We start from the raw sequence: 57,671 nt of genomic DNA, 5'->3' as shown, positions 1-57,671 counted from the left end.
CACGGAAACTGTCGTAGGTTGGTTCCGCCACGAGCAGGCGGCAGTTGTTGGTGCCGAGGTCGAGCGCGGCATAGGTGCGCGCGGCCTCCCGCTGTCTGGAGGCAAGACGCGGCCCTGGCTCGCGCGTCGTCCGCGCTCCAACTCCGGATGGCTCCGCCATCCTCGCCGCGCCGCGCCGCTGACACACGTCAGCCGGCTCGGCCGTGGCTACGGCATAGCTGCCCACAGCTTCGTCATTGACCGTCACGGCCTTGATCCTGTCGGGATGCTGCCGGCGCGCGCAGTCTTCGCCGCATACACGTCGGGGAGCATCCCAGAATTGTTAGTTGCGAACACACTAGCAGCCCTCGCGCCGTGTTGCCAAGTCCTCATTTCCCGTCCGTCGCCGACGCGAAAGGCAGACGTCGCCTTACTTTGCCGCAATATGAGCAAATCTTAATCCGAGAAAGAGCGCAAAGGCCTTGATCAAACGACTTCCATGCCCCCATAGCTCAGGCACGGGATGCGGAAACCGTCGTCCTGCGGAACGGTGACGACCGCCGGACGAGAGAATTGCGGGAGAGCGACGGATGCTGTCACCCACCGGGCCGCAGCAGCATGAAGCCACAACGGCGGCCGGCGGCGCACAGGGCAGCGGCAAGCGCCGGCGGCCGTGGCTGGTGCGCATCGTCTGGCTGCTGGTGCTCGCGGCGGCGACGGCGGCAGTCGTCGTCTTTCTGCGCCCTGCCGAAAACGCGCAAACCGCGCAGCGCCCGTTCGGCCCGCGCTCCGGCCAGCCGGCGGCGATGCCCGTCGGCGCGGCGGCGGTGACACGCGCCGACATCCCGGTCACCGTGCAGGCGCTCGGCACCGTCACGCCGCTCGCCACCGTCACCGCACGCACGCGCGTCGCCGGCCAGATCACGCGCATCGCGTTCTCGGAGGGGCAGCAAGTGGAGAAGGGCGCGCTCGTCGCAGAGGTCGACCCGCGTCCCTACCAGCTTGCGCTCGATCAGTCGCGCGGCCAGCTCGCGCGCGATGAGGCGGAGTTGAAGAGCGCGCTGACCGACCTCGCCCGCTACCAATCGCTGGTGCGCCAGAACGCCATCGCCCGCCAGCAGCTCGACACGCAGACCGCCACCGTCAGCCAGCTTCAGGCCACGGTGCAGGCCAGTGCCGCCGCCGTGCGCACCGCCGAACTCAACCTGGAATACACCCGCACCACGGCGCCGATCGCCGGCCGCGCCGGTCTGCGCCAGATCGACGAGGGCAACTACGCCCAGACGGGCGACACGAACGGCCTCGTCACCATTACCCAGATGGCGCCGATTTCGGTGCTGTTCAGCGTGCCCGAGGATCAGGTCACGGCCATCAACCGCCGGCTGACGTCCGGCGAGACGCTGCCCGTGACGCTCTACGACCGCAACCGCGTCAACAAACTGGCGGAAGGGCGACTCGCCACCCTCGACAACCTGATCGACACGACCACGGGCACCGTGCGCCTGCGCGCCGTCTTCGACAATGCCGACAAGGCGTTGTTTCCGAACCAGTTTGTCAATGTCGAGCTGCGCATCGACACGGTGAGGGACGCTGTCGTGATCCCGGCCTCGGCGCGGCTCAGCGGTGCGCCCGGCACCTATGCCTGGCTGATCGACAAGGACAGCAAGACCGTCAGCATCCGCCCCATCACCACTGGCTATTCCACCTCCGACGTCGTGGCGGTGCAGGAAGGGCTCCAGCCGGGCGATCTTGTCGTCACTGACGGCTCGGACCGGCTGCGCGAGGGAATGCAGGTCTCCCTGCCGGGCGACAGGCCCCCGGCTCCCGCAGCGTCTCCGGCCGCACCGGCCGCAGCCGGGCAGCCGCCGCGCGAATCGCGTCAGCGCCGCACCCCGGCGAACGGCGGCAACAACCCCGCCGGCCGCGCCTCTCCGGCGGGCGGCGCCTCGCCAGCCGGCGGCGCTTCGCCATGAGCGATGCTCGGGATGCCGGCGCGCCGGATGACGGCGGCACGTCGGTGAACATCTCCCGCCCGTTCATCCTGCGGCCGGTGGCCACCACGCTGATGATGCTGGCGCTGCTGATCGTCGGCGTCATCGCCTTCCGCAACCTGCCTCTCGCGGCCCTGCCGGAGGTCGACTACCCCACCATCCAGGTGCAGACTTTCTACCCCGGCGCCTCGCCGGAGGTCATGGTCGCGTCCGTCACCGCGCCGCTGGAGCGCCAGCTCGGGCAGATGCCGGGTCTGCGGCAGATGTCCTCCACATCGGCGGCGGGCGCGTCCGTCATCACGCTGCAATTCAATCTCGATCTCGGCATCGATATCGCGGGCCAGCAGGTACAGGCGGCGATCAATGCGGCGGGCAACCTGCTGCCCTCCGACCTGCCCGCGCCGCCGATCTATGCCAAGGTCAACCCGGCCGATGCGCCGGTGATGACGCTTGCCCTGACTTCGGCCACCCTGCCGCTGACACAGGTGCAGGACATGGTCGAGACGCGCCTCGCGCAGCGAATCTCGCAGGTGGCGGGCGTCGGGCTGGTGACGCTCGCGGGCGGACAGCGCCCGGCCGTGCGGGTGCGCGCCAATACGCTGGCGCTGGCCGCCTATGGCCTCAACATCGACGACCTGCGCTCCACCATCGGCAACGCCAACGTGAACACGCCGAAGGGCAGTTTCGACGGCCCGCAGCAGGCCTACGCCATCCAGTCTAACGACCAGCTGAAGGGCATCGACGAGTTCCGGGATATCGTCGTCGCCTACAGGAACGGTGCGCCGGTCCGGCTTTCGGACGTGGCGGAAGTCGTCGACGGCGCGGAGAACGAGCGCCTTGGCGCGTGGGCGGGGCACAGCGGGGCAGACATCAGGCCGGCCATCCTCATCAACATCCGCCGCCAGCCGGGCGCAAATGTCATCGACGTCGTGGACAACGTCAAGGCCATGCTGCCCGCGCTCACGGAAACGCTGCCCGCCTCGGTCGACGTCGCGGTGATGTCCGACCGCACCGAGACTATCCGCGCTTCCGTGCAGGACGTGCAGCGGGAGCTGATGATGGCCATCGGCCTCGTGGTGCTCGTCATCTTCCTGTTCCTGCGCAACATTCCCGCCACGGTCATCCCGAGCCTTTCGGTACCGCTGTCGCTCGTCGGCACCTTCGCGGTGATGTATCTGTGCGGCTTCAGCCTCAACAATCTGTCGCTGATGGCGCTGACCATCGCCACCGGCTTCGTCGTGGACGATGCCATCGTGATGATCGAGAACATCGCCCGCTACATCGAGAAGGGCGAAAAGCCGCTGGACGCGGCGCTGAAGGGTGCGCGGCAGATCGGCTTCACCATCATATCGCTGACCCTTTCACTCATCGCGGTGCTGATCCCCCTGCTGTTCATGGCCGATGTCGTGGGGCGGCTGTTTCGCGAATTCGCCATCACGCTCGCCGTCACCATCCTGATCTCGGCAGTGGTCTCGCTGACGCTGGTGCCGATGCTGTGCGCGAAAATCCTGCGCCGCGCGGGGCACGATCCGCGCGCGGCGCGCCGGACATGGTTCGATGGCATCGTCGACGGCTACGGCCGCATGCTCGACGTCGTGCTGGACCACGGCTGGATCACGCTCATCGTCGCCGCAGGCACGCTGGCGCTCACCGTCTGGCTTTACATTGTCGTTCCGAAGGGCTTTTTTCCGGTGCAGGATACGGGCCTCATTCTCGGCGTCTCCGAGGCCGGGCAGTCCGTCTCCTTCGCCGGCATGGCGGAGCGGCAGCAGAAGCTCGCCGCTGTCATCCTCGCCGACGCGGACGTGGCGAGCGTCACGTCGTACATCGGCGTCGACGGCACCAACCTGACGCTCAACACCGGCCGCTTCCAGATCGAGCTGAAGCCGCGCAGCGAGCGCACCGCCCCGGCGAGCGAGATCGTGCGCAGGATCACCGCCGAGGCCGCCGGGGTGCCCGGCGTCAGCCTCTATATGCAGCCGGTGCAGGACCTCACCATCGATTCCACCGCGAGCCGCACGCAATACCAGTTCGTACTCGACGATGCCGATCCGGACGTGCTGTCCGCGTGGGTGCCGCGCATGGTGGAGTCGCTGCAGGCCCTGCCCCAGCTCGAAGACGTGACGAGCAACCTGCTGGAGCGCGGCCTCGCGGCGCAGGTCACCGTCGACCGCGACACGGCGGCGCGCTACGGCATCACCACGGCCACCGTCGACAACGCGCTCTACAGCGCCTTCGGCCAGCGCATCGTCTCCACCATCTTCACGCAGGCGAACCAGTACCGTGTCATTCTGGAGGCCGATCCCGCGCTGCAGTTCACGCCGGCCTCGCTGCGGGACATCTACCTGCCGTCGGCGGGCGGCGGGCAGGTGCCTTTGTCGGCCATCGCCACGGTGACGGAACGGCTCGCGCCGCTACAGCTCAACCACCGCAGCCAGTTCCCGACCGCCACCATCTCCTTCAACCTCGCGCAGGGCGTCGCGCTGGGCCAGGCGGTGGACGCCATCCGCGCGACCGCCGCGGGCATGGGCCTGCCGGCGAGCGTCACGACCTCCTTCCAGGGTTCGGCGCTGGCGTTCGAGGCGGCGCTCACGAACCAGGTGCTGCTGCTCGTCGCGGCTGTCGCGGCCATGTATATCGTGCTCGGCGTTCTCTACGAGAGCTACGTGCACCCGGTCACGATCCTCTCCACGCTGCCCTCGGCCGGCATCGGCGCGCTGCTGGCGCTCATCTGGATGCAGCGCGAACTCGACATCATCGGCATCATCGGCATCGTGCTGCTGATCGGCATCGTGAAGAAGAACGCCATCATGATGATCGACTTCGCGCTTGACGCGGAGCGCAACCGGGGCCTGCCGCCGCGCGCGGCGATCCATGAAGCGTGCCTGCTGCGCTTCCGCCCCATCCTGATGACGACCTTCGCGGCGCTTTTCTCCGGCCTGCCGCTGATGCTGGGCGACGGCGCGGGCTCGGAACTGCGCCAGCCGCTCGGCATCACCATCGTCGGCGGCCTCATCGTCAGCCAGGCGCTGACGCTGTTCACGACGCCCGTCATCTACCTCGCGTTCGACAGGCTGGCGCGCGTGCTCGACACCCGCACAAGGGACGAGGAAGAAGACGAGGAGCCGGACAGGGCGCTGCCATGAACATTTCCGCGCCGTTCATCCGCCGACCGGTCGCGACGACGCTGCTGACCATCGGCCTCGCACTCGCCGGCATGCTCGCCTATTTCAGCCTGCCGGTCTCGCCGCTGCCGCAAGTCGACTTCCCCACCATCCAGGTGACGGCCTCGATGTCCGGCGCGAGCCCGGAGATCATGGCCACCAGCGTCGCCATGCCGCTCGAACGCCATCTCGGACAGATCGCGGACGTGACGGAGATCACCTCGTCGAGTTCGCAGGGCTCGACGCGCATCGTGCTGCAATTCGGCCTCAACCGCGACATCGACGGCGCGGCACGCGACGTGCAGGCGGCGATTTCCGCCGCGCGCGCGGACCTGCCCACCGCCATGCGCTCCAACCCCACCTACCGCAAGGCGAACCCCGCCGACGCGCCGGTGATGCTGCTCGCCCTCACCTCGCAAACACTGGGCCTGGGCGATCTCTACGACGCGGCTTCCACCGTGCTGTCGCAGAAACTGTCGCAGGTGGAAGGCATCGGGCAGGTGGGCGTCAGCGGCAGCTCGCTGCCGGCGGTGCGCGTGGACATCAACCCCACGGCCCTCTTCAACTACGGCATCGGGCTCGAAGACGTGCGCGCCGCGCTTTCGGCCGCCAACGCCAACAGCCCCAAGGGCGCCATCGAATACGGCGACCGGCGTTGGCAGATCTACACCAACGAGCCCTATCGCCTCGCGGAGCACTACCGCCCGCTGATCGTCGCCTGGCGCAACGACGCGCCGGTGCGGCTGTCCGATGTCGCAGCCGTCACGGACTCGGTCGAGAACGTCCGCAACCGGGGTCTGTTCAACGGCGAGCCCGCCGTGCTGCTGACGCTTTCGCGCATGCCCGGCGCCAACATCATCGAAACCGTCGACGCGGTGAAAGCCCTGCTGCCGCAGTTGCGCGCCGCCATCCCGGCGGGCATCGATCTGTCCGTCGCGCTGGACCGCACCACGACGATCCGCGCCTCGATGGTCGACGTCCAGTTCACGCTCGTCGCCTCCATCGCGCTCGTCATCCTCGTCGTCTATCTCTTCCTGCGCGACTGGCGGGCAACGCTGATCCCCGCAGTGGCGGTGCCGGTGTCGCTCGTCGTCAGCTTCGGGGCGATGTACTGGCTCGGCTACAGCCTCAACAACTTCTCGCTGATGGCGCTCATCGTCGCCACCGGCTTCGTGGTGGACGACGCCATCGTGGTGCTGGAAAACACCATGCGCCACGTGGAGGCCGGCACGAAGCCGATGAAGGCCGCGCTCACCGGGGCGCGGGAGGTGAGCTTCACCGTGTTGTCCATGAGCATATCGCTCATTGCCGTCTTCATTCCGCTGCTGCTGCTCGGCGGCCTGCCGGGGCGCATGTTCCGCGAGTTCGCGGTGGTGCTGTCGGTGACGATCGTCGTCTCGCTTCTCGTCTCGCTGACCACGACACCGATGATGTGCGCGCGCCTGCTCGGGCGCTCGCAGGCAACCCGGCGACCCTCCCGCCTGATGAGCGCGACGACGCGCATCTACGGGCGCACGCTGCGCGCCGCCCTGCATCACCCCTGGCTGCTGGTGCTCACGCTCGCGGTCACGGTGGGCCTCAACGTCCATCTGTTCATGATCGTGCCCAAGGGCCTGCTGCCGCAGCAGGACACCGGCGCGCTGATCGGCGGCGTGCGGGCGGACCAGAGCACCTCCTTCCTCAACCTGCGCGACAAGATCGCCGAGTTCGAGAAGATCGTGCGCGCCGATCCGGCGGTGGAGAACGTCGTCGTATTCACAGGTGGGCGCGCCAATTCGGCCTTCCTCAACGTGTCGTTGAAGCCGTTGGCCGAGCGCGGCATTCCGGCCGGGCAGATCATCAACCGGCTGCGCCCGCAGTTCGCGCGCGTGGAAGGCGCGTCGACCTTCCTGTTCCCGGTGCAGGACCTGCGCGTGGGCGGCCGCGAGAGCAGCTCGCAATACCAGTTCACCCTGCAGAGCGACGATCTCGGCGCGCTGCGCGCATGGGTACCGAAGATCACCGAGGCGCTGAAGAACGAGCCGCTGCTGACCGACATCGACTCCGACCGCGAGGAAGCCGGCCTTCAGGTCGACCTCGCCGTCAACCGCGACGCGGTGGCGCGTTTCGGCCTCAGCATGAGCCAGATCAATGGCGCGCTCTATGACGCCTTCGGCCAGCGCGCGGTCTCCACCATCTACGACCGGTTGAACCAGTACAGCATCGTCATGGGGCTGGCGCCGCGCTATCTGGAGAGCCCCCGGTCGCTCGACGCCATCTACATCAGCGCGAAGGGCGGCACCATTAGCGCCACCCAACAGAGCGGCGCGCTCGCGGGCACGGTCTCCTCCGGGGGCGAGGCGGCAAGCGCTGCCGACGTCGCCAACGATCCGGTGCGCAACCAGATGCTCAACCAGATCGCGGTGACGGGGCGCGGGCAGGCTTCCACCGGCTCCGCCGTCAGCACGGCCAAGCGCGACATGATCCCGCTTTCCGCCATCGCGAGCCACGCCTTCGGCACCACGCCGCTCTCCGTCAACCATCAAGGGCTGTTCGTCTCCTCCACCATCTCCTTCAACCTCGCGGAAGGGGCGGCGCTGAGCGACGCCGTCGTCGCCATCAACCGCGTGATGGCGGAATTGAACGTGCCGCGCTCCATCCATGGCAGTTTCGAGGGCACCGCGCGTACCTTTCAGCAGATGTCCTCATCGATGGCGTGGCTGATTCTCGCGGCCCTTCTCACCATCTACATCGTGCTCGGCATGCTCTACGAGAGCTACATCCACCCGCTGACGATCCTCTCCACCCTGCCCTCGGCGGGCATAGGCGCGGTGACGGCCCTGATGCTGGCGGGCATGGAATTCAGCCTCGTGGCGCTCATCGGCGTGTTCCTGCTCATCGGCATCGTGAAGAAGAACGCCATCATGATGATCGACTTCGCCATCGAGGCCGAGCGCAGCCGCGGCCTCGCGCCGGAGGCCGCCATCGTGGAGGCCTGCCTGCTGCGCTTCCGCCCGATCATGATGACCACGTTCGCCGCGATTCTCGGCGCGGTGCCGCTCGCCGTCGGTCTCGGGGAAGGGGCGGAGATGCGCCAGCCGCTGGGCGTGGCCATCGTGGGCGGGCTCGTGCTCAGCCAGTTGCTGACGCTTTACACCACGCCCGCCGTCTACGTGCTGTTCGACCGCCTGCAGACCCGCCTGCGCGGCGCCCCGGCCGGCGGTCAGCGCGAACGCGCCGCCGCGTAGCCGCGCGCGGCATCGCCGAACGCGCGGAACAGAGCCGTCGACAGCGGATCGGCCCAGACCCGCCATTCCGGATGCCACTGCACGGCAATCGCGAAGGCTCCCTGCTCCCGCGCCGCCGCGACGTGGAATGCCTCGATCAGCCCGTCCGGCGCATACGCCTCCGCCACGAGGCCCGGCGCCAGCCGGTCGATGCCCTGGCTGTGCAGCGAATTGACGCTCACCCGCCCCGCTCCGGCGAGCCCGTGCAGGACGCCGCCCTCGACGAGTTCCACCTCGTGCGCCAGCCCATATTGCGTCTCGACGTCGCCATCCGGCTCGCGATGGTCGCCGAAGCCGTCGATGTCCTGCACATGCTGGTGCAGCGTGCCGCCGAGCGCGGCGTTGATCTCCTGAAAGCCGCGGCAGACGCCGAAAAGCGGCAACCCCCGCTCCACCGCCGCGCGCACCAGCGGCAGCGACAGGTCGTCCCGGTTACGGTCGAGCAGTTCGTCGGCAAACGTGCGCTCGCCACCGTAGATCGCCGGATCGACGTTCGAGGGGCTGCCTGGCAGGAACACGCCGTCGAGAAACGCCAGCAAGCGGTCGGGATCGGGGCTGATCGCCCGTTCCTCCGCGTCCACGGCGGAGAGGCGGCCGGGCAGGATCACCACTTCCGCATCCGCGCCGCGCGCGACTGCGTAGAGATACTTTTCCTGCACCTTGTGCCAGACGTACTTGCGCGAAGGCTTCACATCCGCAACGACACCGATCACGGGACGCATGGGCGTCTTCTCCTAAAGAACGGCCGTGAGGCCGGAAACGACGGCAGCGACGAAGCTGGCGCTCAGGCTGACGCCGACCGCCCCCACCGCCAGGCCGCAGATGACGACGAGGCCATCGCGCTCCACGAGCCCCAGCCCGACGAGGCAGATCGCGATTCCGGGCGGGATTTGGCCTATGATCGGGGCTGCCGTCAACAGGCTGACGGCGATCAGCACCAGCGCGACCCCGGTGAGGCGCATCCGCGCCGGCGTGTCGAAAAACGCGAGGCGCGGCCGCGACCATTGCTCCAGCCGCCGCACATAGGGCAAGGCCCGCTCCACCGCCCGTGCGACTTCGGCCCGCGCCACGGACCTGTCAAGGAGGCGCCTGGGAATCCACGGCGTCTTGCGCCCGTAGACAATCTGCGCCGTGACGCCGAGCAGCAGAAAGCCGCAGATCAGCGGGATCGGTGGCGGCATCGGCAGGCAATTGGGCAGGCCGAGCACCACGAACAGCAGCGCGAACGCCTGCGGCCCCAGCGCATCGACGATCTCGGAGAGCGTTACACGCTCCCCCTCGCCATCCCTGAGTGCGATCAGAACAGAAGAGGTACGGGAGGCGGGTGACGACAGGATGGCGATCCGCAGATTGGTCGGGTGGCGCTTCCGCGCGGTTGTGACGTGCAGGCCAGACTGCATAGACCATGACAGGCCGCCGGCCAAGTGAGATATCAAGTGACATATCGAGACAGCCGCCATCGGCGCGCCGGCCCGGTCCTCGGGGAAAGCGGCGTTTCCCCGGCAGGCCTGTAAATTAATCCCGCCGGCGCGCGAAATCGGCTACACATCACGGCGGAATTCATGCGTTCAACAGAGTGTCCATGCCGTTTTCCAGCCGCCCCCTCCTCGACCGCGCCGCGCTGAGCCTGCTGGCAATCCTGCCGTTGGCTATGGCGCTTGCCAACCGTTCCGCCGCCGCCATCCTCGCCGTGGCGGGCGTGCTGGCGCTTCTCGCCCGAATCACCAGCGGCGGACGCCTCACGCTGCCGCCGCCCGCACCTGCTGCCGCCGCGCTCGCCTTCATCGCCTGGGCCGCCGTCTCTCTCGCCTGGAGTCATGCCCCGGCAACCTCGCTGTTCGTCGCGGCGGAGGCGGGCCTGCCATTTCTCGGCGGCGTGCTGCTGCTGATCAGCCTGCCGCGCGACATCCCGGCCGCCTTCGTGCGCTGGGCGGCCATCGCATTCGCGGCGGCCTGCGTGCTGATCGTCGCGGAACTCGCCGCCGGCCTCGCCCCGCGCGAGGCGCTGGGGCTGCGCGCGCAATCCTTCATCTTCAACAGGCCGGTGATGACGCTGCTGCTCATCTTCTGGCCGCTCGCTATCCAGATGAAGCGTCTCGGCTGGGGGAGATGGGCGCTCGCGTTCGGCGCGCTGCTGATCGTCACCGTCGAGCGCGCCACCTCTGGCGCGGCCATGCTGGGGCTGCTGCTGGCGCTGCCGGCGTTTCTCGTAGCCTCGTGGAGCCGGCGCACCGGCCTTCTGCTCGCGGGTGCCATGCTGGCGGGATGCCTCGTCATCGCGCCCTTCAAGGGCGTGCTGCTGGAGCGCATCCTGCCGCCCTCGCTCATCGCCCGGCTCGAATCCGTGCATGCGGCCGACCGCATCGAGATCTGGCAGGACTTCGCCGCCATCGTCCAGCGCCGCCCGCTGACCGGAGCGGGTTTCGGCGTGAGCGCGAAAATGGCCGAGGCGCCCGCCGCCGCCGAGATCCCGCCGGAACGTGGACGGCTGCTCGCCGCAGGCCATCCGCACGACGGCTTCCTGCAGATATGGGCGGAGCTGGGGCTGGTGGGCGCGCTGCTCGCGGCGCTGAACGGCTTCTTCATCCTGCGTGCCATCGCCCGCCTGCCCCACGACATGATCGCCGCCGCCGCCGCGAGCACCATCGCCGCCGCCGCCGTGGTGAGCGTGTTTCACGGCGCCTGGCAGGGATGGTGGATCGGCCTGCTGATGGCGACAGCCTTCTGGTGCAGCCGCGAGACGCGGCGCGAGTCATGAAAAAAGCCGCCCCGGAAGGGCGGCTTCTCCGAAATCCGTCTTGCCGGACCGGTCAGCGCGAGTAGAACTCGACGACGAGGTTCGGTTCCATGTGCACCGGATACGGCACGTCGCTGAGGGTGGGAATGCGCACGAAGCGGGCGCTGCCCTTGTGGTGATCCGCCTCGATGTAGTCCGGCACGTCGCGCTCGCCGAGTGCGGCGGCTTCCAGCACCACGACGAGCTGGCGGGACGCCTCCTTGATCTCGATCACGTCGCCGGGACGCACGAGATAGCTCGGGATGTTCACGCGGCGACCGTTGACCTGGATGTGGCCGTGGTTGACGAACTGGCGGGCTGCGAACACGGTCGGCACGAACTTGGCGCGGTAGATGACCGCGTCGAGACGGCGCTCCAGCAGGCCGATCAGGTTCTCGCCGGTGTCGCCGCGCAGGCGCGAGGCCTCGACGTAGTAGCGGTGGAACTGCTTCTCGGAAATGTTGGCGTAGTAGCCCTTCAGCTTCTGCTTGGCGCGGAGCTGGGTGCCGAAGTCCGACAGCTTGCCCTTGCGGCGCTGGCCGTGCTGGCCGGGGCCGTATTCGCGGCGATTGACGGGGCTCTTCGGGCGGCCCCAGATATTCTCGCCAAGGCGGCGATCGATTTTATACTTGGCCGAAATTCTTTTCGACATCGCGTGTCCTCTCAAACAGGCTCAACATGAGGAACGCGCCCTCCTCTTCCCCGGTGAGGGGGACGACAGGTCCGCCGCCTTCCGGAGAAGGCGCGGACCACGGGAGCGCAAAACGGCAACGCGAGCCGTCTAGGCCCGCGCTGATGGCTGCTTCCTATCGCTGATTCCCGCCGATGTCAAACGGCTGTCACATCCGAAAGCAGATTTTCGCGCGCGTCGACGACGAGCCCGCGCTGCATCAGCGCCCGCTCCAGCGCCGCCGGCGGCCGCCTGCCGGAGGTGAACAGCGCCTGCGCCGCCGGCTGTGCCGGCCCCCCCGACGCCTCGCCGATCAGATGCACCATCCGCCGCGCGATGGCGGGCGCGGGGTCGATCCACGTCACCGGCCAGGGCGCGAGACGGCGGAAGCGTTCCAGCAGCAGCGGATAGTGCGTACAGGCCAGCACCACCATATCCGTGCGCGCGCCGTCACGCTCGACGAAGACGGGCATCAGTTCGTCCCGCAGCTCCGGATCGCCGATGGGCTGGCCGGCAAGCTCCCGTTCTGCGAAGCCTGCGAGCCGCGTCGAGCCCACGAGATGCACATGGCTCGAATCGGCGAACTTGCGGATGAGGTCGTGCGTGTAGTCGCGCGCCACGGTGCCCGGTGTCGCGAGGATGGTGATCTCGCCGGAGGCCGTCTTCTCCGCCGCAGGCTTGATGGCGGGCACGGTGCCGACGAACGGCAGCGCGAAGCGCGACCGCAGCGCGGGCAGCACGAGGGTAGACGCGGTGTTGCAGGCGATCACCACCACATCCGGCGAAAAACGCCCGATCAGCCCGGCCATCAGGTCGACGACCCGCGCCAGCAGCGTTTCGGCGTCCATCCCGCCATAGGGAAAGCCCGCGTCGTCCGCCACATAGACGAATTGCGCATCGGGACGTGCCTTGCGCAGTTCCGAATAGACGGTCAAACCGCCGACGCCCGAATCGAACACCAGCACGCGGGGGGCAGCCGCTTCGCCTTTCGCAACACGATCAGCCGTCATCGAAGACTGCTCCTCACCTGCGACTCGGTGCGACTCTATTCCCCATCCGTTAACGGTTCATCCCTTTTCGCGGGCGGTATCGGCCCGCGCCGCAGCGCGCCGGCCGCGCCGCGCAGGGTCTTGACGTCCTGCTCGGTCATGGAAAGACGCAGCAGGATGTCGCGCAGGTTGCGGATCATGGCGGGCTTCTTCTCCGGCGCGGGAAAAAAGCCGCAGGCGTCCAGCTCCGTCTCCAGCCACCCGAAGAACGACACGATCGCCTCCCGCTTCGCCGGCGGCGAGCGCTCCTCCAGATTGAACGGCAGTTGCCCATGCGCCTTCTTGAACCATTCGTAACCGACGAGCAGCACCGCCTGCGCCAGGTTGAGCGAGGCGTTGGCGGGATCGACCGGGAAGGTGATGATCGCGTCCGCCAGCGCCACCTCGTCGTTGTCGAGCCCGGTGCGCTCACGCCCGAACAGGATGCCGACCTCCTCGCCACCGTGCATGCGGCTCACCACCTGCGTCACCGCCTCGTCGGCATCCAGCACGCGCTTCATCTGCCCACGCTCGCGCGCCGTGGTGGCATAGACGGCGTTGAGATCCGCCACCGCCGAGAGCAGATCGGGAAATACCTCCGCCTTTTCCAGCACATGGGCGGCATTCGCCGCGGTCACGACGGCGCGCTCGTTGGGCCAGCCGTCGCGCGGATTGACGATGCGCATCCCGGACAGGCCGAAGTTCGCCATGGCACGTGCCGCCATGCCGATGTTCTCGCCCATCTGCGGCTCGACAAGGATGATTTTCGGTCCGCCCGTCAGGGGCGAGAGGCTGTGATTGGTTCCGGCGCCGGTCATCAAGGTTCTTTCGGACTGCAGGTTCAGAAAGGGCCTTTTAGCCCTTTACCCGAAAGCTGCAACCCTCCGCCGCGCGCCGTCCCGGAAGCCGCGAGCTTACGGCCACGACATCGTCGTTTCCAGCGGCCGCCCTGAAAGGCGGCGCGTGCCGGCCCGTTAAAACGGAGTATACATGATACATATTATAAAATACTTCGTTTTTATAAACAATCCGTTGATTTTCACTTTTCCGGATTTTGCGATGCATCCATAATAGTTGCAAAATACGAATAAGCGGCTACCATGCGGGAAAAATATGCCGGACGGGAATTCGATACATACCTTGCCATAGACATGTCGTTCACGCTCAGACAATTGCAGTATTTCGTGGCGGCGGCGGAGCTGGGGTCGGTCACCCGTGCCGCGCAGAAACTGTCCATCTCACAATCGTCCATCACCGAGGCCATCAAGGAACTTGAGACCGACCTCAATGTGGAACTGTTCGAGCGCCATCCGCGTGGCCTCACGGTGACACATAACGGCCACCAGTTTCTCCGTCACGCGACGAAAATTCTGGCCGATGTCTCCGATGCGCGCCGATCCTTTTCGGACAAGCGGGTTGCGAGGAAGGGCAGGCTCAATCTGGGTGTGACGTCCCTTGTCGCCGGCTATGTGCTTTCAGACCTTCTGGCGCGCTATCGCCGTGCCTTCCCGGGCATCGAGGTCAGCGCCATCGAGGATAACGGCTCCTATCTCGAACACCTCCTCATCGGGGGCGAGCTGGACGTGGCGGTCATGGTCATTTCCAATCTGCGCGACCGGATGGCGCTGCACGCGGAGATTCTGGAAACCTCGCCCTACAGGCTGTGGCTTCCCCTCGGGCACCCGCTGGTATCGGCCGACAGCATATCCGTGAGCGATATCGCCAGGGAGCCTCTCATCATGCTGACCGTGGACGAAATCGAGGAAAATACCGGCAAGCTGCTCGCCGCGCTCGGTGCGCGCCCGCATGTCGCCTTTCGCACCCGCTCGGTCGAGGCCGTGCGCAGCCTCGTCGCCACGGGCGCTGGTGTCGCGTTGCTGCCCGATCTCGTCTACCGCCCCTGGTCGCTGGAAGGCGACCGCATCGAAAGCCGGGACGTTTCCGGCTCCCTCCCCGTCGTGCAGATCGGCATGGCATGGCGGAAGGGCTCCAGCCTGCCGCAATCGGCCCGCGATTTCATCGGCATTGCCGAGGCCTCCCGCTCGGGCCGGCTGCGCTGAAATCGCTCCCCGCCTCGCCGGTTAACAATCGTCACTACCGGGGTTTCCACGCGGCTCACCCGCTTCCCGCGTCAACAGAGATTATCCAGCTCCGGCACCCGATATCGGAAAAAGCGATAGCAGGTTTCCTGTAAATGAATTTGCGAATACGGGTAATTCGGATCACCATCCGTGCCGGGGAACAAAGCATCACGTCAAGTGAGCAAAACGGGAGTGATCAATGAAGTATTCTCTCAGGTCCTGTACGGCGTTGATGGCTGTTGCCGGCTTTACCGCGCAGGTATGCGCCGCCGAACCGCTGAAGGAACTCGGCAAGGGCGAAGGTGCGCTCAGCATCGTGGCATGGGCGGGATATATCGAACGCGGCGACACGGACAAGAACTACGACTGGGTCACCGAATTCGAAAAGGCGACAAGCTGCAAGGTCAGCGTGAAAACCGCCGCCACATCCGACGAAATGGTGGCGCTGATGAACGAGGGCGGTTTCGACCTCGTCACCGCCTCGGGTGATGCTTCCCTGCGCCTGATCGCCGGAAAGCGCGTCCAGCCGATCAATACCGATCTCATTCCCAGCTGGAAGACTATTGACGAACGCCTGCAGAACGCGCCGTGGTTCACGGTCAAGAGCGTCCACTACGGCGTGCCGTATCTGTGGGGACCGAACGTCCTCATGTACAACAAGGCTGCCTTCAAGGACACGCCTCCCGAGAGCTGGAAAGTCGTTTTCGAGGAAACGCAACTGCCCGACGGGAAGTCGAACAAGGGCCGCGTGCAGGCCTATGACGGGCCGATCTATGTTGCCGATGCCGCCCTCTATCTCATGAAACACAAGCCTGAACTGGGCATCAGGAACCCGTTCGAGCTGAACGAAGACCAGTACAAGGCAGCGCTCGAACTGCTGCGGGGGCAGCGTAAACTCGTCAGTCGCTACTGGCACGACGCGATGATCCAGATCGATGACTTCAAGAACGAGGGTGTCGTCGCCTCAAGTTCCTGGCCTTTCATGGTCAACCTCCTGAAAGGAGAGAATGCGGACATCGGCTCCACCTTCCCCGAGGAAGGCACCACCGGCTGGGCCGATACCACCATGCTGCACGTGGACAGCGAGCACCCCAATTGCGCCTATATGTGGATGGAGCATTCGCTCAAGCCGAAGGTTCAGGGCGACGCGGCCGCGTGGTTCGGCGCGGTGCCGTCGGTGCCCGCTGCCTGCAAGGGCAACGCGCTTCTCACGGACCAGGGCTGCGCCGCGAACGGGTTCGACAATTTCGAGAAGATCAGTTTCTGGCGCACCCCCACCGCGAAGTGCGAGACCCAGGGCGAATGCGTGCCCTATCATCGCTGGGTGTCCGATTATATCGGCGTGATCGGCGGACGCTGACAAACCGACGGCAGACGTAACCGGCGCCTCTCCTCCCGTAAAGGAGGGGCAGATGGAAGCTGTACTCCAAAGAATTTCCCGATTTTGAGCGAATTCTTATCGACCAAATATTCCATCTGATCGGAACGCGCTCTATCGCAATTCCAGCAATATCCGGTGTACATTCTTCATCCTAAATTGCTTAAAGATAGAGATAAAACACATCTTCCCGGGTTTAAAAATCCGGCTTGCCGCTTCCTTTATCTGCTTCTGTCCAGAATAACCCTGAAGCAGGCGGCTCCTTTCCGTCATTACTTCCAGTGTCAGAACGGTCAGAAAACATGACAGCAGCCGTCCGCTTCGACAATGTATGCCGCCATTTCGGTGCGGTCCGCGCCGTGGATCGGGTCAGCCTGACGATCGCACCGGGCGAATTCTTCGCGATGCTCGGCCCCTCCGGCTCGGGCAAGACGACCTGCCTGCGGCTCATCGCCGGTTTCGAGCAGCCGACCGGCGGCGTAATCGAGATCTTTGGCGAAAGCACGGGCGACGTGCCTCCCTACAGGCGCAACGTCAACACCGTGTTTCAGGACTACGCGCTTTTTCCGCATCTCGACATCATCGACAACGTCGCCTACGGGCTGATGGTGAACGGCATCGGCAAGGCGGAGCGACATCGCGCCGCCGCGGAGATGCTGGAACTGGTGAAGCTGCCGGGCTACGGCGCACGCAAGCCGGGGCAACTGTCCGGCGGGCAGCGCCAGCGCGTCGCGCTCGCCCGGGCGCTCGTCAACAAGCCGAAGGTGCTCCTCCTCGACGAACCGCTCGGCGCGCTCGATCTGAAGCTGCGCGAACAGATGCAGGAGGAGTTGAAAAGCCTGCAACGGGCCCTCGGCATCACCTTCGTCTTCGTCACGCACGATCAGGGCGAGGCGCTTTCCATGGCCGACCGCGTGGCTGTGTTCAACGACGGCCGCATCGTGCAGGCGGGCACGCCGCAGGAAATCTACAACCGCCCGAAAACCCGCTTCGTCGCGGATTTCGTCGGGTCTTCCAACGTGGTCGCGCCGGACGTCATGGCGGCATTGGGCGGCGAGCGGCGCTGGGCGAGCCTCAGGCCCGAAGTCATCCGGCTCGCGGAAGGCGGCAGGGTGCCGGCGCGCGTCGAAACCGTGAGCTTTCTCGGCGCCGCAACCCGGCTCGCTGTCGAGACGGCCGGCACGCGCTTCCACGTCATGCTGCCCGCCGGCGCCGCAGTGCCGGAAGCGGGCACCGACGTTTACCTCACATGGCTTCCGGGTGATGTTCACTACATGGATCAGGCGGCATGAACGCTTCTCCCGCTACAACGCTCCCGGGACCGGCGGCGCCCCGGACATCCATCCTGCCGCAGCGCGGCGGCTTCCTCGGCCGGCTTTCCGATCTCTTCTGGCGCCGTCCCGGGCTGCTGCTGTTCCTGATGCTCACGCCGCCCCTGCTCTGGCTCGGCATCATCTATATCGGCTCGCTGATCGCACTGCTGCTGCAGAGCTTTTTCTCGATCGACGATTTCTCCGGCATGATCGACTATCAGTTCACGCTGTCGACCTATGCCCAGCTCCTGCAATCGGCGAATCTCGACATCATCCTGCGCACGGTGCTCATGGCGGCACTGGTCACCATCGCTTCCGCCTTCATCGCCTTCCCCATCGCCTATTATGCGGCGCGCTATGCCCGCGGCCGATGGAAGGCGCTGTTATATATAGGCGTGATGATGCCGCTCTGGTCGAGCTATCTGGTCAAGGTCTATGCGTGGAAGCTGATCCTCGCCAAGGAGGGCATCCTCACCTGGATTTTCGCCAGGCTGCACCTCTCATGGCTGCTCGAAGGCATGCTCGCGCTGCCCGTCGTCGGCGGCAACTCGCTGTCCGTCAGCTATATCGGCACCTTCCTTGTCTTCGTCTATATCTGGCTGCCCTACATGATCCTGCCGACGCAGGCAGCTCTTGAGCGCGTGCCGGGCAGCCTCATCGAGGCCTCCTCCGATCTCGGCGCGACGCCTGCGCAAACCTTCCGCACCGTGCTGCTGCCGCTGGCGCTCCCCGGCGTGATCGCGGGCTCGATCTTCACCTTCTCGCTCACGCTCGGGGATTACATCATTCCGCAGATCATCGGCTCCTCCCGCCTTTTCATCGGCCAGGCCGTCTATACCCAGCAGGGCACCGCCGGCAACGTACCGCTTGCCGCCGCCTTCTCCGTCGTGCCGATCGTCATCATGGCCATCTATCTCTGGATCGCCAGGAAACAGGGAGCTTTCGATGCGCTCTGATCGCGGCAACCACGCCTCGCTCACCCTGAAAATCGCCGCCGGTTGCGGGCTGGCCTTCCTGCACCTGCCGATCCTGCTCATCTTCGTCTATGCCTTCACGACCGAGGACAAGAGCTATCAGTGGCCACCTCCGGGCTTCACGCTGAAATGGTTCGAGGCGACGTGGAACCGGCCAGACGTCTGGTCGTCGCTGGCGCTTTCCCTCCAGGTGGCCGCCATTGCCACCCTGATCGCGCTGGTGCTCGGCACGCTCTGCGCCGCCGCCGTCAGCCGCACGCGATTCTTCGGGCGGGAGAGCATTTCGCTGCTGGTGATCCTGCCCATCGCCCTGCCCGGCGTGGTCACCGGCATCGCGCTTCGCTCGGCGTTCTCGCTGCTCGACGTCCCCTTCTCCGTCTGGACCATCGTGCTCGGCCATGCCACCTTCTGCGTGGTGGTGGTCTATAACAACGCGGTCGCCCGCTTCCGCCGCACATCGGGTTCGCTGATCGAGGCCTCGATGGATCTCGGCGCGGACAGCTTCCAGACCTTCCGTTATGTCATCCTGCCCAATATAGGGACGGCGCTGCTCGCCGGCGGCATGCTCGCCTTCGCGCTTTCCTTCGACGAGGTCATCGTCACCACCTTCACCGGCGGACAGCAGACGACCCTGCCCATCTGGATGCTTCAGGAGCTGATCCGGCCCCGCCAGCGGCCGGTCACCAACGTGGTGGCCATGGTGGTGGTGCTCGTGACCTTCCTGCCTATCCTCGCCGCCTATTATCTCACGCGCGACGGCGACCAGATCGCCGGTCATGGCAAATAATCCCGGATAACGACATGAGGGAGAACATCATGGATACTGAAATGCTGATCGGCTCGCGCTTCGAGGCCGGAACGGAAGCGGAGGAAAGCATCCTCAACCCCAGGACGGGGGAAACCGTGCTGAAACTGCCGGAGGCCTCCCTCGGCCAGGTCGACGCTGCCGTGGAAGCTGCCGGAAAGGCCTTCGAGCGCTGGTCGCGCACGACGCCGGCCGAACGCTCCAACCATCTCCTCAGGATCGCCGACGCCATCGAGCGAGATGCCGCGGGCTTTGCCGCGCTTGAGGCGCTCAACTGCGGCAAGCCGATCAACGCCGTCCTTAATGACGAGCTGCCGGCCGTCGTCGATTGCTACCGCTATTTCGCGGGCGCGGTGCGCAACCTGCACGGGCCTGTCTCGGCCGAGTACCTCCCGGGGCATACCTCCATGGTCCGCCGCGATCCCGTCGGCATCGTCGGCTCGATCGCGCCGTGGAACTATCCGCTGATGATGATGGCGTGGAAGATCGCACCCGCCGTCGCGGGCGGCAACACGGTTGTATTCAAGCCGTCCGAACAGACGCCGCTGACTGCCCTCAGGATGGCCAGGCTCCTTGCCGGCATCCTGCCGGAAGGCGTGGTGAACATCGTACTCGGACGGGGCGAGAGCGTGGGCAACGGGCTCATCAACCATCCCGGCATAGACATGGTTTCCATCACGGGTGACGTGGCGACGGGCAAGAAGGTGCTGCAGGCGGCGGCAAAAACCGTGAAGCGCACGCATCTGGAGCTTGGCGGCAAGGCGCCGGTGATCGTCTTCGACGACGCCGATCTGGAGGCCGCAGTCAACGGCATCCGCACGTTCGGCTACTACAACGCCGGGCAGGACTGCACCGCGGCCTGCCGCATCTATGCCGACGCGCGGATCTACGACCGCTTCGTCGCCGACCTGTCGGCGGCGGTCTCGACGATCCGCTACAACATCGAGGACGACACCTGTAACGAGATCGGCCCCCTCATCTCCCGCCGTCAGCGCGACCGTGTGGAGAGCTTCGTCGCACGCGCCCGCGACCACAAGCACATCGAGGTGACAACCGGCGGCAAGCCTGCCGGCGAAAGCGGCTTCTTCTTCGAACCGACGGTCGTCGCCGGCGCCTTGCAGGAGGATGAAATCGTGCGCCGGGAGGTGTTCGGGCCAGTGGTTTCCGTGACCCGTTTCCACGATGTCGAGGAAGCCGTCGGCTGGGCCAACGACAGCGATTACGGCCTCGCCTCGTCGGTCTGGACAAAGGACGTCGGCAAGGGCATGCAGACGGCGGCACGGCTGCGCTATGGCTGCACCTGGATCAATACCCACTTCATGCTGGCCAACGAAATGCCGCATGGCGGCCTGAAGCAGTCCGGCTACGGCAAGGACATGTCGATCTATGCGCTGGAGGACTACACCGCCGTGCGCCACATCATGGTCGCCCACGGATAGGGCGGCCGGATGCAATGTCGACTTCACACCGCGTGAAGATCACCTTCCGGAAGGCCATCGGAAATCAAGGGAAATCGCCTTTTGTGGAGGAGCTACAAGCATCGGCGGCGTCGCGTTCGGGCAGAATTGCAGCAAATAGCACTTTACACGATGTAAAGAGCTTGCTAGCCTTTCAATCATGACGGAAGCGAGCAATGCTCTGGCACAAACACAGCCTGAAGAAACTGCCCCGGCAGGGCAAGATGCAAGCGTTCTGGCTGCACGATTGAAACGTTTCAGGCTGGCGCGCCGGCTGTCGCTCCGTCAGCTCGGCGAGATGACGGGAACGAGCGCCAGTTTCCTCAGCCAGCTTGAGCGCGGGCGTTCCGGCGCAAGCGCCTCAACACTTATCCATATCGCGGTGGCGCTGGGCATTCGCGTCGCCGACCTGTTCGAGGATGCAGACGCCCGGACCCATATCGTCCTGAAGCGCAGCCAGCGGCCCGCGCTTCCCGAAAACAGGGGCTGCCGCAAGACGCTGGTATCGCAGCGGCCGCTTCACGAGTTCGAGGCCTATATCGGCGAGTTCGATATCGGCGGCTCGACGGGGGAGTTACCCTACACGCACGGCGGCAACCATGAGATGCTGGTGGTGCTGCGCGGCATCGTCGAAGTCAATCTCGGAGCCGACAGCCACGTGCTGGAGGAAGGCGACAGCATCGAATACGCACCGTCGACGCCGCACAAGACGACCAATATCGGCAACGGGCGCGCGGAAGTCATGTGGATCATCGCACCCGCGACATCGGCGGCGGCTGAACTCGATCGATACGTTGCATGGAAACCGCCCATCAATGGCGGAAAAGCATAACCTGAACGATAAACAATAAAAAATAAAATAAAACGGCAACGATATAAACGATACAGAGGGAAATACAATGCTGTACTCGCGAAAAGAGTTTGGCAGGAGCCAGCTCGTGGCCCTGCTGGGAATGCTGGCCGTCTCCATGCCACTGGCGACGGCGACGATCGCCGCCGCGCAGGACAAGCCGGTGGCGGGCGAGGTGAAGGAAGGCTCCCTCAAGGGCAAGACGCTCACTTTCGTATCCTTCGGCGGGATCTATCAGGACGGGCAGATCGCCGCGCTGCAGGAATTCATCGACAGGTCCGGCGTGAGGCTTCTCAGCGACGGCCCCACCGAGATGGCCAAACTGCAGGCGCAGGTGGAGTCCGGCAATGTAACGTGGGATGTGGTCGACACCGCCGACTTCGCGCCCTACGTCCATTGCGGCAAGCTGTTCCAGAAACTCGACCTGTCGAAGCTCGATACATCGCACATTCCGCCCGGTCAGGTCGGTGAATGCAACGTGCCGGCGATGAACTACGGCATGATCATCATGTACAACACCGAAAAGTACAAGGATAAACCGCCGAAGGACTGGAAAGACTTCTTCGATACGGAGAAATTCCCCGGCGTGCGCGCTATCGACGGCAGCGGCGATCCGATCGCGGGCCTGATCGAACAGGCCTTCATCGCCGCCGGCGGCGATGCCTCGAAGATGACCGCGGCGGACATCGATAAGGGCATCGCGAAGATCAGGGAACTCGGCCCCGACACCATCTTCTGGAAAACCGGCGCCGAATCCCAGCAGCTCGCCGAGGCGGGCGAAGCCGACCTGATCATGATGTGGACGGGCCGTGCCATGACGGCGGCGCGCAACGGTGCGAAGTACACCCCGGTCTGGAAGGACTGGCTGGTGGTGATGGACCATCTCGCCATTCCGGTCGGCGCCAGGGACCCCGATGCCTCCTATGCCCTCATCAACGCCTATCTCGGCCGCAAGTCGCAAGAAATCCTGACCGAGAAGACCTCCTATTCGCCGATCCACAACGAGGCGCAACCGAAAGTCGACGAGACCACGGCCGCCTACCTCACCAGCACGCCGGAGCGGATCCGTCAGGGCTACCAGCACAACATCCCGTTCTGGGTGCAGCACTACGCGCCCACCGTCGAAAAGTGGACGGAATTGATGGCGGGGAACTGAGGCCGATAATACCAGTCCCATCATATCGGGGCGGGTTGAAGGAGGGGCGGTCGCGTCGCCCCTCCGGGCGGCTCCGCACGCCTTGACGGAGCGTGCGACATTTTCCCGGGAACCGGATTCAGGCCCGCGAAATCCCGCTCCATATCCGCGACACCCATCCGTGCGAGGTATTCGGCGTGAGTATTTCCCAGACAGGTTTGGCATCCACGGCGGAAGCGGCGAGCGAGCCGGCAAAACCGCCTCCGCGACGACGGCTTCATCTGGCGGGCAACGCCCTGTGGCTGACGGTGCCGGCCCTTCTGCTTCTGCTGGGTGTCGTCGGCTATCCGTTACTGACCATCGTGCTGCGCAGCTTTTCCGAACCCATGTGGGGCCTTCAGAACTACGTCTGGTTCTTCGGGACGCCGGTTAACCTCGTCGTGCTGCAACGCACCTTCGAGGTCTCGGCCTGGGTGACGCTGGCGTGTGTGATATGCGCCTACCCCTACGCCTATATGATGACCGCCGTGGGGCCGTTGTTGCGGATGCTGCTCGTCCTGTGCGTGCTGGTGCCGTTCTGGGTCAGCGGCGTGGTGCGCACCATGGCATGGGTGATCCTGCTGCAGGATTCCGGCGTGATCAACTCCGCGCTGAGGTGGGCCGGGTTCGGCACCGTGCGGCTGATCCGCACCCAGCAGGGCGTCGTGATCGGGATGACGCAGGTGCTGCTGCCCTTCATGATCCTGCCGCTCTATTCGGTGATGAGGGGCATCGACCTGCGGCTCGTGCAGGCCGCCCGCAGCCTCGGCGCCCGGCCCTCCCGCGCCTTCCTGCAGGTCTACCTGCCGCTGTCGCTGCCGGGCGTTTATGCTGGGGCCATCATCGTCTTCATTCTGGCGCTCGGCTTCTACATCACCCCCGCGCTGCTCGGCGGCCCGCGCAGCACCATGCTCTCGACATTGGTGCAGAACCAGGTGCTGAGCCTGCTGAACTGGGGGCGCGGCGGCGCCATGGGCGTCGTGCTTCTGGTCGCGACATTCATTCTGCTGGCGCTTGCCGCGCCCCTGATGCGGCAGCGCCACAGGCAGGGAGCGCGCCGCTGATGCAGATACACACCCGCATCGTCCTCGGCCTCGTCTGCATGCTGGTCGCCGTATGGCTGGTCGCGCCCACGCTGGTCGTCATCCCCATGTCGTTCAACGAGAACAAGTCGCTTGCGTTTCCGCCGGTAGGCTTCTCGTGGCAGTGGTACGAGAACTTCCTCACCAATCCGGAGTGGTCGTCGAGCTTCTTCAACTCGCTGAAGGTGGCATCGCTCGTGGCCGTTGTGGCCACCGTGCTCGGCACGCTCGCCGCCTTCGGTCTCGACCGCATGAGGAACGCCACCACGAGCGGCTTCCTGCGCATGCTGCTCATCACGCCCATGGTGGTGCCCGGCGTCGTGCTGGCCATCGGCATCTACGCCGTCTATCTCGACACCCGGCTCGTCGGCACGCTCACGGGCTTCGTGCTGGCCCATACCATTCTGGCGATACCGTTCGTGCTCATCGCCGTTTCCGCCAGTCTGGAGGTATTCGACAAGCGGCTGGAAACGGCAGCGGCGAGTTGCGGCGCCGGTCGGCTGACGGCGTTCCGCACCGTCACGCTGCCTTTGATCCTGCCGGGTATTCTTTCCGGCCTGCTGTTCGCCTTCGTCACGTCCTTCGACGAGATCATCGTGGCGCTGTTCATCTCCAATCCATATCTGAAGACCCTCCCCGTGCAGATCTTCACCAGCATCACCCGCGACGCCGATCCCACGGTGGCCGCGGTCGGCACCATCCTGTTCCTCGCCACGTCGTTCATCATTGCAGGCGGCCTCCTCCTTGGAAACCGGCAGAGAAAGGGCTGATCCATGACGAGCATTTCCGCAACCGGTGCTCCCGCAAGAGGCGCGGCCATCGACATCGTCTCCGCGAGCAAGCGCTACGGCGGTTTCGTCGCGCTGGACAACGTGTCGCTCCACATCGAAGCAGGCGAGTTCATGACGCTGCTCGGCCCCAGCGGATCGGGCAAGACGACCACGCTCAACGTCGTCGCCGGCTTCACCGAGGTCACCTCCGGCAACCTCGACGTCGGCGGTGCCAGCATGGTCGGCACGCCAGCGCACAAGCGTAACATCGGCGTCGTGTTCCAGCACTACGCGCTGTTTCCGCACATGAACGTCGGCCGCAACGTGGCCTATCCGCTGACGCTGCGCGGCATCGGCCGGGCGGAACGCGAGAAGCGCGTGGCGCGCGCGCTCGACATGGTGAAGATGGCGGATTTCGCCCATCGTTATCCGAGCGAGCTTTCGGGCGGCCAGCAGCAGCGTGTGGCGCTGGCCCGCGCCATCGTGTTCGATCCTCCGATCCTGCTGATGGACGAGCCGCTCGGCGCGCTCGACAAGAAGCTGCGCGAATGGCTGCAGCTAGAAATCAAACGCATCCACCGGGAACTCGGCACCACCTTCGTCTACGTCACGCACGATCAGGAGGAGGCGCTGGTGCTCTCCGACCGGATCGCGGTCTTCAACCAAGGCAAGATCGAGCAGATCGGCACCGGCCGCCAGCTCTACGACGAACCGGCGACGCTCTTCGTCGGCAAGTTCATCGGCGATTCCACCGTCTTGCGTGGCGACGTCCGGACCTCGGGCGAGGAAACCGCGATCGCGGTCGCGGGCGAAACCGTGGTGACGCGCAAGCGCCTTCCCGGCACCATGAAACCGGTGATGCTGCTGCGCCCGGAAAAGCTCGCCCTCACGCGCCCCGGCCAGGCCACGAACGGACGCAACCGGCTTCCCGGCCAGATCACCGAGGCGATCTACCTCGGCTCCGGCTCGAAATACGAGGTCCGGCTGCGCGACGGCTCGACAGCCATCGTCCGCTCGCCGCTGGAGGCGGAGATTTTCGCCATCGGCGATGCAGTATCGCTCACCTTCGCAGAAACCGACGCCAAGCTTCTGGCCGACGACGGCCGCGCCGACCTCACCCTTACGTAGAACAGTTTTGAAACGAGAACTGTCATGGATGTCAAAACAAACGGCAATATCTCTTTCTGGTACGCCGACATCGGCGGCATACCGGCCTATCGCGGCGCGCTCCCCGGCGATATCGAGGCAGACGTATGTATCGTCGGCGCGGGCTTCACCGGCCTGTGGACGGCCTACTACCTTCGCAAGGCCGATCCGTCGATCCGCATCGCCGTCGTCGAGCGGGAATTCGCCGGCTTTGGCGCGTCCGGCCGCAACGGCGGCTGGCTCTCGGGCGGCTTCTGGTGGTCGCGGGAAAAGTATCTGAAGTCGTCGACGCGGGGCGCCGTCATCGACATGCAGCGCGCCATGGCGGGAACCGTGGACGAAGTGATCGCCGTCACCGGCGCGGAAGGCATCGATGCCGATATCCGCCGGGTCGACAATCTGAACGTGGCGGTCAACAAGCCCCAGCTCGATCGCGCCCGGGCTGAATACGAGGAGTTCCTGCGCTGGGACATGCCGCCCGAGCGGATGGAGATGATCGGTGCGGCCGAGGCCAAGGCGCGGATCAACATTCGCAACGCGCAGGGTGCATTCGTCATCCGCGACATGGCACGGGTGCAGCCGGCGAAGTTGGTGCGCGGCCTCGCCGACGCCGTAGAGCGTCTCGGCGTACCGATCTATGAGCAAACCGAAGTCACCGGCATCGAAAAGGGCAAGGTGACGACCCGGCGCGGCACGGTGCGCGCGCCCGTCATCATCCGCGCCACCGAGGGGTTCACGCCGGGGCTGCCGGGCTACGAGCGGGCGATCCTGCCGCTCAACAGCGCGCTGATCGTGACCGAACCATTGCCGCAGGCGCTCTGGGACGAGATCGGCTGGAACGGCCATGAACTCCTCGGCGACACCGCCCACGCCTATTGCTATGCCCAGCGCACCCGCGAGGGCCGCATCGCCATGGGCGGGCGCGGCGTTCCCTATCGCTTCGGCTCGCGGACAGACGTGCGCGGACAGACGCAGCAGGCCACCATCGAGAAGCTGCACGCCATCCTGACCCGGCTGCTGCCGCAGGCGTCGGGCGCGAGGATCGACCATGCCTGGTGCGGCGTGCTCGGCGTGCCGCGCGACTGGTGCACGAGCGCCGGTCTCGACCCGCAAACCGGCATCGGCTGGGCAGGCGGCTACGTGGGGCTCGGCGTGTCGAGTTCAAACCTCGCGGGCCGCACGCTGCGGGACCTCATCCTGCGCCGGGACACGGAACTCACGCGGCTGCCATGGGTGAACCGCACCGTGCGGCAGTGGGAGCCGGAGCCGCTGCGCTGGCTCGGCGTCCATTCCATGTACCAGCTTTACCGCATCGCGGACGCGCGTGAGGAAGCCGGGCTCGATCACACCTCGCGGCTCGCACACCTCGCCGATCTCATCACCGGGCATTGATCCGGCTTCCGGACGGATTCGCCCCCACCGCTTTGGAGCTTCGCATGATTGATCTGGAAACCTATCTCGATGCCGCCGCCATCGATCTCGGGCCGGCGCACCCCAAGCCGACATCGACGAACGGCGATCAGTTCGAGGCCACGCGGACGCTGTTCACCTCGGAGGACGGGCTGGTCGAGATCGGCGTGTGGGAGTGCACGCCCGGCCATTTCACCGCCGACCGCTCCACCTCCTCGGAGGTCTGCCATATCATCGCCGGCCGGGCGACGCTGGCACGCCGCGACGGCGAGGTGCGCGAGATCGGCCCCGGCGACGTGCTCGTGCTGCCCCGCGGCTGGACGGGCGCATGGACCGTGCTGGAAAAGACCCGCAAGCTGTACGTCATGCACCACGACGGCAGCTGACCCCGCCCTCACTTCAGGAAGGCGCTTTCCGTCCCGAGGAACGTCGATCGCTTGCCCGACAGCCGCACCATGGATATTTGTCGCACGACGGTTCGGGCAAGGGCGCCTCACACAGGCAGGAGGCGCCGGTTACGCATCCTGCCGCTGGCACATTTTGATCATATCGCTCTGCGCCTCGGCGGCCTTTCGGCGTCAATTGCCTGCGTGTACGCATTCAGCAGATCGGCAGTGCCCACGTGCATGATGCCGTCGCGGATGTCGGCCTCTATGGCCACACGCAGGGCGATAGGATCCCGGCGGCGAAGCGCTTCCATCGCCTCCACATGCCGGTCGATCTGATAGAAGCCGCCCAGCTTCGCGAGAGCCAGACGCAGGAACGGGCCGAGTTGCAGCCACACGCTCTCGATGAGCGGAAGGCTCTCCTGATAGGGATTGGCCGTATAGATCGTGCGGTGAAACTCCTGATTCACAACGATCGCCTGCTCGAAATCCCCCCGCGCGTTGGCTTCGTCGATATCGATGCGGCGATCGAGGCCTGCGAGGGTGGCGAGGCGTTCGGCCGTGACATAGGACATGGCGCCCAGCGCGGCATGGGTTTCCAACACGACACGCAGCTCGCAGAGTTCGCGGAAGCGTATTGCAGTCATGTTCGGAACCTGAACGCGGCGATTGTCGCGCATCTCCAGCGCCCGCTCCGCAGCCAGCAGCCTCAACGCTTCGCGCACGGGCATCATGCTCACGTTCAGCGCTTCGGCAATTTCCCGAATGGTCAGCGCACGGCCAGGGGAGACGCGCCCGATCATGACAGCATGTCTGAGGCACCTGTAGACGAACTGGCTGGCTGTCTCCTTCTCCAGTCTGGGCAAGAGAGGAAGATCGAGGCAGGAATTTGATTTCATCCGGTCTCCGGAACCCGAATAGCGCATGTGTACGCTCAAAAGCGACAGAGGAAAAAAGGCTATCACGGCGAGCGCCCCGCCCGCACTCACACAGCGTCTAACACAAGCGTTCACCCCACTCCAACAGGATAGATTATGATCACATTAACATGGATTGAAAACTAAAAATTTGATCATATTTTGCAGCCCTTCGGAAGAAGGTACAAGAGACGCCTAACCGCCCTTTCGTTCGTTAGGTCCGGCAACGAATGAGAACTCGTCATATAGAAACCCGGGAGACATTCAAACCCAGTTCCTGCCAAACCGCATATTATTTCCTGAAGTCATATAGATTTCTATTTTAGTAGAATAAATTATAAATTTATTCCATTTTCGCTACATGTCAACGATCTTTAGTTCTCCCGTGGGGAATTTGCGGGAACCATCCTGCCCCCCTCTTTCGGTCCAAATCTGATGGAAAGCCCCCGGCCGCGCCGCTTCTCAAAGGTAATGAAAAGGGACGGCGACAATAACGACGCTTCCGCACGATTTTATGATCAAAATCCGATTGACTAAACCACTCGCTTTTGATCACATTATAGGAGACTGCCGGAAGAAGGGCCTCGCGATGCCCGGTGTGGCCGCGTGCATCCAACGCCTACGCTTCCGGATCAGTAACAATAAGGGGAAGATATCGTGTCATTGGACCTTGAGCAGGCGCACGCATTCCTGCGTCGGAACGAGAACATAGAGGAGGTCGACCTGCTGATCTCCGACCTGAACGGCATCCTGCGCGGCAAGCGCGTTCCCATCTCCAGCCTCGACAGACTCTACGAAAGCGGCATGAAGCTGCCACGTTCTGCGCTCGCCCTCGACATCTGGGGAGAGGACGTTCCGGAGAACGGCCTCGTATGGGAAACCGGTGACAGCGACGGCTCGTGCATGCCATGCGGCTCGGGGCTGACCTCCGTGCCGTGGGCGCAGCGCCCGAGGGCGCAAATGCTGCTCTCCATGAACAACCCTGATGGCACGCCCTTCATGGTGGACCCACGCCAGGTGCTGGTGCACCAGGTAGAACGCGCCCGGACAATAGGGCTCAGGCTCGTCGTGGCCACGGAGCTGGAATTCTATCTGATGAACGGCGATGTACTGAAGACAGGCCGTCCACGCCCCCCGGCCGCGCCGGAATCCGGCTACCCTATTGAAGTCTCTCAGCTCTACTCGATGGATGAACTCGACGAGTTTTCCAGTGTCTTCACGGAGATCCGGGATGCCTGCGCGGCCCAGGATGTCCCTGGCGACACCTGCATCGTCGAGAATGGGCCAGGACAGTTCGAGATCAACCTCGAACATATCGATGATCCGGTGCTCGCGGCCGATCAGGCGGTGCTTTTCAAGCGCATCGTGCGCAGCGTCGCCCGGCGTCACCAGTTGCACGCCACCTTCATGCCCAAGCCCTACGGCAGCCAGTCCGGATCGGGTTTCCACATCCATTGCAGCGCGCTCGACGCGGAGGGAAACAACATCTTCGACGACGGGACCGAGCGCGGGTCCGATGCCCTGCGACACGCGGTGGGCGGCGTGCTCGAATTCATGGGGCCGTCGATGCTCGTCTTCGCGCCCAACCTCAACGGATACCGCCGCTTTCAGGCCGGCACCCATGCGCCCACCTACGGTAACTGGGGTTACGAGAACCGCACCGCCTCCGTGCGCATCCCCAACAGCAGCCCGAAGGCACGGCGTTTCGAGCACCGCGTCGCCGGCGCCGATGGCAACCCCTATCTGGTGCTCGCCGCCATCATAGCCGGCGTGCTCTACGGGCTGGAGAACAAGTGTGACCCCGGCGAGCCGGTGCAGGGCAGCGCCTACGTGCGCTCTTCCGTCAACAAGCCGCTGCCGAGCGACTGGGACTGGGCGATCGACCTTTTCCGCGACAGTCCGCTGCTGCGCGACAGCCTCGGCGTGGACTTCCACAAGGTGTTTCTCGCGGTGAAATGGCAGGAGCGCAACAAGATGGCGCGCCGCGTCACCGATGCGGAATACTCCTCGTATCTCGGCGTGCTCTGAAACGGAACTTCGATGACCAGCCATATTGCCTCCTACTACGCCGCGACGGCAAACCCGTCCCCCTTGCGCAACTCGCTGGAAGGCAGCATCGAAACCGATGTCTGTGTCATCGGCGCGGGCTATACGGGCCTGTCGACCGCACTTCATCTATCCGAGCGCGGGTACAGGGTGGTTGTCCTCGAAGCCGCGAAAGTGGGCTGGGGCGCGTCCGGCCGCAACGGCGGGCAGATCGTCAACGGCTACAGCCGCGATCTCGAAAACATCGCCTGGCGCTACGGCAACGCAGCGGCGAAGGCGCTGGGCGCCATGTCGCTCGAAGGCGGGGACATAATCCGCGGACGGATTGAAAAGTACGGCATCGCCTGCGACTATCGCCCCACCAACGTCTTCGCGGCCTTCAACGCCAAGCAGTTGCGCGAACTCGCGCATGTCCGCGACCACTGGGCGGGCTTCGGCCACGACGGGCTCGAACTGCTGGACAGGGAAGGCCTGCGCCGGCAAGTGAAGGCCGATTGCTACGTCGGCGGCCTCATCGACCACCGCGGCGGGCACATCCACCCGCTCAACCTCGCGCTCGGCGAGGCCGCCGCAGTCGAATCTCTTGGCGGCAGGATTTTCGAGCAATCCCCCGTGACCGGCGTGCGGACAGAAGGCGGCAAGGCCGTGGTGGCGACAGCGACCGGCGAAGTGCGGGCCACCTTCGCCGTGGCGTGCGGAAATGCCTATCTCAACGGCGTCATCCCGTTCCTTGAGGACAAGGTAATGCCGGTCTCCACCCAGGTCGTGACCACGGAGGTGCTTGGCGAAGCGACCATCAGGGGCCTGTTTCCGACGCTCACGGCGGTGGAGGATGCCAACTACGTGCTCGACTACTACCGGCCGACAGCCGATCACCGCATCCTGTTCGGCGGCGGCATCGTCTATGGCGGCGACGAACCCGCCGACATCGAGGCGCGGCTGCGGCCGCATTTCGCGAAGGTCTTCCCGGCGCTGCGGAACGTCCGTTTCGACTATCTGTGGAGCGGCAACTTTGCGCTGACGCTCACCCGCATTCCGCACCTCGGCCGCATCGGCAACAACCTTTACTTCGCGCACGGCTGCAGCGGCCATGGCGTCACCAGCACCCACCTAGCCGGCAGGCTGATAGCGGAGGCCATCGACGGCGATGCCACGCGCTTCGACGCTTTCGCGAACCTGCCCTATGTCCCCTTCCCCGGCGGTCGCGCCCTGCGGGTGCCGCTCACGGTTCTCGGCGCCTGGTGGTACGGGCTGCGCGACCGGCTAGGCATCTAGAGTCCCGGCGGCGGCAGAGCATGCTCCCGCCGCCGGATCGTCATTGCACGGACAGCTCTTGCAGCGCTTCATGCAGGCTGCGTTCCATGATCGCGATCCCTTCGTCGAGAATCGCGTCCGGAATCGTGAGCGGCGGGAGCAGCCGGATTACATTGCCGTGAACGCCACAGGTCAGCAGCACGAGACCGTTGGCCGCGGCCTTTCGGGTCAGCAAGCGTGTCAGTTCCGGCCACGGGCGCTCGCCGTCCCGATCGTGCACAAGCTCAAGAGCCGCCATGGAGCCCAGGTTGCGGATATCGCCGATGCAGGCCGCGAAGGCGTTGGAGCCCTGCCAGCCATCCAGAACGGTGCGAATCCTGCTGCCGATGTCGGCTGCACGCGCGACGAGACCCTCCTCCTCGATGACGTCGAGCACGGCGAGCGCGGCGGCGCAGGACAAGGGGCTGCCGGCGAATGTCCCGCCCACGCCACCCGGCGGCACCTTCTCCATCACGTCGGCACGGCCCGTGACGCCGGCGATGGGAAAACCGCCCCCGAGACCTTTCGCCAAGGTCACGAGATCCGCGGCGATGCCCGCGTGCTCGATGGCGAACATGCGGCCCGTCCGGCCGAAGCCCGTCTGGATTTCGTCGGCGATCAGCAGGATGCCGTGGGTATCGCAGACCTTGCGCAGCGCCTGCAGGAACTCGGGCGGGGCCGGATTGAAGCCGCCCTCACCCTGCACCGGCTCGACGATGATGCCCGCCACACGCTCGGGATGGACGCTTGTCCTGAACAGAAAGTCGAGCGCAGCCAGCGACTGCTCGACGCTTACACCGTGATAGGCGCTCGGAAAGGGAACATGGAAGACGTCGGGCACCAGGGGCCCGAAGCCGTACTTGTAGGGCGTCGTCTTGCCGGTCAGCGTCGTCGCCATCAGCGTGCGGCCGTGGAAAGCGCCGGCGAAAGCAACGAAGGCCGGGCGTCCAGTGGCCGCGCGGGCGATCTTGACCGCGTTCTCGACGGCTTCGGCGCCGGTGGAAACGAGATAGGTCTTCTTGGCGAAGTCCCCGGGCACCAGCGCGTTCAGCCGCTCGCAAACCTCGACATAGCTGGCGTAGGGCGTCGTCTGGAACGAGGTGTGCGTGAAGGAATCGAGCTGCGCGCGCACGGCGGCCAGCACACGAGGGTGACGGTGGCCGGTATTGGTCACGGCGATGCCGGAGGCGAAGTCTATGTAGCGGTTGCCCTCGACATCCCACAATTCCGCGTTCTCGGCGCGGCTGATGAAGACGTCGAGGTGCCGCGAGAGGCCGGTCGGGATGGCGTCGATCCGCCGTTGCGTCAATTCTGAATTGGTCGTCATGATAGAAGTCCTCGGGACGAGCCGAAGCGCACGGCGCATGGAACATGCGTCGCTGAGATCGCCGTGCATCCGGCCAGATGAGACGGGAAACGACGGCGGGCGCCCGGGCCCGCCATCACACTTCAGGGTGCCGGCGCCTCAGGGAGCGTGCTGCGCAAGCTTCTCCGCAGCAGCATGACGCGCCTCGCGGTCGAGCTTCCAGTCGACGCAGCGCCGGGAACAATAGGTCTTGCCTTCGTGAGTGACACGGCGCGCGCGATCGGCCTCCGCATCCTCGTACATCAGCTGGCCGCAGTTCGGGCACTTGCTGTAGCTTTCGATATAGAAGCCGTTCTGAGAGAATTTCATGTCTTATACCTCCCGATACCCATAGAGTTTCCCGGCAGCCTCGGGTGAGATGTAGCCTTCGCGCAGGTCGTGGGCGACGGCCGCGCGGTCGCGCGCAAGCGGATTGCCGTAGCCGCCGCCCCCGGGCATGACGAGACGTACGCGATCGCCTTCCTTGATGGCGACGTTCGAATAGCGGCTGGTCGACGGCTTGCCGTAGGCATCGCGCATCGTCTGCCAGTCGTCACGGCCGGCCTTCTGCACCAGCGTGGCGCCGCACCCGCCCTCAAGGCCGCCCTCAAGGCCCCACGGGGGCAGCACGTGCCGGTCCGTCATCTGCGAGCAGATGATTTCCCTGTTCACGCAGAGCATCTGCTTGGTATAGCCCACGCCCCCGCGGTACTCGCCCGCCCCGCAGGAGTCGACATTGAAGGCGAGGCCTTCGATGAGCCACGGGAAGCGGGTCTCGTAAACCTCCACCGGCGTGATGCGGCAGTTGCCGTTGATGGAGTCGACCGCGTCGTTACCGTCCGCGAAGGCGCGGCCGCCCCAGCCCACGCCTTCGAGATCGTAGCAGGCGAAGTACTCGCCCGTTTCCGCATCGACCCCGCCGAAGACGAAATTGCAGTGCGTGGCGCCTTCCGCCGCCATGACACGGTTCGGCACGGCACTGTGCATGGCGCCCAGGATGGTGCCGACGATGCGCGGATGCGTCTCCGTGTTGCCGCCCACCTCGGGCGCGGGGAAGTCCACGTTCACGATGGTGCCGGGAGGGGCCATAACCTCGATCGGGCGGAAGCAGCCGGAGTTGCGCGGGATCGTCGGGTCGGTCATGTGCAGCACGGCGTTGTAGGCCGCCGACGTCGCAACGCCCAGCGTCGCATTGATCGGACCCGCCGCCTGTGGCGAGGAGCCGTGGTAGTCGACGATGATCGAGCCCCCCTTCTTGTGAACCTCGACCTGGATGCGATAGTGCCTGTCAGAGTCGACGCCGTCGCTTTCCACGAAATCGTGGAAGGAATAGATGCCGTCGGGAATGGCCTCCAGTTCGGCACGCATGCGGCGCTCGGAGTAGAGCAGCAGGTCGGCGACGGTCTCGCGGATCTTCTCCTTGCCGTACTTGGCGTAGATGCCGCGCATCTGCCTTTCCCCGAGATCGACGGCAGCGATAAGGGCCTTGAGGTCGCCGTAGTTCACACGCGGGGTGCGCACGTTCGCCAGCAGCAGCTTCCACACCTCGACGTTGTCGACGCCGCGTTTGACGATCTTGACCGGGGGGATGCGCAGGCCTTCCTGAAAGATCTCCGTCGCCTCGCCGCAGAAACCGCCGGGCGCCATGCCTCCGACCTCAGCGATGTGGCCGATGGCGACCGCAAAGCCCATGACCTCGCCCTCGACGAAGATCGGTTTGAAGAAAGTGTGTTCCGGCGTATGCAGGCCGCCCCGATAGGGATCGTTATGGAGGATGATATCCCCTTCCTCCAGCTCGGCGATCGGGATTTCCTTGAGGCAGGACTTCACCAGAAGCGGCATGCCGCCGATCTGGGCCGGGCAGTAGTCGGCCACGGCGATCATGTCGCCGCTCATGTCGGCAAGACCGCAGGTGAAGTCGAGCGCTTCGTTGAAGATCGTCGAGTAGGACGTCTTCATGAGGGTGATCCCCATTTCCCGGCAGATGGATACCATCGCCGAATCGAGGATGTTCATCGTCACGAAATCCATGGTGCGGGCTCCTCTCAGGCGGAGATGATCAGGTTGCCGATGCGGTCGACGCCAAGCGCCTGGCCGGGCTGAAGGATGGTCACGGAGGCGCTTTCCTCGACCACGGCGGGGCCGGCGATCCTGTCTCCCTGCCGGAAGGTCGCGCGGTCGTAGACCGGCACCTCGTGCCAGCCGTCGGCGAAGTGCACCTTGCGGCGCGAGGCAGGCTGCGGCGGCGCGTCCGTCACCGGCAGCTCGCGCATCTCCGGCTTGTCGGAAACGGCTACAGCCACGACCTTGAGATTCACCGTCTCGATAGTCTCGCCGGGGATCGAGAAGCCGAAGCGGGCCTCATGCTCCCTGTGGAAACGTTCCCACATGTCGGCGATGTTGTCCTCGCTGAACTCGTCGGCCGGAAAGGAGAGTTCGAGTTCGTGGTTCTGCCCCATGTAGCGCGCCTCGATCGAGCGGTGGATCTCGATGCGCTGCGTGTAGCCCTGCGATTTCAGCTCATCGATCGCCCCCTCGACCAGCTCGGTCATGGCGCGGGTGGCGCGCTCCCCGTCGAAGTATTTCGAGATTTGCTGCACGGTGCGATGCCGGTCGACGCGAGCGTCGGTCATGATGAAACCGAAAGCCGAGAACTGGCCGGGATAGTTCGGGACAAGGCCCTGCGGAATGCCCGCGATCTCCATGAGATCGCAGATGTGGACCGGCCCCGCGCCGCCGGAAGCGACGAGCGTGAAATCACGCGGGTCGAGGCCGCGCTGCAGAAGGACAGCGCGCAGCGCGCCCAGCATGTTGTTGTTGGCGATCTGGACCATGGCGAAGGCGCACTCGTCCACGTCCATGCCGAGCTTTTCGGCCACGCGCGCGACGGCCGCGCGGGCGGCGGCGGCGTCCAGCTTCATCTGGCCACCGAGAAAGTTGTCGGGCGAAATGCGGCCCAGAACCACGTTGGCATCGGTCACGGTCGCGTCGGTGCCGCCGCGGCCGTAGCAGGCCGGGCCCGGCACTGCGGCAGCCGATTGCGGCCCCATGCGCAGCATGCCGCCCTTATCGATCCATGCGATCGAGCCGCCGCCCGCGCCGATGGTGTGAATGTCGATCATGGGTATCTGGATCGGGATGCCCCATTCGATCTCGAAGCTCGTGGTGACGTGCTCCTTGCCGGCGACCACCGTGGAGCAGTCGGTGGAGGTGCCGCCCATGTCGAAGACGACGAGGTTCGGAATGCCGGTGAGTTCCGACATGATGCGCGTGGCGACCACGGCGCCCGTGGGGCCGGAAAGAGTTATCTGCACCGGCGCGTCGGCGGCCCCCGCGAGCGTGGCCTCGCCGCCGTTCGACTTGATCACGCCGACCTTGCTGCCGATGCCCGCCTGCGCGAAACGGGCTTTCATCTCGCGGAAGTTCTCGGAAACGACCGGCTTGAGATAGGCGTCGGCGATGGTGGTCGAGGCGCGGTCGTATTCCTTCCATTTAGGCAACACGTCGTAGGAAATCGAGATCGGCATGCCGGGCAGTTCCTCCGTCAGGATTTCGCGGATGCGCTGCTCATGGCCCGGGTCGATGTAGGAAAAGAGCGTACAGACCGCCACGGCCTCGATCGTGCCGTCGGCGCGGATCCTGGCCGCCAGCTCGCGCACCGCCTCCTCGTCGAGAGGCGTGTGCACCGCGCCCTTGGCGGTCAGCCGCTCCGCGACCTCGTGGCAGTCGGCGCGGGCGACGAGCGGGCGCGTCTTGATCCAGGTGATGTCGTAGTGGCTGCGCCGGTCGCCACGCTGGATGAAGGGCACGTCGCGGAACCCCTGCGTGGTGATGTAGGCGACCTTGGCGCCGCGGCGCGTCAGCAGGGCATTTGTGGCGATGGTGGTGCCGAGGCGCGCTTTGCTGACGACGCCGAGATCGTCAAGCTTGCCCAGTCCTTCCATGACGCCGACGATCGGCTCGGCGGGGGTGGTGAGGTTCTTCCAGTTCTCGATATGGCCGGTGTCGGTATCATAGGACACGAAGTCCGTGAAAGTCCCGCCGATATCGATGCCGATGATTGTGCTCACGGCCTCATTCCTTTCAGTCTGGCTTGGGTGGTGGTGTTGAGCCGGCATCATGTCGCTCGTAGACGTCCGCCAGCCGGCTCCAGGAATCCTCGATGTGTTCGCGAAGGGCCGTGCGGGCCTTGTCGAGGTCGCGCGTCTCCAGCGCGCGCACCACGGGCCAATGGTCCGTCGCCGCTTCCTCCAGCGTCTCGAAACGCTGTTCAGCCATGGTGATCACCAACTGCAGCTCGGCCTGGATATTGAGAAAGGCATGCAGGGTCTGGTGATTGTCGGAGAGCTTGCAGAGCGCGAGGTGAAAGGCGAGATCGTTCTCCACCAGCGCGATTTCGTCGTTGTTACGCGCGGCGTCTTCCATGGCCACGGCATAGGAGGTGATCTCGCGCAGATGCGCGTCCGTCATCGCGGCCAGGCCGTTTTCGAGCGCGAAGTTCTCGACCAGCAGCCGGAATGCGAAGATGTCGTCGATGTCCTTCTTCGTGAAGGTACGCACGAAAGTGCCGCGGCGCGGCGCCGAGACCAGCACACCCCGCTCCTCCAGCCGCCGCACCGCCTCGCGGATGGGGTTGCGGCTGATGCCGAGATGACGCGCGATCTCCGCCTCGTTGATGCGCTGGCCGTGCTTCAGCTTGCCGAGCATGATCTCGCGAATCAGGAAGCTCGCCACCTGGTCCGAGAGCATGCGGTTGTCGAGGCGCGCCGCGCTGTACTCGGCCGAAATTCGTCCTTCGCTTCCAAGGGTCTGGCTCATTTAAGAATGTCTCCGTCGGAGTGGGCTACGTTCCGGCGATCTTGCCCCTATTGCTGGGCCAATGGAACTCGCGCCCGCCCATGAGCCCATCTTTGCGGTAGATGAGGATCAGCAGCATCACGCCCGCCAGGACCAGCTCCTGGGTGCCCGCGGGAAGCGACCAGTTCGCGCCCGCGATGGAGAAGCCGCTTTCCAGGCGGCGGAAGACGTCGATCACGACGCTCGTCACGACCACGCCCGCCACCGCGCCGGCGAGGCTTCCCATGCCACCCACGACCAGCATTGCGAGCGCGATGAAGGTGAGCTTCAGGAAAAAGGAGTTGATCGAGACCGTGCCGAGGAAATGCGCCGTCAGCACACCGCCCAGTCCCATGAGCGCTCCAGACAGGGTGAAGGCCAGCAGGCGCGCCCGGTAGAGCGACACGCCGCAGGCCGCGGCCGCCACCTCGTCGGCACGGGTGGCGCGCACCGCGAGTCCGAAGCGGGACGACTGGTAGAGCCATGCCACCACGATGGCGAGGACCGCCGCCCCGAGCGCGACCCAGAGCGTCACGTAGCGCGGCAGGCCGACCATCGAGGCGGTTCCCATCGTGACGCTATCCCAGTTGGAATAGACCACGTTCACGATGAACAGTACGGCGAGCGTGGATATGGAGGCGGCAAGGCCGCTCATCCGCATCAGGAGCAGGCCGGTGACGAAAGCCGCCAGCGCCGCCAGCGCCACCGCGGCGAGCGCCGCCGGAAACAGCGAATAGCTGTGGTCGCGCAGGAACTCGGGCAGGCCCGGCATCGTAATCGGCTTGAGCGCCTCGCAGCAGGTCTGCCAGCCGGTTGCATAGGCGGCGATGGCCATGAAGGTCACCGAGCCGAAGGAGATGACACCCGTGTTGCCGACGAAGACATAGATGCCGACCACCACGACAATGCGGATCAGCGCCTCCGTGACCGTGCGCTGGATCATCACCGAGCCCGCGAGATCGCTCACGATCGCGACGGCGAACAGCGGCACGATCAGGGCGAGGATCGGAAACCAGCAGCGGAGCAGGCGCCCGGCCGGGCCCCGGTCCGTCGTCGCCGGGGCATGGGGGGAAAGGGGCGAAACAGACATCACACACGCTCCTTTGCGGCGCGGTCAACAATCAGGCCCTGGGGCCGCACCAGCAGGATCAGAATCACCAGCAGGAAGACGCCCGCATCGCGGAAGGCGCGCAGCTCGGCCGGCAGGAATGCCTGCAGCAGCACCGAGATGAAGCCCACGATGAAGCCGCCGAGCGCCGCTCCGGGAAGCGAGCCCATGCCGCCGATGACGGTGGCGAAGAAGGCGAAGATCACCGGCATCAAGCCCATGCGGATATCGAGCGTGCCAGTCTGGATCACGAGCAGCAGCGAGACCGTTGCCGCCATGATGCCGCTCATGACGAACGCCACGGCGATGACGCGGTTGGCGCGCACGCCCATGAGACGCGCCATCTGGAAGTTCTCCGCTGCGGCGCGCATCTGGATGCCCATGGGTGTCTTCTTCAGGAAGAACACCAGCGCCACCAGCAGCACGGCCGCGACGGCCATGGTCAGGATCTGGTTACCCGGCAGGCGGACACCCAGCACCTCGACCGCCCCCGCAAGGCTGTTGCCGATGCCCACGGATTTCGGTCGGCCCGTGTGGACCATCATCACGAGGTGCTGCAGGAAGTAGCTCACCGCGAAGGACGAGATGAGCAGCGTCGCCGGATTGGCGTTACGCATGGGGCGGAAGGCGAGCCGCTCGGTGGCGAGCGCGAGCAGCGTCACCACGAGCATGACCCCCGGCACCATGAGCGCGACCGGCAGGGCGCCGAGCAACAGCACGGGTGTGACGCTGGCGCTGGGGACGACCAGTGCATAGGCACCAATGGTGATATAGTCGGCCTGGGCGAAGTTGATGAGCTTCATCACCCCGAAGACCAGCCCGATGGCGAGAGCGACCAGCGCGTAGAGGCTGCCGAGCGAGATCGCATCCGCCAGAATCTGGACGATATTGGACACTGACGTTCTCCTGGATCGATATCCCGGAAGCGGCTCCCGCCTTCCGGAAAGAGATCGTGCGTCAACAAAGCGACGGAGCGGAATGACGTCTCGACGGCAGGCTCATTCCGCTCTGGCAAGCCCCCTGGAATCCTTATCTTGAGCGAATTCTGATCGATCAGATGTTCCATCTGATCGGAACGCGCTCTAGAAGAGGGCGGCGGATGTCGGCGCGGCTTTCTCGCCGAGATAGGCGCGCCGGACAGTCGGATCGTTCTGCACCTCGACAGGGGTGCCCTCGGCGAGGCTGCGGCCGCCGTCGAGCACATGCACGCGGTCGCAGACTCCCATGATGACTTTCATGTTGTGCTCGATGAGCAGCACGCCGCAGCCGAAGCGCGCCGGAAGATGCGCGATTGTATGCATGAGCGCGTCGCACTCGGCGTCGTTCATGCCCGAGGCGGGCTCGTCGAGCAGAACGAAGGCCGGGTCGAGCGCCAATGCCCGCGCGATGCTCACCCGGCGCTCGTCGCCGTATGAAAGCGTGTCGCAGCGCTTTCCGGCCGCCGCGGCGAGCCCCATCCATTCCAGGATCTCGTGCGCGGCGCGGGCCGCCCGGGCGGCCGGCAATCCGGCGCCGAAGGCCGCGACCATGAGGTTCTGCTCCACCGTCATGTCGCGAAAGAGCCGCGCGGCCTGAAACGAGCGCCCTATCCCGGCGCGCGCCATCTTCTGGGGGCCTATGCCGGAGGCGTCGGCACCGTCGAGGTTCACCGTGCCCGAGGTTGGGCGCTGAAAACCGGACAGGACGTTGACCATCGTGGTCTTGCCCGCGCCGTTCGGCCCGATCAGTCCGAAGACGACGCCGCGCCGGAGCTTCATGTTAACACCGGAAAGGGCGCGGATACCCCCGAAGGAGACATGCACATCCCGCGCTTCCAGCGTCTGAAGGGTCTGTGTCGTCATTGCTGCTTTCCGTGAAGATACACCTCTCCCTCGCCCGGAAGACGGATACGGCGACGACGGAGGGACCGGGACCAGGCGCACCGCAAGGGATTGCGCGGCAGGCCTGGACTTATCAGGCAGATGGCGGAAAACGCATCATTGCCCGACGCGGAACAGCAGCTTCATGTCCGGCACGATCGTGTTGCGGAAGAGTTCGACAGCGTGGAAGGAGTCGTTCTCGACCTTCATGATGAGCCAGGGGCGGTTGAGCTGGATGTGCATCTGGTCGGTGAAAGTGGTGGGGCCAGCGGTGAACGGCTCGTCCCGGAAGCTGTTCATCACCGCGAGCACGGGATCGGCCTTCACCGTGCCCGCCTTCTCGACCGCCCGCGCCCAGGCCTCGATCATGCTGTAGCCGAGGACCGCGTAGGAGGAGACCGGCGGCTCGTTCCAGCGCTTCCGGAATGCCTCCAGAAAGGTCGCCATCTCGGGACGCGGGTCGTCGCCGTAGAGCGACATCAGACCGGGCAGATAGAAGTCCTTGAGGCCAGGCACGGCGTTCAGCCAATAGTTGTCGACCATGGCAGTGCTGGCAAGGATCGGCGTGTCGATGCCCGCGGCGCGCAACTGGCGGACGGCCGAGGCGCCACCCGGCGTCACCGAGCAGAGATAGATCGCATCGGGCGCCGCCGGTAGCGCCTTTATGCGGGTGATCTGCGCCGCGATCGAGGGATCCTCGTTGCGAAACGTGTCGGAGCCGAGGATCGCCGCCGCGCCGCCGCCCGCCGTGAAGGCGGACCTGAAGCCCGCGCAGGCGGACTTGTTGTACTCGATGATGGAATCCTCAAGAACATAGGCGGTCTTGAGCCCCATCTTGGTCCGGGCGTATTCCGCCATGGCCACGCCCTCTGCCTGGGCAGCGGAAGTTGCCGTGAAGGCATACGGGCCGACACCCTGAACCCCCATCTTGGGATCGGCGGCGCAGAGGCTGATGGTGATGATGCCGGCCTGATTGGCGGCGAGTGCCGCCGGGGCGCCGAAGTCGTAGTCGCAGGAGACCACGAGCAGGTCCACGCCGCCGTTGACCATCTCGGAACCGATGGAGGCGGAACGCTCCTGGTCGGTCTTGGTGTCGGCGGCGGTATAGGCAATTTGCCTGCCCAGCAGGCCGCCGGCCGCGTTGATCTCGTCAATTTTCGTCACAGCCGCCCGGAACGGGGGCAGATCGTAGTTCGACAGCCAGCCCGATTGCGCGATCGCGAAGCCGATACGGATCGGCTCCTCAGCCCGCGCTCCCGCAGCGGACAGGAGCCCCAGGCCAGCAGCGAACGCCAGCCCAAGTGTAAACTTGGCACCCATATTGCTTTACCCCTGTGGATCAATTTTTATTGTTGTCCACGCTTAAATCGTGGACTGTGGACAGAAGAAACGCACGCCGGCCCCAAGTCAACAAAAAATTTCACAACCGGGGCGTCAAACAGTGGACTGTGGACAGATTTGAAGGCTATGCTCCAACCATCGTCGAGAGAGACGCCCCGGCTCCGACAAGCCGCAGGAGCGTCCGGACAGACAGGGGAAAACATGCTGAAAGTGGAAGGCCTTCGCGCCGGGTACGGGCGCCTGACGGCGCTCGGGGGAATCGATCTTGCCGTCGGCAAGGGTGAAATCGTCTTCGTGGTCGGGCCCAACGGCGCCGGCAAATCGACTCTGCTGAAAACCATTTCAGGGCTGCAGGCGCCCTTCGGCGGCACCATCACCTTCAACGGCAAGAGCATTGTGGGCCGGGCCCCGGAGCAGCTCTGCCGCGAAGGCCTCGTCCTTGTGCCGGAAGGGCGCAGCATCTTCCGCACCCTCAGCGTGGAAGAAAACCTCGCCCTCGGCGGGATGGGGCGCAGCGATCGGGCGGGCGTCCAGCGCGACGTCGAGGGGGTGCTCGATACCTTTCCGGTCCTGCGCGCACGCTACAAGGGCATCGCCGGCCACCTGTCCGGCGGCGAACAGCAGCAGCTCGCCATCGCCCGCGCCATTCTGCAGCAACCCTCGCTCATCATGATCGACGAGCCGTCGCTGGGCCTCGCCCCCCTCATCATCGACCAGGTCTACGAGAGCCTGCGGCAGCTCAACAAGGAAAGCGGCCTGACGCTGCTGATCGTCGAGCAGTCGACGGCTCGTATTCTCGATCTTGCGACACATATCTACATCCTGCGTAACGGCCAGGTGGTCCTGAACGCCGGCGTCGACGAAATCGGCAGCGACGAGGCCCTGGAGCAGGCCTATTTCGGCTACACTGCTGCGTGACGGCCGGATGAACAGGGGAAGCCGATGGAGCATGTAGACTGCGTCGTGATCGGCGCCGGTGTGGTGGGGCTGGCCGTGGCGCGCGCCATGGCCGCCGCGGGACGCGAGACCGTTGTTCTCGAACGCAACGACGCCTTCGGGACCGAGACGAGTTCGCGCAATTCGGAAGTCATCCACGCCGGGCTCTATTACACTCCCGGAAGCCTGAAGGCGCGGCTATGCGTGCGCGGTCGCGACATGCTCTATGCGTTCGCGGCCAGCCACGGCGTCGCGCACAGCCGCTGCGGCAAGCTCATCGTGGCGACCGATCTTGCACAGCAGCCGGTGCTGGACGAAATCCTGCACCGCGCGGCCGCCTGCGGCGTCAACGATCTGCATCGCCTGAGCGCGGAGGAGACGCACGAAATCGAGCCCGAGGTGCATTGCGTCTCGGCGCTGATGTCACCGTCGACGGGCATTGTCGACAGCCACGGCTACATGCTGGCCCTGCTGGGCGAGGCCGAGGCGCGCGGCGCCATGCTCAGCCTCAACACCGAGGCCACCGCCATCCGCGCCACCCCGGCGGGTTTCGAAGTCGACACCGTGAACACGGCCACCGGGGACGGCTTCACGCTGGCGACGCGCCTGCTGATCAACGCCGCCGGCTGCGCGGCTCCTCGTGTGGCGGGGCGGATCGCGGGCCTGTCTTCCGCCCATGTGCCGAAAGCCTACTTTGCGCGCGGCACCTATTACGCCCTTCCCGGGCGCCCTGTGTTCTCGCATCTCGTCTATCCGGTGCCGGAACCCGGCGGCCTCGGCGTACATCTAACGCTGGACCTCGGCGGCGGCATGCGTTTCGGTCCGGATGTCGAATGGATCGAGGAGGTGGATTACAGCGTCGACGGCGGGCGCAAGGCGCATTTCGAGCGCGAGATCCGCAAATACTGGCCGGCGCTGCCAGCCGATGCGCTGGAGGCCACCTTCTCCGGCGTGCGCCCCAAGATATCGGGACCCGGCGAGCCCGCAGCCGATTTCCGCATCGACGGAGCGGCAACGCACGGCCTGCCGGGACTGGTGAACCTCTTCGGCATCGAAAGCCCCGGTCTCACCGCCTCCCTCGCGATCGCCGAGTATGTCGCAGCCGAGCTTGCGGAGTGAGCGCGGCCAAGACCGTGCCCCCCTCCTCCGGCACGCATGCCGGCTATAGCATTTCGACATTTCATTGAAACGCAGAAATGCTATAAGTTTTTGATATTACGCGCTTTCTTAACGCAAACCGGTATCCACTTTGCTTGAAAACGCTTTGGAGCGCGTTCCGATCAAATGGAATCATTTGATCGATCAGAATTCGCTCAAAATCAAAGAGTTAGATCATGTCAGCGTTTCGGTGAAATGCTGACATGATCTAAGGCAGCCGATAGGGGCAGCCCGGTGTCCGTACCGTTTGGATGTGCATCGAGCTTACCAAGAAACAGAATCCGTTTTTCGGTTTGATGCGCTATTCCACCGTCACGGATTTCGCCAGATTGCGCGGCTGGTCGACGTCCTTCCCCATTACGCGGGCCGTGTGGTAGGACAGAAGCTGCACCGGCAGCGCATAGAGCAGCGGCACAACGGCCGGGTGCACCTCCGGCATCACGACAGCCGTTTCGCCGGCAAGGCCAGCCTCCCCGGCCGCATGCGCATCGCCGATCAGGATGATGCGGCCGCCGCGCGCGGCGACTTCCTGTACGTTGGAGACCGTCTTCTCGAAAACCTTGTCGCGCGGCGCCAGCACGATGACCGGCATCGCCTCGTCGATGAGCGCGATGGGGCCGTGCTTCAGTTCGCCCGCGGCATAGCCCTCGGCGTGGATATAGGACAGTTCCTTCAGCTTCAGCGCGCCTTCGAGCGCCAGCGCATAGGACAGGCCGCGCCCGAGATAGAGCACATCGCGGGCCTTCGCCAGGTCGCGCGCCACCTGCTCGACCTGCGTCTCGCGCGCCAGCACCTTCGTCATATGGGAGGGCACGCCGACGAGCGCGTCGACAAGTTCCTGCTCCTCCTGCGCCGAAAGAACGCCGCGCACGCGGCCGGCGTGGATGGCGAGCGCCAGCAACACCGCGAGCTGGCAGGTGAAGGCCTTCGTCGAGGCCACGCCGATCTCGGGGCCCGCCAGCGTCGGCGCCACCACGTCGCTTTCGCGCGCGATGGTGGAGGTCGCGACGTTCACCACGGCGAGCGCCGGCCAGCCGGCCGCTTTCGCATAGCGCAGGGAGGCAAGCGTATCCGCCGTTTCGCCCGATTGCGAGATGAACAGTGCGAGCCCGCGCCCGGTCAGCGGCGGTTCGCGATAGCGGAACTCGGAGGCGACGTCGATCTCGACCGGCAGGCGGGCAAGCTGCTCGAACCAGTATTTGGCGATAATGCCGGCATAATAGGCCGTACCGCAGGCGGCGATCGCCAGCCGGTCGATGGCCGCGAAGTCGATCGCCACCTCCTCCGGCAAACGCACCGTGCCCGTCGCGAGGTCGACATAATGGGCGACGGTGCGGCCCACCACTTCCGGCTGCTCGTGAATTTCCTTCGCCATGAAATGGCTGTAGTTGCCCTTGTCCGCGAGCAGCGTGCCGGCGGGAATCAGGCTGACAGGGCGTGTCACCTCCCGGTTGCCGGCGTCGTAGACGGTGACGGCGGACCGCGACAGCACGGCCCAGTCGCCGTCTTCCAGATAGGCGATGCGGTCCGTGAAGGGCGCGAGCGCCAGTGCGTCCGATCCCAGATAGTTCTCGCCGTCGCCGAAGCCGATGGCGAGCGGGGCGCCCTGCCGGGCGCCGATCAGCAGATCCTCCTCGCCCGCGAAGAGGAAGGCCAGCGCGAAGGCGCCCTTGAGGCGCGGAAGCGTCTCGCACACCGCCTCGACAGGCGAAAGCCCCCGCTCCAGCGCATGGTCAACCAGCAGCGCGACGACCTCGGTGTCCGTCTGCGTATGGAACACGGCGCCGTCGCGGGCAAGCGCGTCGCGCAGTTCGCGGAAGTTCTCGATGATGCCGTTGTGCACCACGGCCACGCGGCCGGTGGCGTGCGGATGGGCGTTGATCTCGGTCGGGCGGCCGTGCGTCGCCCAGCGGGTGTGGCCGATGCCGACATGGCCATGGAGCGGATGCTCGGCGAGCCGCGCTTCCAGATTGCGCAGTTTGCCCTCCGCGCGCACGCGCGTCAGCACCCCGTCCTCAAGTGTGGCGACGCCGGCCGAATCGTAACCCCGATATTCCAGCCGCTTCAGCGCATCGACGAGAGCCGTCGCAACTGCCGATTTACCAAGAATAGCGATGATGCCGCACATGCACACTTCCAATCGTTGCCAGTGAATCGCGGCACATGTTTAGCCGAACCGCAGCGTACAGCCCAAATCACGTTAGATGACCGTTTATGACTTGCCGGTTTTCACGGCGGCGCGGAACTCGCGCAACCTCGCCGCCCAGCCCTCCTTGACCACCTGCTGCGCGCGCCCCAGGGCCAGCGCGTCGGCGGGCACATCGCGCGTCACCACGGAGCCCGAACCCGTGTAGGCGCCGTCGCCGATGCTGACGGGCGCGACCAGCGACGAGTTCGAGCCGATGAACGCCCCGCTGCCGATCAGCGTGCGGTGCTTGCTGTAGCCATCGTAGTTGCAGGTGATCGTGCCGGCGCCGATGTTGGTGCCCGCACCGATCTCGGCATCGCCCAGATAGGAGAGATGGCCGGCCTTGACGCCCTCGCCGAGCTTCGCGTTCTTGATCTCGACGAAATTGCCGACATGCGCGCCCGTGCCGACGTCCGCGCCGGGACGCAGCCGCGCGAACGGCCCGACATCCGCGCCCGAGCGCACCACCGCACCGGCAAGATGCGAGAAGGCATGCACCACGGCACCTTCCTCGACAGTGACGCCGGGGCCGAAGACCACATGCGGCTCCACGACGACATCGGGCCCCAGCGCCGTGTCCCAGGAGAAGAACACGGTTTCCGGCGCCACGAGAGTGACGCCGGCCCGGAACGCCGCGAGCCGCAGGCGCTTCTGGATGACGGCTTCCGCCGCGGCGAGTTGCGCGCGATCGTTGATGCCGAGGAGTTCCTCCTCCCCGGCGACCAGCGCCTTCGCGTGCAGGCCGGCGGCGCGGGCATGCGCCACCACGTCGGTGAGGTAGTATTCGCCCTTGGCGTTCGCGTTGTCGATCTTCTCCAGCAGGGGAAGCGCGTGCGCGCCGGCGATAGCCATGATGCCGCCGTTGCAGAGGCGGATGGCGCGCTCGGCCTCGCTTGCATCCCGATGCTCGCGGATGGCGACGAGTTCGCCGTCCTCGATCAGCAGGCGTCCGTAGCCCGTCGGGTCCTTCGCCTCGAAGCCGAGTACGACGACCGAGGCGCCCTTTGTCAGCGCGGCCCGCAGGCGGTCGAAGGTCTGCGGTTCGACGAGCGGCGTGTCGCCGAAGGCGATGATGATGTCGTCAGCCCCCGCTTCGAGCGCGGCGCGCGCCGCCAGCGCGGCATGGGCGGTGCCGAGCCGCTCCTGCTGGATGTGGATGGTGGCTCCGGGTGCGGTGCTGCGCACCTCGGCCGCGACGTCCTCGCGCCCCGGCCCGACGACCACGGCGACCGATTCCACGCCCGCCGCCCTGACGGAGTCCAGAACGTGGGAGACGATCGGACGGTTGGCGATCCTGTGCAGGATCTTGGGAAGGCGCGAAAGCATGCGCGTGCCCTCGCCCGCCGCCAGCACCACCGCGAGCGCGCGGCGGCCTTGCGCCGGAAACGAAGCGCCGGAAGCGGCGGAGAAGGTAGCGTGATCTGCAGACATAGACCGCTCCGATGGTTCAGGAAGCTGAGGCTCCCGTCGCCGGCACGGGCCCGGTCGCCCGCGGCGGCTCAATAACGGCGGACGTTAACGTGCAGAGGTTAATGAACAAAGGAAAAATGACGCGGCGAATACGACGTAAAAAAGACCGCCGCCGTGACGGATGTGGCGCGCCGCGCAGAAGCCGGTCCGGTTTTCGCGCACCCGCGCCCACCCTTTCCGGGCCGGTGGCGGGCCGCGATGCAGCTTCTTTTAACGACTTTGAAAATAAACATAAACGGGCCTCACATGGAGTGATTCAGACGTGCTACAAAGCGCCCGGCACGTTTCAATCCAGCAGAAATCGCGATGTTGTGTCATCCTTCAGGTCTTGCGCGTTTTTACGGTCGCGGCGGCGACAACCCCGGCGGGATGGGCGCCAACAAGCGTTGCCGGGAGCATCCCGGCGCGGCAAGGGCGGCGCGTTGCCTGCCGGTCTCTGTGCCACAACACGAAAAACTGTTGCAGCCCGCCCCCAAATCGCCACCAGACCCGGCTAAACAAGGCCTTCTGATGCGATGTTTCAGGATATACTGCTTTTCAGGATATGATTTTCCCGCAAATCTCCCACGAAGCCGGATTTTTCGAGATATTCAAGTGCGACATGCCGAGGTGCGACATGCTGAAGAGTGCTGCAATGGCTGGTGAGACCGCCTCTGCCGGAAAAACCGCGCCGATTCCGGCGGCGGACGACAGCCGCGCGTTCTCCGTCAGCCGCCGTGCCGCGCTGGCGCTCGGGCTTGCCGCTGCCGGCGCGTCGGTCACGGGTCTGGGCCCGGCGCGCGCGCAGGAGCCCTCCTTTCTGGAAGCCGCGCTGGCGACGGTCGGCGACGGGGAGACGTTCGATCCCGCCAGGCTGCTGGAGATCGCGCGCCTGCTCGCCAAGCGCCCTTACACCGACAGTCCGTCGGAACTGCCGGACGATTTCAGCAACCTGACGTACGACCAGTATATCGGCATCCGCGCGAAGCCCGGTTCCTATCTCTGGCACGGCGAAGGGCGCGGCTTCACGGTCGAGCCGCTGCACCGCGGCTTCATCTTCGCCAGCCCGGTGCGGCTCTACGCCGTCGACGACGGCGCGATCCGGCGCGTCCGCTATGCCCGCGACCTGTTCGATTTCGGCAAGCCGGCCACCGCCGGACAGCCGGCGCCGGGAGTGGGCGGGACGCCACCGGCCGCCACGGCACAGGCCGCCAACGCACCCGCAGCACCAGCTGAAGAGCCGCTCGATTTCTCCGGCTTCCGCATGTATACCGACGTTCCCGGCGAGGCGCCGCAGGAAGTCGCCATCTTCCAGGGCGCGACGTTCTTCCGCGCCAAGGCACGCGGGCAGAACTACGGCGTGCACGCGCACACGCTCATGCTGCGCCCCGCGGACGCCAAGGGCGAGGAACTGCCGCAGTTCCGCGCCTTCTGGATCGAGCGCCCGCTCGCGGGCTCCGGCGTGCTCGTCATCCACGCCCTGCTCGATTCGGAAAGCGTCGCCGGCGTCGTGCGCTTCACCTTCCGCACCGGCGACACGGCGATCACCGATGTCGAGGCCACGCTCATTCCGCGCGCGCGCCTCGATCATATCGGCATCGGCGGCTCGACCGCCAATTTCCTGTTCGGCCCCATCCGTCAGTCGACCGTTCCGGATACGCGCGTCGCGGTGCACGACATCGGCGGCCTGCAAATCCACAATGGACGGTCGGAATGGCTGTGGCGGCCGGTCGACAACCCGCAGACGCTGCAGATATCCGCCTTCCTCGACGTGAGTCCCAAGGGCTTCGGCCTGCTGCAGCGCGGGCGCGATTTTGGCGCCTATGAGGACGATGTGCAGCATTTCGAGCGTCGCCCCAGCCTGTGGGTGGAGCCGCTTCAGGAATGGGGCGAAGGCGCGGTTCAACTCATCGAGGTGCCCACCACGTCGGAAGGCACGCCCAACATCATCTCCTACTGGCGGCCGACGCAGGCCATCGAGGCCGGCGCCGAGGCGCGCTTCTCGTGGCGCCTGTTCTGGTGCTGGTCCCTGCCCGAGCGGCCCAACCTGGCGCTGGTGCGCGGCACGCGCATCGGCGCGCTGCCGGGCAGCCGCGTGCGCCGCTTCGCCGTCTCCTTCGTGGGGGATGAGCTTGCGCGGCCGGACATCGGCACCGCGGTGAAGGTGTCGCTGTCCGCCTCGCGCGGAACAGTTGGCAACACGCGGGTGTGGACCTATCCCGAGCGCAAGCTGGTGCGGGTTCTGTTCGATCTCGATCCCGGCAACGAAGCGAGCAGCGAATTGCGGCTGGAACTGACGGCCGCCGAAAAGCCGGTGAGCGAAAGCTGGCTTTTCCGATGGACGCCATGAAATGCCAAACGCCATGAACGACAGCGCCACGAACGATAGCGCCATGAGTGACAGCGCCATGCACGACAAGACGCCCGTCCCCCCTCCCCCCGGCGGCGTCCCCGCGACGGAGGAAGCGATCTGGCCGCCGGCGACGCCGGAAGAGCACCGGCTCGACATGCCGGTGCAATCGCTGCGTCACTGGCGGCGGGACGAAGAACGCCAGCCGGTGGGGCAGCAGCACCGCCGAATCGGCAGCTGGATCGCGCGGATCGTCATCTTCGGCGGGGCGCTGCTACTCACGGCCTATGGCGCGTGGCAGATGTACCAGGTCGTGTCCGTCAGCCGCACCACGGTGCTGCAGTGGGTGCTGCTGGTGCTTTTCACCATCAACTTCTCGTGGATCGCGCTTGCCTTCACCAGCGCCATCGTGGGCTTCGCCGTGCTGCTGCGTCGCCCGCAGGAGGGTCCGCTGCCCACCGCCCTGCGGGAACGCACGGCCGTGGTGATGCCGATCTACAACGAGACGCCCTCGCAGGTGTTCGCCGCCGTCGCCGCGATCCGCGAATCGGTGGAGGAGACGGGCCTCGGCCGTCATTTCGATTATTTCATCGTCTCCGACACCACCAATCCCGATATCTGGATCGCGGAGGAGCGCATGTTCCTCGCGCTGCGCGAGCAGGCCGGCGAGGACGCGCGCATCTATTACCGGCGCAGGCCGAAGAACACGCACCGCAAGGCGGGCAACATCGCCGATTTCGTCACGCGCTGGGGCGGCGCCTATGCCCACATGGTGGTGCTGGACGCCGACAGCCTGATGACCGGCGGCGCGATCGTGCGCCTCACCGCCGCGATGGAGGCTGACCCGGACGCCGGCATCATCCAGAGCCTTCCGCTCATCATCAACCGCAATACGCTGTTCGCGCGCATCCAGCAGTTCGCCGGCCGCATCTATGGCCCGGTCATCGCCAAGGGGCTCGCCGTGTGGTCGGGGCGGGACGGCAACTACTGGGGCCACAACGCCATCATCCGCACGGCGGCTTTCGCCGCCCATTGCGGCCTGCCGGACCTGAAGGGCAAGCCGCCTTTCGGCGGACATATCCTCAGCCACGATTTCGTCGAGGCGGCGCTGATCCGGCGCGCGGGCTGGTCCGTCTACATGCTGCCGGAGATTTCGGGCAGCTACGAGGAAAGCCCGCCGTCGCTGATCGACGTCGCGGCGCGCGACCGGCGCTGGTGCCAGGGCAATCTCCAGCACAGCCGGGTTATCGGCGCGGCCGGTCTGAAGCTCGCCACGCGCCAGCACTTCGCCACCGGCATCATATCCTATCTCTCCTCGCCCTTCTGGCTGACGCAGCTCCTCGTCGGTATCCTGCTCGTGCTGCAGACGCACTACGTGAGGCCGGAATACTTCACCCGCGATTTCTCGCTGTTCCCCGTCTGGCCGCGCTTCGACTCCGAGCGCGCGCTGGCGCTGTTCGCGCTCACGATGGGCATCCTGCTCGCGCCCAAGTTCCTTGGCTTCCTGCTCGCGCTGCTCGACCGCGGCATGCGGCGCGCTTCCGGCGGCGGCGTGCTGCTGTTCCTGTCGATGCTGTTCGAGGTGTTGATGTCGGCGCTGCTGGCGCCGATCATGATGGTGATCCAGTCCGGCGCGGTGACGCAGATTCTGGCCGGGCGCGACACCGGCTGGCAGCCGCAGCGGCGCGACGACGGCTCCATCCCCTTCCGCGACATCGTCCGCCGCCACCGCTGGCATGTGCTGCTCGGCGTGGCGACCGGCATCTCGGCCTTCATGATCGCGCCGTCGCTGTTCGCGTGGATGTCGCCCACCATCCTGGGTCTCGTGCTGGCGATCCCGATCTCGTGGGCGAGCGGCAAGCTCGCCATCGGGCTTGCGCTGCGGCGCGCGGGTCTGCTGATGATTCCGGAGGAAACATCTCGGCCCCGCATCGCGACGCGGGCGCAGGAGATCGCGGAAGAGTTCGCGGCGCTGGGCTATGACGACGCCGACAGCCTCGCCGTGCTGCATGAGGACGCGCAGGCGCGCTCGTGGCACGAAAGCCTGCTGCCGCCCGCGCGGACGCGCAGGCGCGGCGAATTCGACACGGACCGGACGCTGGCGCAGGCCAAGCTTGTTGACGCCGAGTCGCTCGCCGATGTGCGCGCCTGGCTCTCGCCGAAGGAGCGCACGGTGCTCTACACCGACCGCGCGCTGCTCGACCTGCTGGCGCGCCTGCCGACCGCCCGGGAGGACGAGGCCGGCGCGCGGGACAGAAAGGCCGCCTGAGCCGCGCGGTCACACCGGCGGATGCATGAAAAGGAGCGGCGATTCGAGAAAACGCCATCCCGACGCCGGAACGGACTGACGCCGTTCCGGCCGCGCGGTCAGCGCTGCACCACGACCGTGGTGCCGACCTTGACGCGCTTGTAGAGGTCGATGACGTCCTGGTTCATCATGCGGATGCAGCCGGACGAAACCGCCTGGCCGATCGTCTCCGGCTCGTTCGAGCCGTGGATGCGATAGAGCGTGGAGCCCAAATAAAGCGCGCGGGCGCCAAGCGGATTGTCGGGACCGCCGGGCATGAACCTCGGCAGGTCGGGACGGCGCTTGCGCATCTGCGGCGGCGGCGTCCAGCCCGGCCACTCGGCCTTGCGGGTGACGACCTGCTTGCCGCCCCACTGGAAGCCCTGACGGCCGACGCCGATACCGTATTTCAGCGCCTTCCCACCCGGCTGCACCAGATAGAGGCGGCGTTCCTGCGTCGCGACAATGATCGTGCCCGGCTTGTGCGGCCCCTGGTAATCCACCGTTTCGCGCGGAATGGGCGACGCGCGCGGGCCGAAGTTCTCCGGCTCCGGCAGGATTTCCCGCGTCAGCGGGTCGATCTGGTAGGCGGCGGCAGGCGTAACCGCGGGCATAACGCCAAAGGCGGCGCACAGCCCGGCAACAGCGGCAATAAGGCGCATGATGAGTAGTCCCGATTTCCCAACCCCGACGCGATGCGGACAGAATTTCCGCCAACGTCAGCCACTTGCATGTGTGAACCGAATCATACGCGGGCGCAAGGGCGTCCCCCCGCATAACCGCCAGTCCAGCGGGCCGCGAAGGCCCCACGAGCCGCAAGCAGCGTATGCCACCTGAGCCAACCATCTGACACAACACAAGAATCTCGCGTTTACCATTTTGTGCAACATGTGTCGCCTGTCCTGCGTCACACTTTCACTAAACCGTGAGGGTTCCGGTGTGCCGCTTGAGGCGGAAAGGTGCGATGCCGCGTGTCTGACGCGGGTGGATACGGCCAGGGCGGGAGGCGGGACAGCGCGCCGCTGGAAAGCACGGCGAGACATTGCCGGCCGAATCGACACGAATCGTGATGAACGGCCCCGCGCAACCTGCCCCGCGCCCACACCCCCGTTCAAAATCTCGATTTTGTCACTGTTTCATCGCCGCCACACGTGACATTCCACTGCGAAAGTGCGTATAGGCAGTCTGCCGGTGTGGGTTGCGCACGGGGACCCGCGCCGAGGCCCCCCTACGCTGTTGTCCCGTGCGAGGTGAAAAGACCCATGAGCAAGATCAAGGTGGCGAACCCGGTCGTCGAACTCGACGGCGACGAAATGACCCGGATCATCTGGAAGCTTATCAAGGACAAGCTGATCCACCCCTATCTCGACATCGACCTGAAGTACTACGACCTGGGCATCGAGCACCGTGATGCCACCGAGGATCGGGTCACCGTCGAGGCCGCCGAGGCGATCAAGCAATACGGCGTGGGCGTGAAATGCGCCACCATCACCCCCGACGAGGCGCGGGTGAAGGAATTCAACCTCAAGCAGATGTGGAAATCGCCGAACGGCACCATCCGCAACATTCTCGGCGGCGTCATCTTCCGCGAGCCGATCATCGCCCGCAACGTGCCGCGCCTCGTGCCCGGCTGGACGCAGCCGATCATCATCGGCCGCCACGCCTATGGCGACCAGTACCGTGCACAGGACTTCCGCGTGCCCGGCCCCGGCAAGCTCACCATCACCTTTGTCGGCGACAACGGCGAGAAGATCGAGCGCGAGGTGTTCAACTTCAAGAGCTCCGGCATCGCGCAGGCGATGTACAACGTCGACGACTCGATCCGCGACTTCGCCCGCGCCTCCCTCAACTACGGCCTGTCGCGCAAGTATCCGGTGTATCTCTCCACGAAGAACACCATTCTGAAGGCCTATGACGGGCGCTTCAAGGACATCTTCCAGGAGATCTACGAAACCGAATTCAAGGCGGATTTCGAGAAGGCCGGCATCCACTACGAACACCGCCTGATCGACGACATGGTTGCTTCCTCGCTGAAGTGGTCCGGCGGCTATGTCTGGGCCTGCAAGAACTACGACGGCGACGTGCAGTCCGACACCGTGGCGCAGGGCTTCGGCTCGCTCGGCCTGATGACCTCCGTGCTGCTGACGCCCGACGGCAAGATCGTGGAATCGGAGGCCGCTCACGGCACCGTGACCCGCCACTACCGCGAGCATCAGAAGGGCAAGGAGACCTCCACCAACTCCATCGCCTCGATCTTCGCCTGGACGCGCGGCCTGGCCCATCGGGCCAAGCTCGACGACAACGCGGAGCTGAAGAACTTCGTCGAGACGCTTGAGAAGGTCGTGATCGATACGGTCGAATCCGGCTCCATGACCAAGGACCTGGCCCTGCTCGTCGGCGCGGACCAGAAGTGGTTGTCGACGACCGGCTTCCTCGACAAGGTCGACGAAAACCTGCAGAAGGCTATCGGCTGATTGCGGCAACGGCCTTCCGGGACAGCCCCGGAAGGCTTTGGCGCCCGGACCGACGGATGGATGGATCGCGCAGGCGCCCCATCGGGAAGCCGGTCCCATCCGCAGCCGTCCCATAAACGATTACGGCACCGCCCTGCCGGGAAGCCTTCCCGCTGGTGCGATGCCGCGATCGATACATATGGAGCGGCGGACAGCCAATCGAAGCCGTACGCCGCACCGTCTGTTTATGCCTGATCCCTTCCCGAAAGCGGGCAACGCTTTCCGGGATCACGCCTGCGTATCCGTGCGCTGCCGGGTTCCGACAGTCAGCGCGTGAAAAAGGCCGTCATCCATACTCCCATCACGGGGAGAAAGACGAGGACGAGCATCAATACGAGCAGCCACGCGACGGAACGATCGGCGCGGGTTTCTTCGTAGCTTGCAGCCGCCAGGCTGCGATTGATCTTCGCAGAGGTCATTGGCTCACCTTCCTGTCGATACGGCCGTCAACGGCCGTATCCGGGTGAGCCTGTCAGAAATCAGGCTGCCCAGAAGGCCGCAGACGGCGAACGCGATCGACTTATACTGTCGCTGGGCATGGTTTGATTTCCGATGGGATTCGTCTCGCGCAACACACGCGATGACGAAATGTATGGACGGTAAATGCGACTAACTGAGGGCGACGTCAAGGGGAAAATTCGGCCTATCCGCCCATCGGGAATGAATTGTGCGCATAGCTGCCATTCACACCGGAAACGACAGCCGGATCAACCGGGTAGCAGGCGTTCCGGAAGCCCTTCAATCGGTGCCGGAATCTGTCCTGTTTATGTTGAAACAGGACAGATTCCAGGTTCCTTATCTTGAGCGAATTCTGATCGGAACGCGCTCTGGCGTCGGGCGGAAAGCGGCTTTACGATCGCTCGTCCCCCCGGCTGCGGCCGCAACCGATTCTCTCTCTCCGATGCAGGAAACGCAATGACGCGCGATGCCAACGCCGAGCCGGAAATCCGGCCCTTTACCGCGCGCGAACTCTCGGCGCACACGGCCTTCGCCCGCAACCGCCTGAACCGGCACTCGGAGAGGCGGGAGATCGAGTCGGAACTCGCGGCGCTGCGCGTCGACCCTCGCACGCGCGTCTTCCTCATCGTCGGCGACGCGCCCCTGCTGAAGACGGAGGGCGGGTCGGAACGGGCGCGCTTCACCTTCGCGCAGGCCGCGGAGATCGGGCGGGAGCAGGAGAGCGCCTATCTTGGCACCCTCGACGACACGCCGCTGTTCGCGCTGCTTTTTCCCGAAACAGCGACGGAGGCGTTTTCCGGACGCGGCGACATCGCGCCCGTCGGCCTGCGCGCCATTGCGGCCGAGGGGCTGCTGCCCGCCGACGAACTCGGCCCGCTGGGCGAGGCGAAGGCGCTCATGGACTGGCACCGCCGTCACCGCTTTTGCGCCAACTGCGGCGCGCCGACCGTTACCTTCACCGGCGGTTTCCGGCGCGACTGCCCGTCCTGCGCGGCGCAGCATTTCCCGCGCGTCGACCCTGTGGTCATCATGCTGGTGACGGATGGCGACCGCTGCCTGCTCGGCCGGCAGCCGCGCTTCGCGCCCGGCATGTATTCCGCGCTGGCGGGCTTCGTGGAGCAGGGCGAGACCGTGGAGGACGCCGTGCGCCGCGAGGTGATGGAGGAAGCGGGCGTGCCCGTGGGGGCCGTGCGCTACCTCGCGTCGCAGCCGTGGCCCTTTCCCTCCTCGTTGATGATCGGCTGTGTGGCGCGGGCGCTGGCGACCACCATCGTCGTCGACCGGCTGGAGCTTGAGGATGCGCGCTGGTTCACGCGCGAGGAGGCCCGCCTGATGCTGGCGGACGGGCATCCGGACGGGCTGACGGCGCCTCGCCCCATGGCCATCGCCCACCACCTGTTGCGGGCCTTTGTCGAGGCGGAAGGCGACATTGTATAGGATAATGCCGGGAAACCGGCGATCTCGCTTTCCCGGCAGGGCTGTGATAATGGTCCGGCTTCATCCTTCCCGCCCGCGCCGGCGCAGCCGGGCCACCGTTGCCCATCACAGTTAGGCCAATGACCGACATTTTCCGCGAAATCGATGAAGACCTGCGCCGCGATCGCTATTCGCAGCTTTTCCGTCGGGTGGCCCCGCTCCTGATCGCCGTTGTGGTGCTGGTCGTCGTGGGTGTGGGCGGCTGGCAGGCGTGGCGCTGGTTCGACAGGCAATCCGCCGAGGACACCGGCGCGCGCTTCGAGGAAGCCTTGCAGGCGGCGCGCGAGGGCAAGACGGCGGACGCGGAGCACGCCCTTTCCACTATCGCCGCGGACGGACCGGCGGGCTACCAGCTGCTGGCGCGCCTGCGCCTTGCCGCCATCGCCGGCGCGAAAGACCCGGCGGCGGGT

Annotated in this window: 46 protein-coding genes (2 of these 46 cut by a window edge); 26 read left to right on the top strand and 20 right to left on the bottom strand. The window is 65.5% G+C overall.

Annotated features, from left to right (window positions below; genetic code table 11):
* Positions 1 to 160 carry the start of a Ppx/GppA phosphatase family protein gene (locus tag ACFFJ7_RS07485; RefSeq protein ID WP_166948964.1) on the bottom strand. The gene continues 986 nt to the left of window position 1, outside the view, so the window shows 160 of its 1,146 coding nt (coding positions 1-160); its start codon is at positions 158 to 160; the stop codon falls past the left edge of the window.
* Positions 161 to 569: 409 nt separating this feature from the next.
* Between ACFFJ7_RS07485 and ACFFJ7_RS07480 the strand changes: the two genes are divergently transcribed.
* Genes ACFFJ7_RS07480 through ACFFJ7_RS07470 form a run of 3 tightly spaced genes read left to right on the top strand, consistent with a single transcriptional unit; the run spans position 570 to position 8,361 of the window.
* On the top strand, positions 570 to 1,952 hold the full coding sequence (locus ACFFJ7_RS07480; RefSeq protein WP_377591554.1) for an MdtA/MuxA family multidrug efflux RND transporter periplasmic adaptor subunit: 1,383 nt from the start codon (positions 570 to 572) through the stop codon (positions 1,950 to 1,952).
* A 44-nt stretch (positions 1,953 to 1,996) separates the two neighbouring features.
* Positions 1,997 to 5,116, top strand: a complete 3,120-nt coding sequence (locus ACFFJ7_RS07475; RefSeq protein WP_377592107.1) for an MdtB/MuxB family multidrug efflux RND transporter permease subunit — start codon at positions 1,997 to 1,999, stop codon at positions 5,114 to 5,116.
* The gene (locus ACFFJ7_RS07470) at positions 5,113 to 8,361 is read left to right on the top strand and encodes an efflux RND transporter permease subunit (RefSeq protein ID WP_377591552.1); all 3,249 of its coding nucleotides are present in this window, start codon (positions 5,113 to 5,115) and stop codon (positions 8,359 to 8,361) included. Before ACFFJ7_RS07475 ends, ACFFJ7_RS07470 begins: the two co-directional genes overlap by 4 nt.
* On the opposite strand, the gene ACFFJ7_RS07465 is transcribed toward ACFFJ7_RS07470, so the two are convergent.
* Complete coding sequence (locus tag ACFFJ7_RS07465) at positions 8,337 to 9,122, bottom strand: gamma-glutamyl-gamma-aminobutyrate hydrolase family protein (RefSeq protein ID WP_377591550.1); 786 nt, start codon at positions 9,120 to 9,122, stop codon at positions 8,337 to 8,339. The two genes, ACFFJ7_RS07470 and ACFFJ7_RS07465, sit on opposite strands and share 25 nt — an antisense overlap.
* Positions 9,123 to 9,134: 12 nt before the next feature.
* Positions 9,135 to 9,836, bottom strand: coding sequence for an exopolysaccharide biosynthesis protein (locus ACFFJ7_RS07460; protein WP_246224985.1), 702 nt, complete (start codon positions 9,834 to 9,836; stop codon positions 9,135 to 9,137).
* Between the two features lie 146 nt (positions 9,837 to 9,982).
* On the opposite strand from ACFFJ7_RS07460, the gene ACFFJ7_RS07455 reads away from it, so the two are divergent.
* A complete protein-coding gene (locus ACFFJ7_RS07455) occupies positions 9,983 to 11,158 on the top strand; it encodes an O-antigen ligase family protein (protein WP_377591547.1) in 1,176 nt (391 codons plus the stop codon).
* A 52-nt stretch (positions 11,159 to 11,210) separates the two neighbouring features.
* Here ACFFJ7_RS07455 and rpsD read toward each other — a convergent pair whose 3' ends face one another.
* The 3 genes from rpsD to ACFFJ7_RS07440 all read right to left on the bottom strand — a co-directional run bounded on the left by rpsD (position 11,211) and on the right by ACFFJ7_RS07440 (position 13,692).
* The gene (rpsD, locus tag ACFFJ7_RS07450; protein ID WP_166948476.1) at positions 11,211 to 11,828 is read right to left on the bottom strand and encodes a 30S ribosomal protein S4; all 618 of its coding nucleotides are present in this window, start codon (positions 11,826 to 11,828) and stop codon (positions 11,211 to 11,213) included.
* A gap of 176 nt (positions 11,829 to 12,004) precedes the next feature.
* A complete protein-coding gene (gene murI, locus ACFFJ7_RS07445) occupies positions 12,005 to 12,856 on the bottom strand; it encodes a glutamate racemase (RefSeq protein WP_166948474.1) in 852 nt (283 codons plus the stop codon).
* 35 nt (positions 12,857 to 12,891) lie between these two features.
* Positions 12,892 to 13,692 (bottom strand): RNA methyltransferase, encoded by an 801-nt coding sequence (locus tag ACFFJ7_RS07440; RefSeq protein WP_166948472.1) that lies wholly within the window; start codon positions 13,690 to 13,692, stop codon positions 12,892 to 12,894.
* A gap of 333 nt (positions 13,693 to 14,025) precedes the next feature.
* On the opposite strand from ACFFJ7_RS07440, the gene ACFFJ7_RS07435 reads away from it, so the two are divergent.
* The 13 genes from ACFFJ7_RS07435 (at position 14,026) to ACFFJ7_RS07375 (ending at position 27,700) form a co-directional block, all read left to right on the top strand.
* A complete protein-coding gene (locus ACFFJ7_RS07435; protein WP_166948960.1) occupies positions 14,026 to 14,934 on the top strand; it encodes a LysR family transcriptional regulator in 909 nt (302 codons plus the stop codon).
* 220 nt (positions 14,935 to 15,154) lie between these two features.
* Positions 15,155 to 16,315, top strand: a complete 1,161-nt coding sequence (locus ACFFJ7_RS07430; protein WP_166948470.1) for an ABC transporter substrate-binding protein — start codon at positions 15,155 to 15,157, stop codon at positions 16,313 to 16,315.
* A gap of 320 nt (positions 16,316 to 16,635) precedes the next feature.
* Positions 16,636 to 17,625, top strand: a complete 990-nt coding sequence (locus ACFFJ7_RS07425) for an ABC transporter ATP-binding protein (protein ID WP_377591544.1) — start codon at positions 16,636 to 16,638, stop codon at positions 17,623 to 17,625.
* Positions 17,622 to 18,602 carry an ABC transporter permease gene (locus ACFFJ7_RS07420; protein ID WP_377591542.1) on the top strand — a complete coding sequence of 327 codons (981 nt, stop codon included), beginning with the start codon at positions 17,622 to 17,624 and terminating at the stop codon, positions 18,600 to 18,602. Before ACFFJ7_RS07425 ends, ACFFJ7_RS07420 begins: the two co-directional genes overlap by 4 nt.
* Complete coding sequence (locus tag ACFFJ7_RS07415; RefSeq protein ID WP_377591540.1) at positions 18,592 to 19,407, top strand: ABC transporter permease; 816 nt, start codon at positions 18,592 to 18,594, stop codon at positions 19,405 to 19,407. Before ACFFJ7_RS07420 ends, ACFFJ7_RS07415 begins: the two co-directional genes overlap by 11 nt.
* A 29-nt stretch (positions 19,408 to 19,436) precedes the next feature.
* On the top strand, positions 19,437 to 20,864 hold the full coding sequence (locus ACFFJ7_RS07410; protein WP_166948462.1) for a gamma-aminobutyraldehyde dehydrogenase: 1,428 nt from the start codon (positions 19,437 to 19,439) through the stop codon (positions 20,862 to 20,864).
* 265 nt (positions 20,865 to 21,129) lie between these two features.
* Positions 21,130 to 21,714 carry a helix-turn-helix domain-containing protein gene (locus ACFFJ7_RS07405; protein ID WP_377591538.1) on the top strand — a complete coding sequence of 195 codons (585 nt, stop codon included), beginning with the start codon at positions 21,130 to 21,132 and terminating at the stop codon, positions 21,712 to 21,714.
* A 121-nt stretch (positions 21,715 to 21,835) separates the two neighbouring features.
* Entirely contained in the window at positions 21,836 to 22,888 is a 1,053-nt protein-coding gene (locus tag ACFFJ7_RS07400) for an extracellular solute-binding protein (protein WP_377592106.1), read from the top strand.
* Positions 22,889 to 23,070: 182 nt separating this feature from the next.
* A complete protein-coding gene (locus ACFFJ7_RS07395) occupies positions 23,071 to 23,970 on the top strand; it encodes an ABC transporter permease (RefSeq protein ID WP_377592105.1) in 900 nt (299 codons plus the stop codon).
* Positions 23,970 to 24,758: an ABC transporter permease gene (locus ACFFJ7_RS07390; RefSeq protein ID WP_377591536.1), complete on the top strand. Its 789-nt coding sequence runs from the start codon at positions 23,970 to 23,972 to the stop codon at positions 24,756 to 24,758. The genes ACFFJ7_RS07395 and ACFFJ7_RS07390 overlap by 1 nt, the downstream gene beginning before the upstream one ends.
* A gap of 3 nt (positions 24,759 to 24,761) precedes the next feature.
* Positions 24,762 to 25,886 (top strand): ABC transporter ATP-binding protein, encoded by a 1,125-nt coding sequence (locus tag ACFFJ7_RS07385; protein WP_377591534.1) that lies wholly within the window; start codon positions 24,762 to 24,764, stop codon positions 25,884 to 25,886.
* Positions 25,887 to 25,910: 24 nt separating this feature from the next.
* Entirely contained in the window at positions 25,911 to 27,296 is a 1,386-nt protein-coding gene (locus ACFFJ7_RS07380) for an NAD(P)/FAD-dependent oxidoreductase (RefSeq protein ID WP_166948454.1), read from the top strand.
* A 44-nt stretch (positions 27,297 to 27,340) separates the two neighbouring features.
* Positions 27,341 to 27,700: a cupin domain-containing protein gene (locus tag ACFFJ7_RS07375; RefSeq protein ID WP_166948452.1), complete on the top strand. Its 360-nt coding sequence runs from the start codon at positions 27,341 to 27,343 to the stop codon at positions 27,698 to 27,700.
* A 158-nt stretch (positions 27,701 to 27,858) separates the two neighbouring features.
* Here ACFFJ7_RS07375 and ACFFJ7_RS07370 read toward each other — a convergent pair whose 3' ends face one another.
* Positions 27,859 to 28,599: a GntR family transcriptional regulator gene (locus ACFFJ7_RS07370; RefSeq protein ID WP_166948450.1), complete on the bottom strand. Its 741-nt coding sequence runs from the start codon at positions 28,597 to 28,599 to the stop codon at positions 27,859 to 27,861.
* A gap of 675 nt (positions 28,600 to 29,274) precedes the next feature.
* Between ACFFJ7_RS07370 and ACFFJ7_RS07365 the strand changes: the two genes are divergently transcribed.
* Together ACFFJ7_RS07365 and ACFFJ7_RS07360 are read left to right on the top strand one after the other, a co-directional pair.
* Positions 29,275 to 30,645, top strand: coding sequence for a type I glutamate--ammonia ligase (locus ACFFJ7_RS07365; protein ID WP_208394044.1), 1,371 nt, complete (start codon positions 29,275 to 29,277; stop codon positions 30,643 to 30,645).
* A gap of 12 nt (positions 30,646 to 30,657) precedes the next feature.
* Positions 30,658 to 31,938, top strand: a complete 1,281-nt coding sequence (locus tag ACFFJ7_RS07360; protein ID WP_377591530.1) for an NAD(P)/FAD-dependent oxidoreductase — start codon at positions 30,658 to 30,660, stop codon at positions 31,936 to 31,938.
* 40 nt (positions 31,939 to 31,978) lie between these two features.
* Here ACFFJ7_RS07360 and gabT read toward each other — a convergent pair whose 3' ends face one another.
* The 9 genes from gabT to ACFFJ7_RS07315 form a co-directional block, all read right to left on the bottom strand.
* On the bottom strand, positions 31,979 to 33,283 hold the full coding sequence (gene gabT, locus ACFFJ7_RS07355) for a 4-aminobutyrate--2-oxoglutarate transaminase (RefSeq protein WP_166948448.1): 1,305 nt from the start codon (positions 33,281 to 33,283) through the stop codon (positions 31,979 to 31,981).
* Between the two features lie 138 nt (positions 33,284 to 33,421).
* Entirely contained in the window at positions 33,422 to 33,631 is a 210-nt protein-coding gene (locus tag ACFFJ7_RS07350) for a hypothetical protein (RefSeq protein ID WP_166948446.1), read from the bottom strand.
* Positions 33,632 to 33,634: 3 nt separating this feature from the next.
* Positions 33,635 to 35,332 (bottom strand): hydantoinase B/oxoprolinase family protein, encoded by a 1,698-nt coding sequence (locus tag ACFFJ7_RS07345; RefSeq protein WP_166948444.1) that lies wholly within the window; start codon positions 35,330 to 35,332, stop codon positions 33,635 to 33,637.
* Between the two features lie 14 nt (positions 35,333 to 35,346).
* The gene (locus ACFFJ7_RS07340) at positions 35,347 to 37,371 is read right to left on the bottom strand and encodes a hydantoinase/oxoprolinase family protein (protein ID WP_377591527.1); all 2,025 of its coding nucleotides are present in this window, start codon (positions 37,369 to 37,371) and stop codon (positions 35,347 to 35,349) included.
* Positions 37,372 to 37,384: 13 nt separating this feature from the next.
* A complete protein-coding gene (locus ACFFJ7_RS07335; protein ID WP_166948440.1) occupies positions 37,385 to 38,119 on the bottom strand; it encodes a GntR family transcriptional regulator in 735 nt (244 codons plus the stop codon).
* Between the two features lie 25 nt (positions 38,120 to 38,144).
* Complete coding sequence (locus ACFFJ7_RS07330; protein WP_377591525.1) at positions 38,145 to 39,227, bottom strand: branched-chain amino acid ABC transporter permease; 1,083 nt, start codon at positions 39,225 to 39,227, stop codon at positions 38,145 to 38,147.
* Entirely contained in the window at positions 39,227 to 40,141 is a 915-nt protein-coding gene (locus ACFFJ7_RS07325) for a branched-chain amino acid ABC transporter permease (protein WP_343042486.1), read from the bottom strand. Before ACFFJ7_RS07325 ends, ACFFJ7_RS07330 begins: the two co-directional genes overlap by 1 nt.
* Positions 40,142 to 40,327: 186 nt before the next feature.
* Complete coding sequence (locus tag ACFFJ7_RS07320) at positions 40,328 to 41,086, bottom strand: ABC transporter ATP-binding protein (protein WP_377591523.1); 759 nt, start codon at positions 41,084 to 41,086, stop codon at positions 40,328 to 40,330.
* Between the two features lie 135 nt (positions 41,087 to 41,221).
* Positions 41,222 to 42,424 carry an ABC transporter substrate-binding protein gene (locus ACFFJ7_RS07315; RefSeq protein WP_377591521.1) on the bottom strand — a complete coding sequence of 401 codons (1,203 nt, stop codon included), beginning with the start codon at positions 42,422 to 42,424 and terminating at the stop codon, positions 41,222 to 41,224.
* 222 nt (positions 42,425 to 42,646) lie between these two features.
* Between ACFFJ7_RS07315 and ACFFJ7_RS07310 the strand changes: the two genes are divergently transcribed.
* On the top strand, positions 42,647 to 43,363 hold the full coding sequence (locus ACFFJ7_RS07310; protein WP_377591519.1) for an ABC transporter ATP-binding protein: 717 nt from the start codon (positions 42,647 to 42,649) through the stop codon (positions 43,361 to 43,363).
* A gap of 24 nt (positions 43,364 to 43,387) precedes the next feature.
* The gene (locus ACFFJ7_RS07305; protein ID WP_377591517.1) at positions 43,388 to 44,500 is read left to right on the top strand and encodes an NAD(P)/FAD-dependent oxidoreductase; all 1,113 of its coding nucleotides are present in this window, start codon (positions 43,388 to 43,390) and stop codon (positions 44,498 to 44,500) included.
* Between the two features lie 340 nt (positions 44,501 to 44,840).
* Here ACFFJ7_RS07305 and glmS read toward each other — a convergent pair whose 3' ends face one another.
* Both glmS and glmU read right to left on the bottom strand, forming a co-directional pair.
* Positions 44,841 to 46,667, bottom strand: a complete 1,827-nt coding sequence (gene glmS / locus ACFFJ7_RS07300) for a glutamine--fructose-6-phosphate transaminase (isomerizing) (RefSeq protein WP_377591515.1) — start codon at positions 46,665 to 46,667, stop codon at positions 44,841 to 44,843.
* Between the two features lie 84 nt (positions 46,668 to 46,751).
* Positions 46,752 to 48,158, bottom strand: a complete 1,407-nt coding sequence (glmU, locus tag ACFFJ7_RS07295; protein ID WP_377591513.1) for a bifunctional UDP-N-acetylglucosamine diphosphorylase/glucosamine-1-phosphate N-acetyltransferase GlmU — start codon at positions 48,156 to 48,158, stop codon at positions 46,752 to 46,754.
* 673 nt (positions 48,159 to 48,831) lie between these two features.
* On the opposite strand from glmU, the gene ACFFJ7_RS07290 reads away from it, so the two are divergent.
* The gene (locus ACFFJ7_RS07290; protein ID WP_377591511.1) at positions 48,832 to 50,526 is read left to right on the top strand and encodes an OpgD/OpgG family glucan biosynthesis protein; all 1,695 of its coding nucleotides are present in this window, start codon (positions 48,832 to 48,834) and stop codon (positions 50,524 to 50,526) included.
* Positions 50,527 to 50,569: 43 nt separating this feature from the next.
* The gene (gene mdoH / locus ACFFJ7_RS07285; protein ID WP_377591509.1) at positions 50,570 to 52,795 is read left to right on the top strand and encodes a glucans biosynthesis glucosyltransferase MdoH; all 2,226 of its coding nucleotides are present in this window, start codon (positions 50,570 to 50,572) and stop codon (positions 52,793 to 52,795) included.
* Between the two features lie 98 nt (positions 52,796 to 52,893).
* Here the strand turns inward: mdoH and ACFFJ7_RS07280 are convergent, their stop codons facing one another.
* On the bottom strand, positions 52,894 to 53,475 hold the full coding sequence (locus ACFFJ7_RS07280) for a L,D-transpeptidase (protein WP_166948422.1): 582 nt from the start codon (positions 53,473 to 53,475) through the stop codon (positions 52,894 to 52,896).
* Positions 53,476 to 54,075: 600 nt separating this feature from the next.
* Between ACFFJ7_RS07280 and ACFFJ7_RS07275 the strand changes: the two genes are divergently transcribed.
* Complete coding sequence (locus tag ACFFJ7_RS07275) at positions 54,076 to 55,287, top strand: NADP-dependent isocitrate dehydrogenase (protein WP_166948419.1); 1,212 nt, start codon at positions 54,076 to 54,078, stop codon at positions 55,285 to 55,287.
* A gap of 305 nt (positions 55,288 to 55,592) precedes the next feature.
* Here the strand turns inward: ACFFJ7_RS07275 and ACFFJ7_RS07270 are convergent, their stop codons facing one another.
* Complete coding sequence (locus ACFFJ7_RS07270) at positions 55,593 to 55,745, bottom strand: hypothetical protein (protein ID WP_166948417.1); 153 nt, start codon at positions 55,743 to 55,745, stop codon at positions 55,593 to 55,595.
* Between the two features lie 496 nt (positions 55,746 to 56,241).
* On the opposite strand from ACFFJ7_RS07270, the gene nudC reads away from it, so the two are divergent.
* Both nudC and ACFFJ7_RS07260 read left to right on the top strand, forming a co-directional pair.
* Positions 56,242 to 57,222, top strand: coding sequence for an NAD(+) diphosphatase (nudC, locus tag ACFFJ7_RS07265; RefSeq protein ID WP_377591507.1), 981 nt, complete (start codon positions 56,242 to 56,244; stop codon positions 57,220 to 57,222).
* A gap of 119 nt (positions 57,223 to 57,341) precedes the next feature.
* Positions 57,342 to 57,671 carry the 5' portion of a tetratricopeptide repeat protein gene (locus tag ACFFJ7_RS07260; RefSeq protein WP_377591505.1) on the top strand. The gene runs 348 nt beyond the window's last position, so only the first 330 of its 678 coding nucleotides appear in the window; it begins with the start codon at positions 57,342 to 57,344; the stop codon falls past the right edge of the window.

Source organism: Pseudochelatococcus lubricantis, assembly GCF_042432495.1.
Lineage (GTDB): Bacteria > Pseudomonadota > Alphaproteobacteria > Rhizobiales > Beijerinckiaceae > Pseudochelatococcus > Pseudochelatococcus lubricantis.
This window is presented reverse-complemented; position numbering and strand designations above follow the sequence as displayed.

Bases quoted from the DNA above. Each gene is read 5' to 3' on its own strand.
- ACFFJ7_RS07480 (WP_377591554.1), top strand. From the start codon at position 570: ATGCTGTCACCCACCGGGCCGCAGCAGCATGAAGCCACAACGGCGGCC.
- ACFFJ7_RS07470 (WP_377591552.1), top strand. From the start codon at position 5,113: ATGAACATTTCCGCGCCGTTCATCCGCCGACCGGTCGCGACGACGCTG.
- ACFFJ7_RS07465 (WP_377591550.1), bottom strand. From the start codon at position 9,122: ATGCGTCCCGTGATCGGTGTCGTTGCGGATGTGAAGCCTTCGCGCAAG.
- ACFFJ7_RS07455 (WP_377591547.1), top strand. From the start codon at position 9,983: ATGCCGTTTTCCAGCCGCCCCCTCCTCGACCGCGCCGCGCTGAGCCTG.
- rpsD (WP_166948476.1), bottom strand. From the start codon at position 11,828: ATGTCGAAAAGAATTTCGGCCAAGTATAAAATCGATCGCCGCCTTGGC.
- murI (WP_166948474.1), bottom strand. From the start codon at position 12,856: ATGACGGCTGATCGTGTTGCGAAAGGCGAAGCGGCTGCCCCCCGCGTG.
- ACFFJ7_RS07440 (WP_166948472.1), bottom strand. From the start codon at position 13,692: ATGACCGGCGCCGGAACCAATCACAGCCTCTCGCCCCTGACGGGCGGA.
- ACFFJ7_RS07435 (WP_166948960.1), top strand. From the start codon at position 14,026: ATGTCGTTCACGCTCAGACAATTGCAGTATTTCGTGGCGGCGGCGGAG.
- ACFFJ7_RS07430 (WP_166948470.1), top strand. From the start codon at position 15,155: ATGAAGTATTCTCTCAGGTCCTGTACGGCGTTGATGGCTGTTGCCGGC.
- ACFFJ7_RS07425 (WP_377591544.1), top strand. From the start codon at position 16,636: ATGACAGCAGCCGTCCGCTTCGACAATGTATGCCGCCATTTCGGTGCG.
- ACFFJ7_RS07420 (WP_377591542.1), top strand. From the start codon at position 17,622: ATGAACGCTTCTCCCGCTACAACGCTCCCGGGACCGGCGGCGCCCCGG.
- ACFFJ7_RS07415 (WP_377591540.1), top strand. From the start codon at position 18,592: ATGCGCTCTGATCGCGGCAACCACGCCTCGCTCACCCTGAAAATCGCC.
- ACFFJ7_RS07410 (WP_166948462.1), top strand. From the start codon at position 19,437: ATGGATACTGAAATGCTGATCGGCTCGCGCTTCGAGGCCGGAACGGAA.
- ACFFJ7_RS07400 (WP_377592106.1), top strand. From the start codon at position 21,836: ATGCTGGCCGTCTCCATGCCACTGGCGACGGCGACGATCGCCGCCGCG.
- ACFFJ7_RS07390 (WP_377591536.1), top strand. From the start codon at position 23,970: ATGCAGATACACACCCGCATCGTCCTCGGCCTCGTCTGCATGCTGGTC.
- ACFFJ7_RS07385 (WP_377591534.1), top strand. From the start codon at position 24,762: ATGACGAGCATTTCCGCAACCGGTGCTCCCGCAAGAGGCGCGGCCATC.
- ACFFJ7_RS07380 (WP_166948454.1), top strand. From the start codon at position 25,911: ATGGATGTCAAAACAAACGGCAATATCTCTTTCTGGTACGCCGACATC.
- ACFFJ7_RS07375 (WP_166948452.1), top strand. From the start codon at position 27,341: ATGATTGATCTGGAAACCTATCTCGATGCCGCCGCCATCGATCTCGGG.
- ACFFJ7_RS07370 (WP_166948450.1), bottom strand. From the start codon at position 28,599: ATGAAATCAAATTCCTGCCTCGATCTTCCTCTCTTGCCCAGACTGGAG.
- ACFFJ7_RS07360 (WP_377591530.1), top strand. From the start codon at position 30,658: ATGACCAGCCATATTGCCTCCTACTACGCCGCGACGGCAAACCCGTCC.
- gabT (WP_166948448.1), bottom strand. From the start codon at position 33,283: ATGACGACCAATTCAGAATTGACGCAACGGCGGATCGACGCCATCCCG.
- ACFFJ7_RS07350 (WP_166948446.1), bottom strand. From the start codon at position 33,631: ATGAAATTCTCTCAGAACGGCTTCTATATCGAAAGCTACAGCAAGTGC.
- ACFFJ7_RS07345 (WP_166948444.1), bottom strand. From the start codon at position 35,332: ATGGATTTCGTGACGATGAACATCCTCGATTCGGCGATGGTATCCATC.
- ACFFJ7_RS07335 (WP_166948440.1), bottom strand. From the start codon at position 38,119: ATGAGCCAGACCCTTGGAAGCGAAGGACGAATTTCGGCCGAGTACAGC.
- ACFFJ7_RS07330 (WP_377591525.1), bottom strand. From the start codon at position 39,227: ATGTCTGTTTCGCCCCTTTCCCCCCATGCCCCGGCGACGACGGACCGG.
- ACFFJ7_RS07320 (WP_377591523.1), bottom strand. From the start codon at position 41,086: ATGACGACACAGACCCTTCAGACGCTGGAAGCGCGGGATGTGCATGTC.
- ACFFJ7_RS07315 (WP_377591521.1), bottom strand. From the start codon at position 42,424: ATGGGTGCCAAGTTTACACTTGGGCTGGCGTTCGCTGCTGGCCTGGGG.
- ACFFJ7_RS07310 (WP_377591519.1), top strand. From the start codon at position 42,647: ATGCTGAAAGTGGAAGGCCTTCGCGCCGGGTACGGGCGCCTGACGGCG.
- ACFFJ7_RS07305 (WP_377591517.1), top strand. From the start codon at position 43,388: ATGGAGCATGTAGACTGCGTCGTGATCGGCGCCGGTGTGGTGGGGCTG.
- glmS (WP_377591515.1), bottom strand. From the start codon at position 46,667: ATGTGCGGCATCATCGCTATTCTTGGTAAATCGGCAGTTGCGACGGCT.
- glmU (WP_377591513.1), bottom strand. From the start codon at position 48,158: ATGTCTGCAGATCACGCTACCTTCTCCGCCGCTTCCGGCGCTTCGTTT.
- ACFFJ7_RS07290 (WP_377591511.1), top strand. From the start codon at position 48,832: ATGGCTGGTGAGACCGCCTCTGCCGGAAAAACCGCGCCGATTCCGGCG.
- mdoH (WP_377591509.1), top strand. From the start codon at position 50,570: ATGAGTGACAGCGCCATGCACGACAAGACGCCCGTCCCCCCTCCCCCC.
- ACFFJ7_RS07280 (WP_166948422.1), bottom strand. From the start codon at position 53,475: ATGCGCCTTATTGCCGCTGTTGCCGGGCTGTGCGCCGCCTTTGGCGTT.
- ACFFJ7_RS07275 (WP_166948419.1), top strand. From the start codon at position 54,076: ATGAGCAAGATCAAGGTGGCGAACCCGGTCGTCGAACTCGACGGCGAC.
- ACFFJ7_RS07270 (WP_166948417.1), bottom strand. From the start codon at position 55,745: ATGACCTCTGCGAAGATCAATCGCAGCCTGGCGGCTGCAAGCTACGAA.
- nudC (WP_377591507.1), top strand. From the start codon at position 56,242: ATGACGCGCGATGCCAACGCCGAGCCGGAAATCCGGCCCTTTACCGCG.